The following is a 57,671-nucleotide window of genomic DNA, read 5'->3' on the forward strand; positions in this document are numbered from 1 at the left end:
AGTCATAAGCAAAAAAATCTGCTCCATTATCTAATAGAACTTTTGCTATATCAGAATGATTATTTTTAACAGCCCAATATAGAGAATTACCTTGAGATCCATCATATGCATTAACATCAGCTTCTTCACTTATTAGGCGCTTTGCTTCATTAAGATCACCTCTTTTAGCAGCATCAAGTAAAGCAGCATCTATATCTCTGATTAAATAATCCATTTAACACTTCTCTATAAAATTGCATTACTATAGTAAGGTAATTAATAATTCATGAAATCTGGGTTGTAGAAATAATGATTATCCTTCGTGTTTTTCAGTATATTTAAGTAAACTATATATAAGAATTGCAATTATAGAACATACAACTGTTAATAGTAAATTTGGTAAAATGCCATAAGAAAAGAATTTTCCTACTATGTATATTCCAATAGCCCCAAACATCATATTGCAAAATGAGAGAACTGCACTACCAAGCCCTATACTTTTGACCGTTTCTAAAGCAGAAGTTACGTTATTGCTGATTACGAGTGCAAGTCCTATATTGCTTGGAATCCAAAGAACTTGAAGAATAAGTACGTTCAATTTGTTCATGAAATAAAAATATACCAATAAACCATCAGATATTATTGGTAATACCAAACCTATGATTAGCATCTTGCTCACTCCTATTTTTGGTACGTACCTTCTGTTAATTAAAGTGCCGATTACGTAAAATATGACTATGATTGATATGAGATAGCCAAAATATTGTACTTCAATACCCATTGATTCAAATATGAACGGATAGTTAGCAATGTATGCCCAAAGCCACATGAAAGTTAATCCATGAATGGCTGAAAACCCAAGGAAACGATAATTCCTGAATATTGATATATATTGCTTGAAGATATTGATGGCTATGTTGGTTTGATTTTTATTTACAGTGAGCGTTTCTTGCAGCTTCAAGTAAATAAAAATGAGCATAACAATTGCTGCAAATGATATGATAAAAAACAAAAATTTCCAACTATATCCATGTGAAATCATATAACTGCCTATTACTGGAGCTATTCCAGGTGAAAGCGCTACTACCATATTTAACTTTGAGATTACTCTTGAGTATTCACTACCTGAGTACATATCTCTGATTGCTGCATATCCGACAACGCCTGCAACACCAGCTCCAGCTCCTTGTATAAACCGGATTAATATTAAAAGTATAATATTATCAGCTATGCAACATACAATACTTGCCAAAGTAAAAATTGTCATACCAATCAGCATTATTAGGCGCCTACCATAATAGTCTGACAGTGGGCCATAAATTAATCCAGATATTGCAACTCCTACTAAATTTAAACTGATCGTAAGCTGCGCTATATTACCTTTCACCTTAAAATAGTTGGCAATACTTGGCAATGCAACTGAGTATAAGTCTGTTGCCATATCAACAACTGCTACAGATAATATCATAATAAGAGAGATGATATTTTGTGAAAAAGCTGTCGACACTAATGATTTACTGGATTAAATATGTTTAATTGTAGTATATTTTTCTCATTAGTATATTAATTTAACTGCTAAAGTTTAAAATAATTATGTAAGCAATCTCTATATAAAATATGGATAAATCACAACTAGTTAAAGAGGTTTTCGATTCTGTAGCAAATTGCTACGACATCATGAATGATATAATGAGTCTTGGAATGCACAGGCTATGGAAAGAGAAGATGGTAAGTAGTGTGCATTTTAAAAAGAACTCCAAGGTTTTGGATATTGCTGGAGGAACCGGAGATATAGCTATAAGAATAGCAAGAGGTGAACCAAGTGCTCAAGTTACAGTATGTGATATAAATCAAAACATGCTGGACAAAGGGCGTGATAAAGCAATAAATTCAAATCAGCTAAATTTCAATTGGGTATGTGCAAATGCAGAGAGCTTACCATTTGAAGATTCTGAATTTGATTATTATACAGTAGCTTTTGGTATTCGAAACTTTTCTGACCGTAAAAAGGCTTTAAGTGAAGCATATAGGGTATTGAAGCAAAATGGACAATTTGTCTGCTTGGAATTTGCCCCTATGCATTATCAAAATGAGATATTCACCAAATTTTATGACTTATACTCATTTAAAGTAATTCCTAAAATTGGTAGCATAGTTGCTAAAGATAAGGGTTCTTATGAATATTTAGTGAAAAGCATCAGAGAATTTCCAACTCAAACTAATTTTAAAATGGAAATTGAAGAGATAGGCTTTAAGAATGTTGAGTTCTATAATATGAGCTATGGAATAGTAGCATTACATATTGGAACAAAATGAATATTAAACTCTGGTCTATTCAGTAGTTTTTTTTGCTAACTTTCTGTAATTTCGCAGCGTTTTTCCTTCAGTAGAAATCAAGCTAAAGTTTCTTGAACGTATTGCTCTAACGAAGTACACTGTAAACTAATATTGTAACTTTTTCCTGAAGCTAAAATCTATATAATTAACTTAAAAATAAAATGCGATCTAACATTAAGCAGTTATTTTATTATATAAAACCTAATCTACATTATTTTACCGTAGCTTTTATTGCAGTTCTATTTTCAGCTTTAACGATTCTTCTTTTTGGTAGGGGCTTAAGCAACATAATTGATTCTGGCGCAGAGCATAACTTTACTACCAAGCTCGTAGTTTCAATACTGATAGTTTTAGGCATTTCTTTCACTGCATTTATTCGGTTATATTTCATTGGCATTGGCAGCGAGAAAGTTGTCGCAAGAATCAGATATGACTTATATAGCAGTATTACTGATTTACAACCAAGTTTCTTTGAGAATACAGGTGTGCAAGATGTTATCTCAGCACTCATTACTGATACCTCTGCATTGCAATCGATAATAAACAGCAGCTTACTGACAATATTGAGGAATGCAGTGGTACTAACTGGTAGTGTTGCAATGCTGTTATACACAAATCTACATTTAACCGCATATGCAGCTGCAATAATACCCATACTGCTCATTATCATGACTTCACTTGGAAAAAAAGTTCGCAATTATGCACGCTTTGCTCAGGATAAATTAAGTGAGCTTGCATCATTTAGTGAGGAAAATTTTAGATCTATAGTAACCATTAAATCATTTGTACTAGAAGAAAATGAAAAAATTCGTTTTCAGAAACATCTAAACTCAGTATCAAAATCATACGTAAAATTAGTACTCTTGCGTGCTATTTTAGTAACTCTAGTTATCACGTGTGTGATAGGTTCGCTAGTTATTTTGCTTTTTTTTGGAATAAAAGAAGTCTTAAGTAATAATATGACCATTGGAGAACTCTCCTCATTTGTGTTTTATTCAGCGCTTGCGGCAGGAGCTATAAATAATTTGAGCGATAACGTCAGTGACCTACAACGAGGTCTTGGAATTGTAGAGCGTTTGTTTGAGTTTACGAACATGAAAAGCTCTATAGTAAATGGCAAAAATCCTATAAGAATTAATAGTATTCAAAAAGAAATTGCGTTTAACGATGTAACATTTTTTTATGCTGATAAGCCAGCATTAAATAACGTATCATTTTCTATAGAGGCAGGCCAATCAGTATCAATTGTTGGACCATCTGGCAGTGGCAAGAGCACCATTTTAAAGCTTCTGCTCCGTTTTCACGATCCAAGTGAAGGCAGTATTACTATCGATGGACAGAATATTAAGACAATTGCGCTAAATGACCTAAGATCGCTGTTTGGCTTAGTACCACAAGATCACATGATATTTTCTTGCTCAATAATGGAAAATATACTATACGGCAAACCGGGTGCTGAATATGAGGAAGTCAGGCGAGCTGCTATCAGCGCTTATGCGATGGAATTTATTGATAAACTGCCGGATAAATTTGATACATTTGTAGGAAAAAGAGGATTAAAACTTTCTGGAGGACAAAAACAACGTATTATAATAGCAAGAGCAATACTGAAAAATCCTCAGGTTTTAATACTGGATGAAGCAACCTCTGCCCTTGATTATAAAAGTGAGAACCTCGTGCAAAAAGCACTGAGCAAATTAATGCAAAACAGAACAACAATCATAATCACACACAGACTGTCAACCGCACTCAAAACTGACAAGATTATAGTGATTAATTGCGGGAAAGTAGAAGAAGTGGGAACTCATGATTCTCTAATGAGTAAAGATGGGCTGTATGCAAAATTGGTGAAGATAGGGTAGAAATTTAAATCATAATGTTGTTAACATGCTAGATTTAGCAATCAAGTTATGAAATCTTTAATTATTTTAAAGTACAATAATATCATAGTATTTTTCAAAGGATTATTATGGTTTATAATTACAGTAATTTACCAAAATTGCCATTTACGGCTTATAATTTACCAGCAGCTTTACCAGTATCGAACTATGCACAAGCTTGCACACCTCCAATGGCTTATAATTTACCAGCAGCTTTACCAGTACCAGTATCGAACTGTGCACAAGCTTGTACACCTCCATTTGTACCTTATGCTACTAATTCCTGCCATAATTATTTTAACTCGCATCATAACTATTATGACACATGTCATAATCCTTGTGATGGATTTGGTTTTTTTTATTAGAAGATTGTTTTTAAACAATTCATAAACGCACGTGCTGCCATCTAAGAGCACATGGTCTCCCATGTGCTTCACATTTTGCTTAAAAATATAATAAGCAGGTGCTTGATTTTCATTTGCAGCGACATAGCAGTTCTACCAAAATTTATTTCAGCAACACAACTAGTTTGACTACTGACAGCTCCTTCTTGGAATCTTATCATTATTCTGCTCATAGTAAAATTTCTAAGCTCTAATATCTATTACTTGTATAACGGCTGGAAAGGAAATTTTAAATATATCAATCTTAGTATCAAGATTATAAATTTATTAATTATTTTATCCTATAATAGTCTAATAGTTATTTTTTAAAGGATATTTATGACTCACTATCACACTTCATCTCCAAAAAACGTTTGTTCTCATAATACCAAAACTTCTTTTCCAGGCTGTAAATCAATATGCATTCCTGATAAAGATGAGCATTGTCATACTACTCGTTTATGTCACAGTCAAGACCCGTTTTTCAAGCATCATTGTACTCCATACCACTATGGTTATAACTCACATTGTAAACATGGTTATGACTCATGCTACGGTAATAATCATTGTTATGACCCATGCTACGGTAATAATCACGGTTATGGTCATGGTACAGCATCATGGTATCATGCTCACGATTCTGGTAACACAGTAGTGTTAAATGTACCATGTTGTGGTTGGGGAACAAGAACTGGGATAGGAACTGATACAGCTGCAAAATTAGCTCCAGAGCACAACGATTTATTCTGAAGGCGATAAAACTTAGTGAGGGTGTAAAAGGTGTGAAGGACGTGTAGGGATACTATGTGCTGAAAGCATAATGCGACGATAGGTATAGCACTGATGTGATATGGTAATAACATAATAATTTATACTATGGATATGGGGTATGTATTATGCCCTTATATCTATAGATTTAGAGCTTTATTAATAACTAATTCGGCGTGTAATTTTTTACCTTGTTCTATTAATAATTTTATATATAACTCTAATTGTATGGGAGATTTCTATGTTAAAGTATAATCTTAATAACCAGTATGATAATAAAACATATACTAGTGTTACTGATAATCTAACGAATGCTGTTCAATATGGAGGAGAAGAACCTACTGGAGGAGAAGAACCTACTGGAGGAGAAGAACCTACTGGAGGTGAAATAAATAAAGTAAAACCTCCTGTAGATGAAGTAAATAAAGTAAAACCTCCTATAGATGAAGGAAATAAGGTAAAACCTACTGTAGATGAAGGAAATAAGGTAAAACCTACCGTAGATGAGTGTAAACTACACCCATGCTGCAAGTATTATTATAATTTGTGTTTCAACGATTGTTATGATTCATGTTGTAGTAATCATGACGTAGCATGGTTTAATACTTGCGACGATGGCAACACAGTAATGCTGAATACAACTTGGGATTGGGAAATAGAACTACCTGGAATTATATGGTATCCGGAGTTTTTTGACTTTGGTTATTCTGAATTAGTGTTGATCTAAGTTTATGGTTTCAGAGTATAATGCTATGATATACGAAAAGTTGCTGTCTAAGTTTAATCTATCAAGTGTTACATCAGCCTGTTAAAGCAAAAGAGAAAATGAAGGTAAAATAGTTAAGATAACCCTTCAACTCCTTCCATTTATCAACTATACTGCTATAGATTTTAGCAGTATAATAAATGAACATTTTCAAGCAGGTTTCCTCTCTAATTTCTAGCAAATTAAATAAGTTGAAGCAAAGGGGTGTTATAAGTACGAATGCAACAAACTTTATTGTAGAGCCTCCGAGCAATAGAGCGCATGGAGATATTTACACAAATGTTGCTATGGTGCTTGCAAAGCATGAAAAAAAGAATCCAGTTGAGATTGCAGGGATCTTAGCAGAAGAATTTAAATCTTTTGATGAAGTTGCAAAAGTGGAAATAGCAGGTCCTGGGTTCATCAATATGCACTTGAAAATGGAAGTATGGCATGGGATTTTAAAACAAATAAATGAGCTAAAAACGGAGTTTGGCACTCTCAACATTGGAAACAATCAGGCCATCAATGTTGAGTTTGTATCCGCAAATCCAACTGGGCCACTACATATTGGTCATGCAAGAGGGGCAGTGTTTGGTGATGTTTTAGCAAATTTGCTAAAGAAAGTTGGTTATAAAGTTACTAAGGAGTACTATATCAATGATGCTGGAGCGCAGATAGATACGCTAATTCGGTCAGTATATTTGCGGTATAAGGAAGCTCTGGGAGAGAAAATTAGCATCGAAAAAGGTTTATACCCAGGTGAATATTTAAAACCAATAGGGGAGGGGCTAGCTAAAAAATATGGCAAGGAGCTTAGAGAAGAGGATGATAATCAAATAATTAGAGAGTATACTTTAAGTTCCATTTTAGAGATAATAAAGGAAGACATGAACTTACTTGGAGTAAGTCATGATGTCTTTACTTCAGAGTATGAGCTACAAAAAAGTGGCAAAATCGAAGAGAGTATAAAGATATTATCTGATAAGGGTCTAGTGTATGAAGGGTACCTGGAGAAACCAAAAGGTAAAGAGAATGAAAATTGGATTTCCAGAAAAGAAATGTTATTTCGCTCTACAACATTTGGTGATGATGTTGACCGCGCACTAAAAAAAGAGGATGGTAGCTGGACTTATTTTGCATCGGATATTGCTTACCATTTTGATAAGATATCACGTGGTTTTAACAATATGATCGTAGAGCTCGGCAGTGACCATGGCGGTTATATTAAAAGGCTTAGAGCAGTTGTCTCTGCGCTCAGTGATGATCAAGCAAAGATAGAGGTAAAACTGCATAATATTGTGAATTTCTTCGAAAATGGCAAACCTGTTAAGATGTCGAAAAGATCAGGAAATTTTCTTACAGCTAGGGATGTAGTGGAAGAGGTTGGCAGGGATATAACTCGTTTTATAATGTTAACACGCAAGAATGATATGGTCTTGGACTTTGATTTTGCTAAAGTTAAAGAACAGTCAAAAGACAACCCTATTTTTTATGTGCAATATGCGCACGCCCGTGCTCATTCGTTAATGCGTAATGCTCCAAAAGAGCTCCCAACAGCAGACCCTTCACTTTTAAAGACAGATGGGGAGCTATTCCTCATAAAAACCTTAGCAAAGTGGCCAGATGTGGTAGAAATATCTGCAAGGCTTTGTGAGCCACATAGAATCACTTTCTACTTACTTGAAGTTGCAGAAGCGTTTCATGTTTTATGGGGATATGGCAAAAGTGATTTAAATATGCGGTTTATACTGGAGAATAACTTAAATTTCACCGCTGCAAGAATGTTTCTCGTCCAAGCCTTAGCACACGTCATTGCTTCTGGACTTTCGATTTTTAATATAGAGCCTTTGAAAGAGATGAGTTAATTTTAATGCGTAATATTAAATGTGATAATAAATTATTGATGTAAATACAATAAGGCCAAAAATTATACAAGAGGTCTGTTAAAATCACGTATGTCGATTGTCTTGAAGTCACACAATTGTTCTGTAGAGCTATGTCCTGTAATAATTACTGTACCGTTCTGCTCAGAGCGTATTGAGATTAGGTTCAATACTAATTCACATGTTGTGCTATCAAGATTACAGAATGGTTCATCTATCAGCCAAATGTTTGCATTAGAAATTAAAAGGCGAGCAAGCGCAACTCTTCTTTTCCAGCCTGCAGAAAGTTCACCATATCTAATGTTAAACACAGGCTGCAACTCTAAACAATAAGCAGCTGCCATAACTGATTCTCTAGTGTTCCGTATTCTTGCCCAGAATTCTATGTTTTCACCAATTGTTAAACTATCTTTACAGGCGTTTTTATGTCCTACGTAAACCATGGAAGATATAAAGGATTTTGGATCATCATATATGTCTTTTCCGCAGTATCTTATATTGCCTGATACTGGTGGTAAGAGTCCAGATAAACTTCTGATTAAGCTGGTTTTGCCGCTACCATTTGGACCAGTGATTAAGATTTTTGATTTTGGCTCAGCTTTAAAATTGAGGTTTTTAAATAATACTTTGTTATTACGAGCACAGGATAGATTTTTACATTCAAGCATGGATTATCTGCCTTTTCCTTTATATTTACCCTTAGTTGAAGACTGAGCTTTTATAAATAGCTCCCAAAATCCTTTCTTATCACCTTCTCTGTTTATCAATTGTGCAAAATGTTTCATTAAACTATTACCCATCATAACCATCTTTGTCCATTTACCTAACGGTTTTGCTATATCAACTATTTCTAGATCTTCTTTGTAAACTTGCATATTCTTTTGTTTCTCCCTTAGCATTTCCTGTTGTTTCATCAACTCTTTTTGCTTATTTTTTTGATACAATTCATTAAATCTTCTATTTTCTTCCCACTCTTCTTTGAGAACTTTTAGAGGAAATATAATTTTTCTAATATGATTTTTGTATATTTTTCTCAAAAAGAGAAATACTGCAATTATAGTAAGTAATATCGTGCTATATGTAATGATTTGTCCGAACGGCATTTTTATACTCAGCTTATTGGCAAGCGGTATTTACAATTATACCATAACTATAGAAATTTTACAATTTTTTTCTGGATAAAGATAGTAGACTAAAAATTTCTAAAGGACAAAAGCAACGTATTTACGTACAGGCTATCAACTACTACACTCAAAACTGACAAGTGATTAATCATTGGAGAGTAGAGGAATCACGGCTCTCTAATGAATAAAGATGGACTGTGTCAAGCTGGTGAGTAAGGTGGAAATTGAAAGAAAATCTAATTGTTGGTTATCATGCTAGATCTACAATATAAGTTATAAAATTTTTAATCATTTTGGCTTATAATAATTTCTGAGTTAACCTTAGATTTCCTGAGCTGTGGTTTCTTTTACCCATGTTGAATTCCTAGCTTTTATACTCTAATTTAATTCCAGTTTTGACTATATAGGAGGTCACAATGTCAAACAATATCTATAGCGATCAAGTTAATAATAGTAATTTATATGCCAACAAACTTTTTTATGGTGAAGAGGGTGAGCAAGTCGAAAATCTAGGAGATCAGGTTGCGGGAAAAGAGGATGATAAATCAGAAGAAGATTTACTTCGTGACTGTAGAGATGAAACTAAGAAGGCAAAAGATAAGTTAATACAGTGTAAAAAAGATGCTGTGGAATCACAAAGAGAAATTACACAATTAGAAGCAGAAGCTAGTGAATTAAAGTCACAGGTTCAAGAAGAAAGAGAGAAGGTAGAACAAACTAAGAATGAAGCTAAGGAAGCAAAAGATGAGTTAATACAGTGTAAAAAAGATGCTGAGAAGATGAAAGAAGGCTCTGAACAGGCAATTAATCAGGCAAAGTATGATGATGCTCAAGCAGAAGCTAAACAAGCAAAATTAGAAGCTAAGCAAGCAAAATTGGAAGCTGAGCAAGCAAGAATAGAAGCTTTGAGGTGCGAAATTGGACAAGAGAGAGAAGAAGTTATGCGGTGTAAAATTGACAAGGTAAAAGAAGAACTTATGCAGTATAAAATTGACATGGCAAAAGCAGAGAATAAGTGTTATAAAAAAGCAGCTGAAGAATGTAAAAAAGAGAAAGGAAGTGATAAAGAAGAACTTATACAGTGTAAAATTGACACGGCAAAAGCAGAGACTGAGTGGTATAAAAAAGAAGCTGAAGAATGTAAAAAAGAGAAAGGAAGTGGTACAGATAAACCTTGTCCCAATGGAGGAGGTGGAACTAATGTAGTCAAACCTGTTACTAATGGAGGAGGAGATGAAACTAATGTAGTCAAACCTGTTACTAATGGAGGAGGAGATGAAACTAATGTAGTCAAACCTGTTACTAATGGAGGAGGAGATGAAACTAATGTAGTCAAACCTGTTACTAATGGAGGAAGGGATGAAAATAGAGAAATTACGTCTCAAAAAATAACCCCAGATTGTAGCAAGGAAGAAATTTGTGGATCTTATGCTCGTTTTTATGGAGAAAATGGAAAGATAGGTTATCAAGGTTTTAATACATCTGATTTATTAAAGCATTTGTATTCTGAGATGTACGGTAATCCTAAAATTGCACCATATATAGAAAAGGGAGCAGAGGGTGGTTATGGTGCAGTAAATTTTAAATTTGCCTTTACTGATACTCTTAGTTCAATAGGCTACTTTAGTGATATAAAATGTGATAAATGCATTAATAGTCCACAAGAGTTAGCGTGTCAAGAAGAAGGGATTAAGAGTTTCTGCTACTCTAACGACTACTATGCTACTAAAGAATGCAACAAGAATTTTTTTTCTAGAGAATTATGTCCTGATCTCGTTAAAGAGTTCGGTGAAATAAATGTTATGAAAGCAAAACAAGTTGCACCATTGATACTTGTTAATAACTCAGGACAAATGATAGATAAAGAGGGCAATAACACTCAAATACACTATAATTTATTAAAGCCTTATCTAAAGGCTAATGGTAAAATCAAGGACTGTGGAAATGACCAAAAGTGTAAGGATTATATTCCAATCATGAAGAAAGTTGCATGGGATACTGATAAGGAAGTACTGTTAAAAACTGTTTTTGATGATATGCAAAGAGCGAGTCCTTACTATGAAGATAATCCTGTTTCTGATGATACTAATTTTATATAAGACTAAATGTTTTCTGGGCTTTTCAGCTCAGAAAACACTTTTTTAGAAAAATAGAATTGGTGACCTTACTCAAAAAAAAGTAGAGAAGAAGTTTTTGTTGTGAGAATAAATTTAGCAGAGTTTATAATATAATATTTAAGTTATTTATGATAAAAAATAGATTTCTTGCATAACTAAGCGTCATCCCAGCTGGGATTTAGCAAGAAAATCTAGATTCCAGCGTTACGCGCTGGAACTCTTTAAATTCCAGTAGTGCAAGAAATCTAATTTCTACGTGTTTAAATATGGAAGTTCTAGTTTGTTGAACAGAACGTTGAGAAGTATCAATAAGAAGCTCCCTTTTGAGTAAACTTTTCTGCAACGGGGGAGTGTTAAATAAACTGTGTCAAACCGAGAAGTAAAGTAATAAATTGATAAAAAAATGGAGGTTTGACAATGAGTCAAGCAAACACAACTACCGGTTTGGTAGACTATAAAGAATTAGAAACAAATATCTTATCATCTATACGAGAAGGAAGACCATTGACAGGAAGAGATGGAGCATTAACACCATTTATAAAAAAACTGCTAGAGGGAAGGCGAGATAGAAAACCATTTGTCGGCTGAAAGCGAAGAAAACAACCGAAGAAATTCAAAGACTTTACGGACAAGTATTTGAACTATTGACACCAAGAGATAGAGAAGGAAGTTTCGAGCCACAAGTAGTCAGAAAAAGGCAAACAACCGAACTTGAAGCAAAGGTTTTAAGTACATATGCCAGTGGCATGGGATATAGCATCGCATGTAGAAGAAATATAAAATATCTGCAGCAGAGATATCAAGTATTACTGACAAATTGTTACCGGTAATCAACGAATGGCGCAGTCGTCCGCTGCAATCTGTATATCCAATAGTGTTCATGGTTTTTTAAGGTCAAGGAGGACGGGCATTGTGTAAGCAAATGTATGTATAACATATTAGCAAAATGGCAGAAAAGAAGTTTTGGGTTTTTATTTGGCTGAAAGTGAAGTTCTGGTTGGAAGTACTAAATGACCTAAAGGAGAGAGGAGTAGATGATATTCTGATAGCTTGTGTTAAAAAGCTTTCCTACAGCTATAAATAGCGTATTTCCTAAAGCAGAAATGTATAGTACATCAGATAAGAAATTCACTGAAATATGTATCGAGCAAAAGTTTTCATGAATGATTTGAAAAAAACATATCAAGTAGAGAAATAGCCGAGAATTATTTGCTTGAGCTAGAGGAAAAATGGGGAGAAAAATATACTTTAGTTTTGGGAGAATAATTGGGAAAATCTGTCTAGTTATTTTAAATATTCCGGCCCTGTAAGAAAGTTAATTTATACCACAAATCCTATTGAAGGGTTACATAGACAGATCAGAAAATTTACTAAAACTAAGGGCTCATTTACTAGCACAAATGCCTTGTATGAATAGGTATATTGTGCTATAAAGAAGGCAGGAGAGAAATGGACTATGCCTATACATGATTGGGCTCTAACTATATCTCAACTTGATATCTTGGGAATGTTCAAAAAAGTGTGTCAAAGCGAATTTTTAGTTCAACTCAATTTTTAACCTATCAGGAAAAAAGATATCAAGTTGAGATATAGTTAGAGCCCAATTAGGCAAAGCCATAGCCCATTTTTGCTCTATCTTTTTTATAGCACAATATACCAATTTGTACAAGGCATTTGTACTGGTAAATGAACCTTTGGTTTTAGTAAATTTTCTGATTTGTCTGTGCAACCCCTCAATTGGATTGGTGGTATAAATTAGCCTTCTAACAGGGCCAGAATACTTAAAATAACTAGACAAATTTTCCCAATTGTTTTGCCACGATTTTATGACTAAAGGATATTTTTCACCCCATTTTTCCTCCAGTTCAAGTAAATAATTTTCGGCGATTTCTCTACTTGTAGCACGGTATATTTTTTTCAAATCATTCATAAAAACTTTTATATCTTTGCTGGATACGTATTTTAGTGAATTTCTTATTTGGTGCACAATGCATAACTGTACCTCAGCATTGGGAAATACGCTATTTATAGCTGTAGGGAAGCTTTTCAGACCGTCAACACAAGCTATCAAAATGTCTTCTACTCCTCTCTCTTTTAAGTCATTTAATACGCCTAGCCAGAAGTTAGCTCCCTCACTTTCTGCTAAGTAAAAACCCAGTACTTCTTTTCTGCCATTTTGGTCTATTCCTAATATATTGTACATGCATTTACTTATGCAATGTCCATTCTCTTTGACCTTAAAAAACATCCCATCCATAAATACTATCGGGTATACTGATTGTAGGGGACGACTCCTCCATTCATTGATTATAGGCAGTAATTTATCTGTAATTCCAGATATCTCTGCTGCAGATATTTTATGGTCATAGATTTCTTCCACATAGGATGCTATATCCCTGTATCCCACACCGCTTGCAAACATGTTCAAGACCTTTGTTTCAAGTTCTGGATGTAAGCTTGTTTGCCTTTTTTTCACTATCTGTGGTTCGAAACTTCCCTCTCTATCTCTTGGTGTCAATAGTTCAAATACTCGTCTTCAAAGTTTTGCCATTCTTTCCGTTTCTTCGATTCTTTTCTTCTCTTTCATTGGATAAATGATGCTCTATTTCACCTTCTAGACTTGCTTCCAGCAGCCTTTTTACAAATGGTGTTAATGCTCCATCTCTCCCCATCAATGGTTTACCTTCCCTTATTGATGACAGTATATTTGCTTCCAGCTCTTTGTAATCTACCAGGCCAGTCGTTCCATTTTCTATTTTGTAACTCATATATCAAACCTCTATTTTTTGTTTCTATTTTATTTTTATTTCTCGGTTTGACACACTTTTTTGAACATTCCCGATATCTTTTTTCCTGGTAGGTTAAAAATCGAGTTGAACTAAAAATGCGATTTGACACAGTTTATTTAACACTCCCTTTTTATTCTGGATACTAGGTTAAAAATAGAACGTTTAAATTTCTTGTTTTTATTGTTATCATACTTAGATTTCCTAAGAACTTATTTACTACAAAATACAACAAGTTCTATTTATTTGAGAAAGTTGTGCGTCTTGTAGAACAGATTTTGTTGTAGGTTTCTCTGTAGCTATTTCAAGGTTTTCTTCTATGCTTTTTTGTTCTCTGTAATCTTTAACTTCTTGAATGAAATCTTCAAGCCACTTCTCACTACCTATCTTGGCATGTCGTTGTTGCTCACCTTTAAGAAGTTTTATTACAGCTGCATCTTGATTTTCAGGCACTCTTTGATATTTAAGCCACAAGTCACGAATATCAGGAGGAGCTTTTTTCAAATGAGCTTCAAAGGTTGCTTTTGTGTCTTTTGTACTTTCTTCTTGTTGATCTTGATGGAATTTAAACCAGAAATTGCGAATATCAGGAGAAGCTTTATCCCAAAGAAGTTTAGTAATTTCTTTTATATTTCTCAGATCTTCTTGTTTCAATCTTTTACCATCACCTATATATCGTTTATTAAGACCAACTTGCAGAGGATAAAGTAAAAAGGTAGTTTTGCTCTGTGAATGTATAGGTCTATTTAAAATCATTGCTAGATTTGTATCACAATCTTCTAATACTGCTTTAACTTTTTTAACATCTAAATAATCTATTGCTTGACGTAATTTATGGTGAAGATCACTTGTTCTCTTTAAGTTTTTCACTTTTTGCATATGCGAATCATCATTTCCTTTCGCTTCTTGCATAGCTATATCACACGAAATACTCTCAATTTTTTGCTCCATTTTCTGTATACATTGATTAATTTCCTTTTGATTTTTTTTGAATATAATCAACTGTGAAGTGGTACAAGGGTTAGGTAGATCGTCTTTAAACTCTTTTTGTATATTACTAGGTAATTCGCTTTTCAAAACTTCTTGTATATCGCTATCGTAATTATTTTTTATATTCTCAAAGTTGCCTTGTATAGCTTCACTAATTAATGAATCTCGAATGTTTTTTTGTCTGTCAGTTAATAACATACCTTACCTCTATCTCTTATGGCAAATTTAGCGCTATAATTATACGTATTTATAATCAAGTCAAGAGAAAAAATTAGCAAAGCGGTTGAAGTTTTAATAACATATAGCTTTCACAGTACTGTCTATGGAAAGTCTGCAAGTTTTACGTTCAATTGCGTTTATTGTGGGAATTTTTCTATTGTTGTTTGGCGTAGCAATGCTTATTCCTGCTATTACTAATAATTATCTAGGTTACGAATGGAAAAATTTTCTGGTTGGATTTATAGTTACCTGCACATTTAGTGCGATTTTTATTCTACTGGGTAAACTAAATAGGGTACATGGAATGCCGGCAATTTTTGCGATTACCAGTTGTACCTGGATTGCATTATCTCTATTTGCAGCTATTCCATTTTATCTTGATAGTTTAAGCTACATTGATGCACTGTTTGAAGCAGTATCTGGGATTACAACCACAGGAGCAACTGTTCTAAGTTACATCGAGCAACAATCTCCGGGGATACTACTGTGGAGAGCAATGCTGCACGGTATAGGTGGTTTTGGAGTAATTACAGTAGGAATTGCAATTTTTCCCATATTTAAGGTTTTGAGCTTAAATAATTTACTCTATTCTGAGTACTCAGATGCTCTTAAAAGAAAGTTACCACATACGCGAAGCGTAGTAATACATATTGCAGAAATATATTACTGCCTAATTTTATTGTGCATATTTTCCTACTATCTAGCTGGCATGCCATTATTTGACGCAGTATGTCACGGAATGTCCGCTGTATCAACTGGTGGATTTGCTAACTATAACGATTCTATAGGCTACTACAATAACCCTATATTGGAGGTCATAACAATTATCTTTATGATTTTAGGCTCTTTACCTTTTCTGAGCTATTTAAAAATTATAAGACGATTAGACGTTTGTTATGATGAACAGGTCTCTTACTTTATTAAGATAGTTGTTATCTCATCTTTGCTTGCTTGTTTTTGGTTATATAAAAATTTTGACTTAGGAGTATTTTTATCATTTAGGTACAGCACATTCACCATTACCTCCTTTATCACATCAACTGGCTATGTAATGTGCAACTACTTGAATTGGAGCTTTATTTCAGTCTTAGCTTTCTTTTTAGCCTTTATTGGTGGATGTGGTGGTTCTGCTAGTGGTGGAATCAAAATCTTCCGTTTAGTCATTTTTCTAAAATCTATAAGGAATTACTTTAGCTCTTTATTAAATCCAAGTGAAAGCGATAGAGTAAAACTCTCACTTTTACCCACAACTTTGAGAGGTCATTATGCGAAGCATAACCATGCTTTCCCTGAGGTTTTCATAACCACGCCATAGAGTCATAGTTCCTGGTAAATTATCACTTTTTCTATTCATAAATCCACCTAATTTTCCTAACCAAATAATAGCTTGTTTTATGTTTGGAGGTTCTTCTGGCAATTTGGCTACTTTATGCTCACGTATGTAAAGGGTTTTCCACTCTTCATTACTTAAAACCTTGGTACAAACCTCCATGGGATTCGATAAAGCGACTTTTGTTAAATATAAAATTTTAAATGCAATAATGCTCTTTATAGCGATTAATTTCTCTAATCTTTCTTTTGTAGCTAAACGAGAGCTTTCTACCTTACATCCTGATTTTAAAATCCTAAAATACTCCTCGATTTTCCATCTTAGCTTATACCAATTGATCCTTTCTATAGCATCTAAAGTGCTATTAACTGGTACATTAGTCAGCAAAGTCCAATCAATAGCTTCTACTCTTTCAGGAGGATTTGTTTCTTTGGCACTTACTACATATATAGCGATTTTATCACTTATTTTATGCTCTGTATCTTTCGATCCATAAATGTAAGAAGATCTGATAGGTATATAGCCTTTCATATACCTGACTTCAATGTTAGCTTTTCTTGAGATTTGGTATTTATTTTCAGCAACATTCAAAACAATTTCCCTTTTTACAGGCAGTTGAGTTATACGTGTTTGCAAATCCGTTTTTCCCCCTTCAATACAGATGAATTTCCTATTAGTTCGGTTGCGGATTACATAAAAACTATCCAATGATTCAATAGTCCATAAAAACTTAAAAATATCTGCTTCCCTATCACCAATAGTAACAAGCTGTGCACCTTCTGCGAGGTTATTTAGGGTTTCTTTTAGTGCCGCTATCCATTTATAGCTTTCTTTCTCCTTTATAGCAGTACGGTATTTCCTGTTTGCTTTTTCTTGCGCTGTTTCTTCCCTGATAGAACGTGCCCAACACTGTTGAGAAGATAGCCCTAAAGGTAATCCGTCTTTGTTAACTATTAAGGCACTGTGCAATAACAAACCCTTTTTATGTTTTGTATAGGCTGACCTTACCCAGAAAAAGTAGACAGAAAGTTAAGACGTTTTTGAAGTAAAATAAAACGTTTTTTCAAAGAGGTGTGGTATGACAAAAAGAAAAGAATATACAGCAGAATTCAAAATTGAAGCTATAAGACTAGTAAAAGAAACAGGTCAATCATCAGCAAAAATAGCAAGAGATTTGGGTATTAGCGGTGATTCATTAAGCAGATGGGTAAAAACATACAATGATAGAATGTCTGGAGTAGATGCGTTTCCAGGAAAAGGGAAAGTAGCTCATTGTGACAAAGAAAAGTTTGATTTAAAGAAAGAGCTGGCAAGAGTAACGAGGGAAAGAGACATTTTAAAAAAAGCCCTGGGATATTTTGCAAACCAAAAAGAGTAAAATATTCTTTTATAAAAGAACATGAAAACTGCTATAAAATACGGGAATTATGCAGATTTTTGAACGTATCTGCTTGTGGTTATTATAAATGGATTACTAAGGAAAAAAACAACAAAAAATCAATAAGAGAAGAGCTCATACAAGATATTCAGAAGGTATATCGAGCATCACAATGCAGATACGGAGCTCCTAAAATTCACGCTGAATTAAAGGCTTTAGGTAAAAATTATAACATCAAAACAGTGCAAAATGTTATGCAGAAAAATGGCATTCAAGCTAAGCTTAGACGAAAGTTTAAAAGTAAAAAACCACAAATAGACAATAGAGTTATAACTCCTAACATATTAAATCAGAATTTCATCGCTGATCAACCTAACAAGATATGGGTAACTTGACCTTACCCAGAAAAAGTAGACAGAAAGTTAAGACGTTTTTGCTATGAGAATGATGAATCAAAAAGCTCAGGAATGCAATAGTTAATAGTAGAATGTCTACGCTGTTTATTATAAAAAATTTCTATATATTCAAATATTGCGGTTTTAGCTTGTTGTGCAGAGTGTTGTGAAGTATCAATGAGTAACTCTCTCTTAAGTGAACTAAAAAAGCTCTCTGAAACAGCATTATCATAACAACAACCTTTGTGACTCATACTAGAAGTAATATTTTTTGTACTTAGTAAAAATTGATAATTTTTAGAGGTGTATTGCGATCCTTGATCGCTATGAAATAGTAGATTTTTAGCAGATTTGCGCCTACCAATAGCCATGAATAACGCATCTATAACTAATTGCCTATTTACTGCATTACTCATTGACCAGCCAATCACCATGCGTGAATATAAATCTATTATTGCTGCCAAATATAACCATCCTTCATTAGTTTTTATGTACGTAATATCAGTTACCCATATCTTGTTAGGTTGATCAGCGATGAAATTCTGATTTAATATGTTAGGAGTTATAACTCTATTGTCTATTTGTGGTTTTTTACTTTTAAACTTTCGTCTAAGCTTAGCTTGAATGCCATTTTTCTGCATAACATTTTGCACTGTTTTGATGTTATAATTTTTACCTAAAGCCTTTAATTCAGCGTGAATTTTAGGAGCTCCGTATCTGCATTGTGATGCTCGATATACCTTCTGAATATCTTGTATGAGCTCTTCTCTTATTGATTTTTTGTTGTTTTTTTCCTTAGTAATCCATTTATAATAACCACAAGCAGATACGTTCAAAAATCTGCATAATTCCCGTATTTTATAGCAGTTTTCATGTTCTTTTATAAAAGAATATTTTACTCTTTTTGGTTTGCAAAATATCCCAGGGCTTTTTTTAAAATGTCTCTTTCCCTCGTTACTCTTGCCAGCTCTTTCTTTAAATCAAACTTTTCTTTGTCACAATGAGCTACTTTCCCTTTTCCTGGAAACGCATCTACTCCAGACATTCTATCATTGTATGTTTTTACCCATCTGCTTAATGAATCACCGCTAATACCCAAATCTCTTGCTATTTTTGCTGATGATTGACCTGTTTCTTTTACTAGTCTTATAGCTTCAATTTTGAATTCTGCTGTATATTCTTTTCTTTTTGTCATACCACACCTCTTTGAAAAAACGTTTTATTTTACTTCAAAAACGTCTTAACTTTCTGTCTACTTTTTCTGGGTAAGGTCAACTTGATATTACGTACATAAAAACTAATGAAGGATGGTTATATTTGGCAGCAATAATAGATTTATATTCACGCATGGTGATTGGCTGGTCAATGAGTAATGCAGTAAATAGGCAATTAGTTATAGATGCGTTATTCATGGCTATTGGTAGGCGCAAATCTGCTAAAAATCTACTATTTCATAGCGATCAAGGATCGCAATACACCTCTAAAAATTATCAATTTTTACTAAGTACAAAAAATATTACTTCTAGTATGAGTCACAAAGGTTGTTGTTATGATAATGCTGTTTCAGAGAGCTTTTTTAGTTCACTTAAGAGAGAGTTACTCATTGATACTTCACAACACTCTGCACAACAAGCTAAAACCGCAATATTTGAATATATAGAAATTTTTTATAATAAACAGCGTAGACATTCTACTATTAACTATTGCATTCCTGAGCTTTTTGATTCATCATTCTCATAGCAAAAACGTCTTAACTTTCTGTCTACTTTTTCTGGGTAAGGTCAGGCTTTAGAAATACTACCTAGACCCTTAGTCTTTATATGAGAGTCAAAATCCAAATAACTTGTATCTTGAACTGAAAATACAATCTCATCTCCTTTTATCCTTTCTATAGTTTCTTTATAATGGGAAGAATAAATTTCCTTAGCTTCAAGCTTTTCATTGCTAAATAATCTGTATGCACCTTTAGCTTCTTTCCATCCTACACAGCTTTGATTAATTGACCCAGACGCCTTATTCTCTATTAAATAGCTTGTTTTAATAAGTCTTTTATTAAGCCTTACATCTCCCAGATTAACATGTCTCAACTCTTTTTCTAGCCATTTATCTCCTAAGCCATCAGCACATTGTACATTTCTATTTACTTCACACATTTTTACCTCATCTTACTCAGTATATTTTTCTCTATCTTACTTGCTTTTTATACTTGTGGGTAAAAGTGAGAGTAAAACTCAATGGTAAAATACTGGAGAATGATGAAGTTCAATCTGTCTTTACGTTTTTTGCGATTTACATGTTAACGTTCGCTATATCATCAATAGTGATGTCTTACTTGAGCAATGCGGACTTTATAACTAGCATCAGCTCTGTTTCTGCAATGCTTACAAATTCTGGCCCAGGATTTAGTAACCTAATAGGTCCTTCAGGTAATTATTCCTCCTTTAGTGGTGGAGTAAAGCTATTTCTATCGTTTTTGATGCTGCTTGGCAGGCTTGAAATATTGCCAATTTATTTTTGTATAGGTAGTTTATACTGGAAACTTTGCCATTCCAGAGTGTAACGCTAATTCAGGTTTACATTTAAATTCTATTACATATTATTATAAGTATTACAAAACTTTAAAGGACAATTATGGCAGTTATGCCAGATAAATGGATAAGGGAAAAGGCTGAAAACTCTAGAATGATAGAGCCTTTTGTGAATCATAAAAGCAGTAAGGGTGTTGTATCTTTCGGATTATCATCTTATGGCTATGATGCAAGAGTTAGTAATAAGTTTAAGATTTTTACTAATGTTAATTCAGCTATTGTAGACCCAAAGAATTTTTCTGAGAATAGTTTCATAGATAAGGAAACAGATGTATGTATAATTCCACCAAATAGTTTTGTACTTGCCAGCACAGTGGAGTATTTTCGTATACCAAGGAATGTACTGGTAATTTGTGTTGGTAAGTCAACTTATGCAAGGTGTGGTATTATAGTAAACGTTACTCCCTTAGAACCTGGATGGGAAGGTCACGTCACACTTGAATTCTCGAACACCACTCCACTTCCTGCAAAAATTTACGCTAATGAAGGCGCATGCCAATTTGTGTTTTTAAGCGGCGAAAGTGAATGCGAGAAATCATATGATGATATGAAAGGAAAATATATGAACCAACATGGTATCACTTTGCCGTTAGTTAAGTGATTACTTTAGATGCATTTCTTTATTAATTGATATCCTTTCAAGCCGCTAATACTGATTGCATTTGCCTAGTTACAAAAATAATGTCTGTGCTAAAACATGCTCATATATAGCTCTTTTTCTAATAGTTCGAATAGCTGGATATTCTTTCTGGCTCAATTTTTTATAACAAACCAATGGTTTGATTAAAATCAGGAGAATGTGTAGGCAGATATATAACTTCAGCACCGACACTTTTAACAAATTCACTTGTTTTCTATGAAAAGTTGCATTATCCAAAATCACCCAGCAAAAAGTTTGAACTAGCTATTAAAAACGTCTGTATCGCAGTAGCCTTCAAAAATCATAGGCGCCATAATTTTTCCCTTATTCAAAGCTGCAATCATACTAATACGCTGACTTTTGTGTTATCAATTCCAGATTAGTCGATATATACAAGAATTTCAGTGTTTTTTGTTGCTATGAGTTTTTTAAGCTCAGCACGTTTTTTCTGCGTCCTTAAATAGTCCTAATTTTAATTTGTTTTAAGTTTAAAGTCTTTCGTTAGGTTTGCAGAATACATTTCCTTATTATCTTGGTTATAGAAAGTAAATTTGTGATCGTCTAAACCTAATATTGCAAAGCCAAAGCCGAAAAAGTTTCTAACTTCGTGTGCTAAGTAATTTCTACTATTTGGATAGTTAAATTCTACGTTTTGATAAACAGGTTCTTGATCTTGAGCGTGTAATAATGCACCGCCGTTTCCAACTATAATCTGATCTGGAACATTATCCATTAATAAAATCTGGGCTATATGAATGTGGCCAGAAACTATGGTAGTAACATTGCTTGGAAATTTATCTCCAAAAGCTTCAATTTGTGTAAGATTACCATGGCTTTTTAATGTCAAAAATTCTTTTTTTGGAGATCTCCAAAGTGGTTTATGAGTCAAAAACCACGTGGGCTTATCTTGTATCAATTTATCAAACTGCCTCTCAAAAGCATCAACTGTGCTTTGGGTTGTAAAAATTTCCTCACCGGATGAAGAGTCGAAGATAAAAAACTTCATCGGCCCAGCATCTAAGAACCAACTGGAAATAAGATCTTCACATTTTTGAGGGGAAAAGGGGTATGAATCTAAATATCTGAACCATCCTTCATAAGCTCTATTACAACTCTCATGATTTCCACGAACAAAAAGAAAAGGAGATTGTGTTAAAATATCTTTTGCAGGCTCAAACCAATCAGCGTACCAAGCTTCTTTGCTATATCCATAAATATCGCCGCACTTTTTTGTGTTTCTACATTTTGTTTGTCTATAATGATAATCACCAACATGGATAATTAAATCTGGTTTATGAAAAGCGATTGAATCTAAATTTTTTTTCAAAGGCCAGCTATCTACAGAATTACATTCTTGCTGAAATAACATATTTATTCTACATCCTGTATCGCCAATGAAGGCAATTTTGCTGATCTTTTCCGCTAATACGGGAACTTTTATATTGTCAATACTAATGTTTTGAGCATTTGTTTCTACTATCAGTTCACAAACTGTTTCGGTATTGTTAATTGAGCTGCGACTTAGCATTTCTACTTCCTTATTATCGACGTAAGCAATGGGACACATGTTATTGTCTATAATCGCACGTATGCTTAATTTATTTTCTGGAATGATTTGAGACCATGTGTACAATATTTGTGCATGAGTGGAGTGAAAGCTAATTGTAAGAGATAGAATTAAAAAAATGAAGATATTAGCTACTTTCATTTGTATAAAGACCTAAATTAAGAATTAGTATTAAGATTATCTTAAATGATTAAAGTTTGTAACCATAAAATTCATAGTTAAATTATACAGGCATTTCCTAAATTATCCTAGTATCAGATTGACACTTTAGATGAAAAACCCTAAAATGATTAAGTAATTTAAAGTAATTATATAGAAACTAGAATAAAGTGCGGTCGTGGTGGAATTGGTAGACACGCAGCGTTGAGGTCGCTGTGGCTCACAAAGCCTTGGAAGTTCAAGTCTTCTCGACCGCACCAAGTTGTTTGGTGTAGGTGAAATGTTTATAGGAAATCAAAGTAGAAATAAAGTAGAAAGGGCCATCAGTGAAGTCAGGCGTGGTCTTCCAATTTTAATATATGATGATGAAAATAACTATCTATTGCTTGCTGCTGCTGAAACTTTAGAAAAAAATTTATTTAGTCAATATAAGCTTATATCAGGTAATGTGTATGTTACTTTGACTGCAAGTAAGGTAAAATACATATGTCAGAGTAAAGAACATAGTAGCAAACGTCTGTTGATAAGCAATTTTGATGAACTGCTCCATTTAATAAACTGTTCAAAGGAAGATTGGATAAAAGAGTTGCAATGCTCAAAGACAATAGATGCGTATGCTGTTGCCTTGCTTAAGTTCTCAGAATTATTGCCATACGCGTTAGTGGCTGATATGACTTTTGAGAATAAACATGAAATGCGAAATTGGTGTGAAGAAAATGACATTATTGCACTAAATACGTTACTTGTGAATGATTTTCAACAAAATCATAGTGTGTATGAAGTGTGCAAAACATCATTATTTTTAAAACAGACTCAAGAAGTAGATATCATATCTTATAGAACCAAAAGTGGCGGAAGAGAACATTATGCAATTATCATTGGCAATCCAGATAAAGATAATGAGCCATTAGTGAGAATTCATTCTTCATGCTATACAGGAGACTTATTAGACAGCTTATCATGTGATTGCAGAAGCCAGTTACATCAAGCGATTCAAATAATGACCGACTTTGGGAATGGCATTATATTATACTTGATGCAAGATGGGAGAGGCATTGGTTTAACTAATAAGTTAAGAGCATACAGTATGCAAAGAAAATATAATCTTGATACTGTTGATGCAAATAGAGTATTGGGTTTTGAAGATGATGAAAGGAGCTTTGCTGTTGCAGCTAAAATACTTAAGAAATTGAACATTAACAAAATACAATTACTTACAAACAATGGTAGAAAGTTATCAGAGTTGAAAAATAACGGTATAGAAGTTACAAAGTGTGTACCACTTATTATGGAACGCAATGAATATAATGATTCATATATGGAAACAAAATTTGGCAAGTTAGGCCATGGATTAAGGGTTTATTAGCTTTTTTGTTATAACTACTTTGTTAGCTTGCTATGTTAATTAATATAAGTTAAGATTTTTAAGAATATTGAGATGCTGAAATTTTTAAAACAAGAAAAAAATAATGAGTCATTGGATAAGGATATAAATTGGAATTCAAGTCGCTATAGCACAGTTGTTGCTCAGAGAAATACTTTACTTTTATTTACATTAATATTACTAGTTGCAATTTCTATAAGCATATTAGCTATATTTAAAATTAGCACAAGTAGCACTATTGAGCCATTCGTTATAGAAATTGATAAAAAATCAGGAATAGTGCAATTGGTTGATCCTGTTACAGTAAAACAATATTCTGCAAATGAAACGCTGAACGATTATTTTATTTCAGAGTATATAAAAGCAAGGGAGGTTTTTGACCCATATAATTATAATTATAATTATTATACAAAAGTAAGGTTGTTTTCTTCGCCTAGTGTATATAGTGAATTTAGCAATTATATAAAATCGCAGAATATGAATGACCTTTTTAATTTATATTCAGATGCTAAAGGTGAGTTGAAAATTCGTTCAATTCAAAAATTAGGTAATGATGCTCTTCAAGTGAGATTTTCTATAGAATTTACACGAAAAGATGGAAATTCCTCAAGGAAAAATAAGATAGTTGTGATGTCGTATAAATATGCATCGCTTGAAATGAATGATCAGCAAAGATATATTAACCCGTTAGGGTTTCAAGTTATTTCATATAGAGTAGATGATGAATATGTGTAGGATATTGTTAGTTTTAGCTTTACTAATAAGTGGCAACTTAAATGCATCTATTAATAATAAACCTATTTCTGTAGATAGTAGAATAAAGACTTTTGTATATAGCCCTAATGAGGTGTTTACAGTAATTTTTAGTCAAGGTTACTATTCTTATATTGAGTTTGCAGAAGGGGAAAAAGTCAAAAATATTGCTGTTGGTGATGCATCAAGTTGGAAAATTAATCCTTATGATAATAAACTGCTTGTCATGCCATTTGAAGTCAGTAGTCGCACTAACATGATTATTACGACAACTAAAAAGAGAAATTACATTTTTGATCTAATTTCAAGACCAAATTACGATAAATACCCAGATACTGATGCTAAAAAAGTGGATCATGATTATTCCGTTGAAAAGGATATATCTTACGTAATACGTTTTTATTATCCTCAAGAAGAAGATGAATTTGATGTTGATTTAGATGAGGTTTCTTTACCTACTCAAATGCAATACATTACAGAAAAGCCAGAAAAAATAATACAAGAAAATAATACGAGGTACAACTATACATATATTGATGAAGGTGGTAACGTAGATATAGTTCCAATTGAGTTATTCGATGATGGTTATTTAACCTATTTAAAGTTTAGAAATAGTAATAAAATTCCTCAGATTTTTATAGAAGGCGAATCCTGTAAAAGGCTGTTATTTGATGATTATGTTGTAATAAAAGGAGTACATAAAAAGCTATTAATGCGTTATGAAGGTAGTGAAGTTGAAGTTATAAATAGGTCACTTTAGTTCTGGTACATATAATATGAGTAAAGAAAGGCATAATAGTGTAGAAGATGAATCAGAGATAGAAAGCAAGGTAGTAACAGTTGGCTCTAATCAAGGTTATAAGGCATTGATGATAGTTATGGTAGCGCTCTTAGTTGGTGGAGTGTACTATCTTTATTTTAGTCCTTCTAATAAAGAGGGTCCAGAGATTGTTAAAAAAGAGGAAACAAAGCAAAACATTCAAGAATTGAAAGGAAAGTTAGAACAAGTTCCAGATAATGCAATAGTTTCCGAAAGAGTAGTAACTGATCTCTTGCCACCCTTACCTCCTCTTCCTATTCCACAAGTCATACCAGAAGTAAAACAAATCAAAAAAGAGGAAGTGACAAAAAAAGAAGAGCAACTAAAAGAAATTCCCTTGTCAAATATACCTGTTTTACCAAAGCAAAATTTTCCTTCTGGTAATGTTATTAGCAATTTGCCTACTTCATTTCCTACAATAGGGGGTGGCGGTTATCCTAGAGACAGACGTAGTGCACAAATGTTAGCAATTTCAGGTAGTAGTGGGGAAGGTAAAGCTAAAGATGCTGTTTTATCCAATACCTCAGCACAATCGAGCAAAGCTACCAAATCTGGAAAGCTTGGTTTAATGATTATTCAAGGTAAGGTTATTGACGCTATTCTTGAAACTGCAATAAGTTCTGACTTACAAGGAATACTCCGTGCTGTTGTTAGTAGAGACGTTTATGCAGAAACTGGTGATACAATTTTAATACCAAAAGGTTCAAGGTTAATAGGTGGTTATTCATTCGACTCAAATGTTGCAAAAGCCCGCGTGAACATAAATTGGAATAGGATCATTCTTCCTCATGGTATAGATGTTGCTATTGCATCATCTGGTACCGATGAGCTTGGAAGGGCAGGGATAGCTGGAATAGTTGATAATAAAATAGCAAGTGCATTATTCTCTTCAGTGGCACTTGCTGGTGTTTCGATTGGTTCAGCTGTTGTAGGACAAAAAGCCTCTAATCTTATCGATGCGCTAACTGCCATGGATGCAGTGAAGTCTATTACTGCAACTGAAATAGATATTTCTTCTCTCAAAGGGGCTATTGTTGAGAGATTGGAGAATTCTATAAAAACTGAAGTTGGGAAGGTAGGAGACGAAAAATGGAAATTGGGTATTAGGGCTATTGAAAAAATTCGAAATGCTAAAAGTGATCAGGATTTGCTGAGAATAATAAAGGAAGAAATAGTAAGTGTGATAAAAAGTTCTGGAGCTAGTGGAGTTGATACAATTACTAGTGACAATATCGGTATAACTTTAGACGATGTACGTCAACTGTTGAGGCAAACTCAGAAAAGAAGCAAATCTGTTTATGATGAAGCAATTGGGAAGTCAATCAATGATTTTTCCAAAGACATGCGAGATATAGTTGATAGGAGTGTAGATAAAAAACCAACTATTTATGTTAATCAAGGAACTGCATTGAAAGTATTTGTTAACCAAGATATAGTATTTCCTCCACAGTCAATATTAAATAACTGAAATGAACTATGCTGCACTTGATACATACTTGGAGCCATTACAAGGGATATTTCAAGAGGAAGGTGTAAATGAAATATCAATAAATAAACCGAAGGAAGTATGGATTGAAAATCGCGGTGAAATAAGATGCGAAAAGTTAGAAATATTTGATCTTAATCATTTAAAATCTCTTAGCAGGTTGATTGCTCAAGCTACAGAACAAAAACTGAGCGAAGAGACACCGCTGCTTTCAGCTACATTACCAAATGGTTATCGTATACAGATAGTGTTTCCTCCAGCATGTGAGCCTGATAAAGTAGTCATTTCAATTCGTAAACCTTCTTCTATGCAATTGGCATTGGATGATTATGAAAAAATGGGGGCTTTTTCTGAAACTGTTATAGGAGTGACCGATAATCCAGTAGATCGTCACCTAGATTTGCTACTGAAACAAAAAAAAATAAAAGAGTTTTTAGAATATGCTGTAATAAGTAAGAAAAATATCATAATTAGTGGTGGAACTTCCACTGGTAAAACCACTTTTACTAATGCTACTTTGCGTGCTATTCCATCTGAAGAAAGAATTATTACTGTTGAAGATGCAAGAGAGATAGTTTTGAATGATCATCCCAATAAAGTCCATTTAATTGCTTCTAAAGGAGGGCAAGGCAGGGCAAAAGTGACCACTCAAGATTTGATAGAGGCATGTTTACGTTTAAGACCAGATAGAATAATAGTTGGTGAGCTGCGTGGAGCAGAAGCTTTTAGTTTTCTTAGAGCAATAAACACTGGCCACCCAGGGTCAATATCAACTCTTCATGCGGATAGTCCGGCAATGGCTCTTGAGCAAATAAAACTTATGGTTATGCAAGCAAATCTTGGAATTCCCCCAGATCAGATCATACCATACATTAGAAATGTAATTGATATTGTTATTCAGCTAAAAAGAACCAGTGGAGGCAAAAGAAGCATTTCTGAGATATTATTTACTAGATCTTCAAATGAAAATACTTAAATTTATACGTAAGTTAAGAAAAAGTAGTTTATGAGTAATGGAAATCACCTACGCAATATTCTCATAGGAGGTGTAGTATCTTTTAGCATATTTGAATTTTGCTTCTATTTGTCTGGTATATTATTCTACCTGTTTGTTGACGGTCCAGATGGTGTAGATTTTAGAGCAATTAATCCTAGCTTGACACCTTTTCCTCAAGCTCTCTGGCCGACAATTTTTGATCATATACAATATTGTTGGCATCATCCAGAGCTATATAGCTTTGAGCTCAAAATTAAATTAGTTGTATCTTCTGTACTGCCTCAAATTGTTTTGATGATTATTTTGTGGAATGTGAGAGAAAGACTAATTGAGTGGCGGCCATTTAAAAAGAAAGAATCACTTCATGGAGATTCACAGTGGGCATCAGAGAAAGACATACGAAAAGCGGGATTAAGAAGCAAAAAAGGTCTATTGCTTGGTAAAGATAAGAGAGGATATTTTATTGCTGATGGGTTTCAGCATGCATTGCTCTTTGCACCTACAGGCTCTGGTAAAGGTGTTGGTTTTGTAATTCCTAATTTGTTATTTTGGAATGATTCGGTAATTGTGCATGATATAAAATTAGAAAACTATGAAATAACAAGTGGTTGGCGAGAGCGACAAGGACAAAAAGTATATGTATGGAACCCAGCGCAGCCAGATGGGGTAAGCCATTGTTATAATCCACTGGAATGGATTAGTGAAAAACCTGGACAGATGGTTGACGATGTGCAAAAAATAGCTAACCTAATCATGCCTGAACAAGATTTTTGGCAAAACGAAGCAAGAAGCTTATTTGTTGGGGTGGTACTATATTTACTTGCTGCACCAGAGAAAGTTAAATCTTTTGGTGAGGTTGTGCGTACGATGCGTAGCGATGACGTAGTTTACAATCTTGCTGTAGTTTTGGACACAATGGGTAAAATAATACATCCGGTAGCGTATATGAACATTGCAGCTTTTTTGCAAAAGGCTGACAAAGAAAGATCAGGTGTTGTGTCAACTATGAACTCGTCGCTTGAATTGTGGGCAAACCCATTGATCGATACTGCAACTGCATCAAGTGATTTTAATATTTTGGATTTTAAAAAGAAGAAAACTACAGTTTATGTTGGTTTAACTCCTGATAACTTAACTAGGCTCAGGCCTTTAATGCAGGTGTTTTACCAACAGGCAACTGAGTTTTTATGTAGAAAATTGCCATCGGATGACGAGCCTTACGGCGTATTATTTTTAATGGATGAGTTTCCAACACTTGGAAAAATGGAGCAATTTCAAACGGGCATCGCATACTTTCGTGGCTATCGAGTAAGGTTATTTTTAATTGTTCAAGATACTGAACAGCTTAAAGGAATATATGAAGAAGCAGGAATGAACTCCTTTTTATCAAACTCAACCTATAGAATAACTTTTGCAGCCAATAATATTGAAACGGCTAATTTGATATCTCAGCTTATAGGAAACAAAACTGTACAACAAGAATCATTAAACAAACCTAAATTTTTAGACTTGAATCCTGCATCAAGATCATTGCATATCTCTGAAACACAGAGAGCATTGCTCTTACCTCAAGAAATTATTATGCTGCCACGTGATGATCAGATAATTTTGATAGAATCGACTTATCCAATTAAGTCAAAGAAAATTTTGTACTATAGTGATAGCACATTCACAAGAAGGCTGATTAAACCAACACGTGTGCCTACACAAGAGCCATATGATCCAAACAAGGTCTTTTCTGCTGCTAACAAAGATAAGATTAGTAATGAAGAAGAGAGTAATGCTATTGAAGCTGCTGATTATCCTGTTGAAGCTAAAACTGAAGATGCAATATACGATGAGCCAGAGATTGAAGATGGATTTGAAGACGAGGATATTGATGATAAGTTTGAAGGTGGTGATGGGTTTGATGATGAGGAAGACGATGATGGGTTTGATGATGAAGACAGTAAGGATGAATTTGACGATGAGGACAAACTAGACGGCAATAAAATCGAGGATAGAGGTTAATTTTACCTATTTTTTAGCTTAGAAAATAATTAGTTTTTTCATATTAAATCATTTTTAATTAATTAGTACTAGATTAGCTATTTTAACTAGAGGAATAGTCATGATGAGTAAAAAAACATTAGCAGTTACAGCACTTGCTTTATTGTTGTCACAACAATCTTTTGCAAGTGAAACGGAAGGATTTTACTTTGGTGGTGGATATTACGGTCAATATTTGAACTTGGGTAAGTTGAAAGCAAAAATTGGAGGCAAAGATGCTACAGATGATAACCGTGTATCTATAAATGACATAGACGCTCAGAGAACAGAAGGTCAGTTAATAAGTAAGTATAAAGGAGATTATAACCCACCTTTTGCTGCAAATGTAACGTTTGGTTACACAGGAGAACTAGGCAATAATAGCTATAGAGCTGAATTGGAAGGGATGTACTCTTCTGTAAAAGTAGATAATATTGGTTTATCAAGTAATCAAGTAACTGTTTCGTATCTAAAAGACGTTGGTGAGAGTACTAATAAAAAAACTTATATGTATAAAACTGTAATTAATCATGACCAAGTAGAAAACGCATCTGTAATGGCAAATGTTTATCATTATTGGAAAAGTGATAGTTTTTCTTTTTCTCCTTACGTTGGTATTGGAGTTGGTGGAACAAGAATGACGATGTTTGAAAAATCGTCAATAAGACCTGCAGGTCAATTGAAAGCTGGCTTTGATTATCGTATAAACGAAGATGTAAATATGCACATCGGATATAGAGGTTTTGGTGTTCTTGGTAGTAATGTTGATTTTGAAGCAGAGGTGTTAGGAGAAATGAAAGCAAAGCAACAGGTAAACTCAGATGGAAAAAAGATATTAGAATTGAATAAAAATCAAAAACCATCGGACCAGAAGTTACACAAAGAAAGTATCAGTATAGGCAATCAAGTGTTTCACACACACGGTATAGAAGCTGGTCTTACTTTTCATTTTGCCAGCAAAGCTTAAGGGAATGTTCAAAAAAGTGTGTCAAACCGAGAAATAAAAATAAAATAGAAACAAAAAATAGAGGTTTGATATATGAGTTACAAAATAGAAAATGGAACGACTGGCCTGGTAGATTACAAAGAGCTGGAAGCAAATATACTGTCATCAATAAGGGAAGGTAAACCATTGATGGGGAGAGATGGAGCATTAACACCATTTGTAAAAAGGCTGCTGGAAGCAAGTCTAGAAGGTGAAATAGAGCATCATTTATCCAATGAAAGAGAAGAAAAGAATCGAAGAAACGGAAAGAATGGCAAAACTTTGAAGACGAGTATTTGAACTATTGACACCAAGAGATAGAGAGGGAAGTTTCGAACCACAGATAGTGAAAAAAAGGCAAACAAGCTTACATCCAGAACTTGAAACAAAGGTCTTGAACATGTTTGCAAGCGGTGTGGGATACAGGGATATAGCATCCTATGTGGAAGAAATCTATGACCATAAAATATCTGCAGCAGAGATATCTGGAATTACAGATAAATTACTGCCTATAATCAATGAATGGAGGAGTCGTCCCCTACAATCAGTATACCCGATAGTATTTATGGATGGGATGTTTTTTAAGGTCAAAGAGAATGGACATTGCATAAGTAAATGCATGTACAATATATTAGGAATAGACCAAAATGGCAGAAAAGAAGTACTGGGTTTTTACTTAGCAGAAAGTGAGGGAGCTAACTTCTGGCTAGGCGTATTAAATGACTTAAAAGAGAGAGGAGTAGAAGACATTTTGATAGCTTGTGTTGACGGTCTGAAAAGCTTCCCTACAGCTATAAATAGCGTATTTCCCAATGCTGAGGTACAGTTATGCATTGTGCACCAAATAAGAAATTCACTAAAATACGTATCCAGCAAAGATATAAAAGTTTTTATGAATGATTTGAAAAAAATATACCGTGCTACAAGTAGAGAAATCGCCGAAAATTATTTACTTGAACTGGAGGAAAAATGGGGTGAAAAATATCCTTTAGTCATAAAATCGTGGCAAAACAATTGGGAAAATTTGTCTAGTTATTTTAAGTATTCTGGCCCTGTTAGAAGGCTAATTTATACCACCAATCCAATTGAGGGGTTGCACAGACAAATCAGAAAATTTACTAAAACCAAAGGTTCATTTACCAGTACAAATGCCTTGTACAAATTGGTATATTGTGCTATAAAAAAGATAGAGCAAAAATGGGCTATGGCTTTGCCTAATTGGGCTCTAACTATATCTCAACTTGATATCTTTTTTCCTGATAGGTTAAAAATTGAGTTGAACTAAAAATTCGCTTTGACACACTTTTTTGAACATTCCCAAAAAAGAAATTAATTACGTGCGTCAACAAGTCCATGAATTTTAGTTCCACCCTAAGCCCTCTTGAGCTTGAGAATTTTTTCTATATATAGGCTGAGCATGAATGACATCTGATCATCAATTATGCAAATCTGGATCTTGTTGTGCATACTTAAGTCATTTTGCCAAAATTCCCTTTTTGCATCACCTTTTAAACCTCTTGTGTATACTTCTGTAATTGTGGTAAATTTTTGATCATTGGCAGCCACTTCTCCACACTGCTTCCATACATATTCTCAACTTCTTCTCGCTTTTACTGTGTATTCCTTTTGTGCTCTTTAAAACGGTACCTTCTATATATATATTTATTGTCATTAGGCTAAGTTACCGCTTTTTTTCCATTTTTATACTTCCTGCCCTTGATTAATTTGACCTGCTAACATTTTGTTTACAGGGCCTGCTATTAACTCTGCACAATTTATTCTTATGGTAAAAACTTCTTCTTCACTCTTATTTTTCCTTAACTTGACGCGTATGGTTTTTTAAATACTCCCGTCTGTCAAGGAATTTCTACTCATGAAGGTTATGGCTTGGAAGATTACTGAAATTTTGAAAAATGTAGTCTACTTCTATATTCAAATATATCAAGCAGTAATTCAAAATTAGCTATTGTACCTTTTGCACTATTATATGCAAGGTTGAGCAATTCTCTGTCCTCATATAAATCAGCAAATTTAAACTCCATGCACCCTGATTGTTTTGTGCCTAGAATATCTCCGCTACCCCTCAGCATCATATCCTTTTCAGCAATATAAAATCCATCTTGTGACTCACACATAATCTTTAACTTTGAATACGAACTTTTACTGAGATTGTCATATAACAGTACACAAAAAGACGGTTTATTTCCTCGTCCTACTCTACCTCTTAACTGATGTAATTGCGATAACCCGAACTGCTCTGCATTCTCTATAATCATAATAGTTGCATCTGGTACATCTATGCCAACTTCTATCACAGTAGTTGCAACAAGCAGAGAAAATTCATTCCTCTTGAAGGAAAACATCACTTGATCTTTCTGCTCTTGAGTTAGTTTTCCGTGTATTATTCCAACTCTATCAAAAAATGTCTTTTGTAGTTCCTGAAAGCGCATTTCTGCTGCGGCAATATTGAGTTCTTCGTTTTCCTCTATATATGGACAAATCCAATATGCTTTTTCGCCTCTATTTATAGCATCTTTCAGTCTTTGAATAATATCTGATACTTTTTTAACGTTCATAATAACGGTTTTTATTGGCAATCTAGATTTTGGTTTTTCCCTTAAAATAGAACATTCAACATCACCATACATAGCTTGCTGCAAGGTTCTTGGAATGGGAGTTGCAGTAACAAAAAGTATATCGGTATTTTCTCCTTTTCCTACCAACCGATTCCTCTGTATCACTCCAAATCGCTGTTGTTCGTCTATGACTGCGAGTCCTAAATTTTTAAATGTAACGTTGGCTTGAAATAATGCATGAGTACCAATTACTATATTTAAAATACCACTTGCAAGTTCGTTCATAATAATCTTTCTTTCCTTGCGCGCAGTTTTACCGGTAAGCAAAGCAACTTTTATATCAGTACAAGATAGAGCTTCTTCGATCCAATTATAATGTTGCTCAGCCAAGATAGTAGTTGGTGCCATTAGAGCTACTTGCATGTTATTTTCTACCACATTCAGCATCGCAAAGAGTGCAACTACAGTTTTGCCACTCCCAACGTCACCTTGCAGCAGACTTACCATGCGGTATCTGGATTTTTGTCTTTCTGAGATTTCATCTATCGCTCGAATTTGATCATTTGTTAATTGGAACGGTAATTCATTTAAGACCTGCTCTTTGTATTTACTCAATATTATAAATTCTTTTCCCTCTTTTTTTACATGATTTTCCCTTGCAAGCTTTAGTGCCAACTGGTACGCAAATAGCTCATCATAAGCAAGTCTTTCTCTGCAAACTTCTGCTTCTGCGAGTGAGCTCGGTCTGTGCAATCTTATGATGCTTTCTTTCCAATTCAGCCATTTCTTTTGCTTGATTAATGTTTCATCTATCCACTCTGGCAAATCAGGCAAATCTTTTAGATTAGAACTTATTATGTTTCTAATGCTCTTGTTAGTAATACCGCGACATAATTGGTAAACTGGCTCTATGCAGGCTATTTCTTTAAATAGATTGATATCAGACAACATGTAATCTGGGTGAGTAATTTGCCAATGTTCGGCAAACTTTTCAAGTTTACCACTGATTACTATATCTGTTCCAACTGGAAATAATTTATACAAATATTTAACTGAGTAATTAAAAAAAACTATAAATAAATACTGACTTTCACTTTCAACGATTATTTTATATGGCCTACCTCTAACAGTGGGGCGCTGGTGCTCATACACTTTTGCCATAAAAGTTGTAAATTCTCCCACTTGAGCATCAGGTAGTGATTTACTTCTATCCACATAACTGAGCGGCCTATAAAACAGCAAGTCCATTACTCTGTCTCCACCGCAAAGTTTAGGCAATATTGCGGAATGAAACCTTGGTATATTCTCAATTTTACTATTTAGAAAAGTCAGCACACTTGACTGCTCATCAACATTCATACTGTGTAAAACCGTTTATTCATAATAGAGCCTTACTAAAATCCTGTCACCCTATTATGACTGTCTATGTTAAGTATATTATTGACATATTAACTATTTTTATGTATTATTATACTATCAGCAATTCATATCAAAGTATTAACAATGAACAACTCTATACAGGAAAAAAAGGGAAATCCAGTCGTTACACTAAAAGCTCAGGCAGAAAAGTTTGATTTTAGCAGGTTAAGAGCTGACAAAAACAACAAGTTAGCAACTACTGGAAAACAGATGTATGACGATTTTCGAAGAATGAGGTTTGTTATTAACAGCAAAAGTCTAGACGAAATTTTAATTGGTGCATTGATAGATGGAGTAGATCAACATAATTTTGATGAAGTTTGGGATAGACATTATAAAAAGCAAGAGATACCTGGCAATAAAAAAACCGACCAATATAAAGAGGAGTTTGAAAGGTTTTACAATCTAGGTAAAGGGTACACTCATCTATTACCAAAAAAAGGAGATAAAAACAATAATTATCGCCTAATTGCAAAAGAAGTTTTCAGGGAAATGTTCAAATATGCTGCAGCAAAAGTTCCAAGTGATCCTATTTTGGAAGAGTTAATCACCAGTTGTAACCAACTTGGTTATGATGGTAATTTATCTTTTCATGTTGATACACCTGCGTTGGCAAGCCACAACCTCGTAACTGGGGTTCTCAAGAAAACAATAAATATTAATTGCACTGAATCAAGTTATACAAAAATTGAATCTAAAATGTCTATATCTGTATTAGACTCTAACAAGACAAAGGAATATGAAAACTCAAAAGATGCAGCTATAGCTACTATACAAAGTTCAATCAAATTCACACTTCAGTATCAAGATGGGAAAGATGATGTAGTATATCAAGATGGCAAATTGTCACTTACTGTACCTCGAAAATTGAGAGATTATAAAACTGATGGCATAAGTTTATTTGATATTATTAAAGAATATTTCTATAAATTCTGCGAGAAGTTAGGGTTCAAGTTTGAAGTAGAAATAGAGCATGATTTAGGTGATCCGATGAGCTACCTCGAAGAGGTAGCTCTGCCCATTCATAGCAATGAACACGAAAATACACCCTAAAACTAACAATTAAAATATCTCAAGTTCTGTTAGCTTATTTGCATAGTCAGTTGTACTAGACGCAACTTAATCTGACAGAAAAACTAATATCAATCTCTATGTTTGATGCTACTAATATTTTTCTAAAAAGCAATATGCTTGCTATCAAGAAAAGTCTGCATAGCAATATTTACCTAAATGAGGCCTTGTCTCAATTCCTAAATATAGCTGTGATTTTCTGGTTTATCATAGCCCATATCAGTCAAAATGCGCGATAATAGCACCATCAAAGAAAGATATATTAAAAAGATTAGCGGCAGTAATTGCAGTTTTCTCTGTTTGCCATAGCAACTCTTGAGTAGGTATCAATAATAATGATAATCTATATATCTGCTATAAAACCTCGAGATCCGTAGAATAGGGCTGACTAAGGTTCTCATACATTCCTGTATGCTGAGAACATAAAAGCTCTTTTGATTCTATTCCTAAATCCTCAAGTATTTGCTCCTGTTCAGCTATAAGTTCTAATAGCCCTGTTCCACTTTCACTTACTTCACTTCGTTCAAGACACATAAGTTCTGTTAACTCTGCTATGTCTTCTCTAGAAAGCTGATTTTTTTCAGAAAAAGTTGCTTCACTCATATGGTCCTCTTTTTGATATAAAGAGTATCTTATACAAGAGAATAACTAAAATAATCTAAACTCTTGTGTCATATTTGTAGCTTGGTGTAGTTATATGGTACATTTCAGATAAGAGTACTGATTATCTAATTGTAGGAGAAGACCTAGTCAAAATATAAAAAAGCAGTGGAATTGGGGGTGGTAAATTCAGAAGTGTCTGAATAACTGTGTGAACTAAGTTCGGAGGAGAATAGTATCAAGAAAGGAGAAAATTATATGGTCTTACCTTTATTGATGTATTAATTGAGAAGAGTTCTTCAAAGTTAATGTTTTGTTAGTTGTTTCATACTGAAATAGGAATATATAAATAATTAGGAGAATGTTATGCGGTCTAATTCCAATTCACTTAATAAATACGGATATGTATCTGATGCAAATGGATTGTCTCACCAAGAAATGGGAATGTATGATGATTTAGGAAGATATGAAGTTGCTGATGAAGATATGATGTACCAAAAAAACTATGGTATTATTGGTGATAGTTTAAAAAAAATAACAAATCTGACTGGAGATACAGCAAAGAGTATAGCAGATTACCTTATTAAACCTGTTAGTGATCAGGTTGCAAAGCAAATCGTTGTTCCATTAGGAACGGAGATTATAAGTAAAATTGTCGTACCTATTACAAAGAAAGTTACAGAACAAAATCAAGACATGATAAAAGAGCTAACAGATAAACTCATGGTTCGCGTGGAAGATTTTGCTCGGTTACAAATAGAAAAATTAAAAGAAGACGTGAAGCAAGAGATAACATCAATACCAGGTAAAGTTTTAGAGAAGATAAAACCTTCTTCATGGCTTCCATGGAAAGCAGAAAGTTTGGATGAAGCTTATTCTGACACTTATGTACCAAATGATATAGATGAATTTGCATGGTAGAGCTTCAAGGTTTAGCAAAATGTTTTTTGGTTTATATTCGCTTGAGGTTAACATCATTGGCCTTAAGCTTTTTTTATGGAATATAATAGATCTCTTGCATAACCAGCCAGCTTGGTATCCAATAAGAAAATCTTGATTCCAGCGTCACGAGCTGGAACTCTTTGAATTCCAGTTATGCAAGAAATCTAATACCAAAATGTTAAATGATCTTACTGTATATCTACAAATTCTTCCTGTGATTTTCAACTCTAGAGGTTATGTTTAAATTATAATATCCACCAAAAAAATAGTCATTTTGCTTGGATATTTGATATAATTTAGATCTATTAAAGCAAAAGCATGAATGAAGTAATAACATTTGGTTGTCGTCTAAATTTCTACGAGAGTGAGTTAATCAAAGAAGCATTAAAAAAAGCAAAGAGAGAAAATGTTGTTGTAGTGCATAGCTGTGCAGTGACAAACGAAGCAGAACGCCAAGTGAAGCAAAAAATACGTAAGATCTATAAAAACGACCCAAGTAAAGAAATTATCGTAGTTGGCTGTGCCGTTCAATTAGATCCTAAATCATATAGTGATATTCCTGGTGTAAGTAAAGTGCTAGGTAATCAAGACAAGCTAAGAGCTGAAAATTATCTACTAAATAATGATGAAATCTTAGTCAGTGATAACCAAGTAGAACCTATTCTCATTAATGGATTTGAAGATAAATCAAGGGCATTTATTGAAATTCAAAATGGTTGTAATCATAGTTGTACATTTTGCTCAATTACTGAGGCAAGAGGAAATAATCGATCTGTGCCAGTAAACAATATTATAGAGCAAATTAAGATTTTTATAGAAAATGGGTATCAAGAAGTGGTGTTTACAGGTGTTGATATTACTGACTTTGGTACAGATTTGTTTGGTAAGCAATCACTCAGTTCAATGATTAGAAGAGTTTTAAAGGATATACCACAGTTAAAGAGACTAAGACTTTCCTCTATTGATGTTGCTGAAGTTGATGATGAACTAATGGATTTAATAGCTAATGAGTCAAGACTTATGCCTCACTTACACTTGAGTCTACAGTCTGGTAATAATTTAATACTAAAGAGAATGAAACGTCGTCACAATAGAGAACAAGTGATAGAATTTTATCATAAAATGAAGAGCTTAAGACCTAATATAGCATTTGGCGCTGATATTATTGCTGGATTTCCAACAGAAACTGATGAAATGTTTCAGGATACAGTTGATTTACTGAAAAAAATAAATGTAGTTTATCTACATGCTTTTCCATATTCAGAGCGGAAAAACACACCTGCTGCACGGATGCCACAAATACCAGAGAATGTACGTAAAGAACGAGTAAAGCATCTAAGAGAAATAAATAAAGAAATGATGAGCAGTTTTTATCAATCTTTGCTCGGCACTGAGCAAAGCGTTTTGGTTGAGCAGAATAATATTGGTAGAACAGAAAATTTTGCATTAATAAAACTTACATCAAGAGTTCAAGCTAAAAGTATTGTGAAAGCTCATGTTAAAGGAATAGAAAATAATTGTTTAATTGGAAATATTATTTCTTAATTTTTGTACATTAAAGGAATATATGATATAGTAGTTATACTATAAGTGATAATTCATTTATGATAATTAGAATATCTATTGCTTTATTTTTCATCTTCATTCCGTGTGTCTATTTTTTTATTACTTATATCAGTAACAATACACACATTGAGCAAGTGCAGCCCTTAAAATTAGAAACGGACAATAATGAAAGTGTGATACATTCTGAAGAAGTTACTGAAAAAGAAGTGCCAATAAAATGTCAAGAACTTGAAAGTAGTTCACCTTCTGTTTTTCAAGTAGCTAATCAGAAAAATATATGGCCAAGTATTGCAGATCAAGCTGAACCTACAAAGGAAAAATCAAAAAAACTTGATTTCTATGTTAGTGCTAATGGTGGTAAGATATATTCTGATAGCTCAGAAGTATTTGTGGAGGGTATACGTGCAATAGGAAAAAGAATTCTTGCTTTAGCTGAGGGCCGTTATGGTGGTTTTCTTTTAGACCTATTCTTAGGAGATGAAATTAAAAACATAAAAAAATTTAACGGTAAAATTGATTTTCAGTGGCTTAGCAGCATATCTGTAGGTTACTATGCTGGAGAAAATGGCCGAGTTGATTTTGAGACCATGTATTCTAAAGTCAATATTGAAGATAGTAACTCTCCTCCGGTATTTGATAAATCAGCAAGTGTATCTGCATTCTTATTAAATTTTTACTATAACCCTAATGTTCAAAATACTCAATTTGCTCCGTATATTGGTCTTGGTATAGGATCAACAGTTTTTAGATTAAAAAGGATTGATAAATCATCTAAAAATTTAATGCCACTGAATGTTCCTTGGCTTGTTTATCAAATAAAGCTTGGTGTTGATTACTCAGTAATTCCAGAAGTTAAAACCTTTCTCGGCTATCGTTACTTTAATATTCCAACACCTATTGCAGACGATATATCCACTCATAATATTGAAGTTGGTTTGATGTTTAATTTTTAGTAATAATATCTTTTCAATTCTAATATCCTGATTTCCATTCAGAAATTTGATAAATCTATCCATATCTTTAATCTTATGGCCATATCCTTTGTGATAGCCTGAAGATGGTTTCTGTTTCTTTTTTCCTTTTCCTCCACAAATATATTGGTTTTATGCTCACTAAATTGGTGAGCATGTTACAACGTTTTTGACGACGAAAAGACTAGATAGCTACTTTCATGACAACCATTTAGTTGTCTTTTCTCGTCTATCTTATTTTGTCACTCTGCTGAACAGATACTAAAGTACTAGCTTTTGTGGGTTAATGCACAATTCTATCAGAAGTTTTGTGACTATAATTGCAGAAAACATCGAGCACAGGATTCCTATCGATAAAGTGACAGAAAACCCTCTAATTGCTCCGCTACCAATAATGAACATTATTCCTGCAGCAATCAGTGTAGTGAGGTTTGAGTCAAGAATTGTTTTTATTGCGTTTTTAAATCCTTCTTCAATGGCACGAGCTGTTCTTTTTCCTGCTCTTATTTCTTCGCGGATGCGTTCAAATATTAAAACATTTGCATCCACTGACATGCCAACAGTTAGCGCAATTCCAGCAATTCCAGGGAGAGTAAGAGTTGCTTCAAGTAAGGTAAGAATGAGTAGTATAGAGATTACATTAAAAACGAGTGCAACAGACGCTAATAAGCCTAATTTGCCGTAAGTAATGATTATAGATAAACCAACGGCTATGATAGAGATTATTGCTGCAATTTCTCCTGCTTTTATTGACTCTTCTCCAAGGCTTGGACCAATGTTTTTTTCTTCAATTATTTTAAGTGGTGCAGGTAGTGCACCTGATTTTAAAAGTATTGCAAGTTCACTCGCTTGTTTTTCAGTGAAATTACCGCTAATTTCTCCCTCTCCATTTAGAATAGGTTCACGTATTGTTGGTACAGTTAAGACTGTGTTATCTAAAACAATTGCAAAAGGCTTTCCTACATTTTCTTTAGTAATTTTTGCAAATTTTTTACTTGCTATGCTGTCGAATTTGAAATGTACTGTTGGTTTACCTAAATTGCCAAATCTAACTGATGCGTTAACTAATGAATCACCGCCTATTTCAGTTTTGCGGAATATCGGGTAGGAATTACCCAAAGAATCCTTGAGCATAATCGTAGTGTCATGATCGATATCTTGCATTTTAGCTACATTGGTGTTTGCCAAATGGAAGGCCAGCTTGGCTGTTTTGCCAAGCAGAGATTTTATCTGCTGAGTGTCTTCTACTCCAGGAACTTGGACTAATATCTTATTTTGTCCTTGTTTTTGCACACTTACTTCCTTAGTACCAAGCTTATCTAAGCGTCTTTGAACATTAACTATTGACTCTGAAACTACTTCATTGATTAATGAATTCTTATAATGCGGTTTATATGAAATGAAAATTGCAGTATTTTTTCTACTCAATTCTAAATTTGGGTTTATTTTATGTATTAACGTTGAAACTTTTTTGTAATCATCAATATTATTTAAAGTTACAACCACTTGTTTATCGTTTTTTGCGCTAAATTCAATCTTTTGTGTTAACAGACCTTCTTTTATTTCATCGGTTAGCATGCTTAGTTTCTCTTTGAAGTAAAAATCTAAGTCTACATTTAGAAGCAGAGATGATCCACCTTTCAGGTCAAGCCCTAAATTTATTCTCTTTTTTGAGGTAAAGAACTTATTATCAATAAAATTTGGCAGTATTATATATAAGGACAGCAAAAAAATTAGTAACACTGAAAGAGATTTAACTATTATCTTGTTTGGCATAAATTTAAACTATATTAGTGCATTGTAGACCGAATAGTTGCTAATCACAAGCACCTAAAAGATTAGGACCGCCTAAAGCCCTGATCTATAATTGATGGTCTGCGTTTGTTTTTCTAAAATATCATTATAAATCCATGAATGAGGTTCAGAGGTAGCTTTAAGATTCTCTATTTGTTTATTTTTTCTAATGCTATCAATCGGAAGGTAAATGCATAAACCAAGTATTGAGAAAGTAACTATGGTAGCTGGTATGTGAATAGCAAGAAATTCACTATAACTTGGATCTTTCCAACCGAGAGGACTAGATAGAGAAGGATGAGAGGAAAATCTGGGAATTGCTACTACTGAACTTAATGCTGTTAGAATAATAGCGACAGTGGCACCTACAAGAGGTAAAATATTCTTTTTATTAAATCTGCCATTAGAATCTTTTAAAATATCAAACATACATACTCGTCGATTACTAAATGTTCGTGATACTATGCACTAATTATAAAGTATTCAATAACTAAACTGGAGATAATAAAAAATGGACATAGAATATAGACATATAATATGAAGGATATATGCTAGTTAAAATAGGTACGAGAGGAAGCGACCTTGCGATCATCCAAGCTTTGGAAGCAAAACAAAGATTATTAGAGTCTTTTCCTAATCTATCCGTTGAGATCATTAAAATCAAAACTTCTGGTGATAAATATGCTAATGTAACCCTTGCTGAAATAGGAGGTAAAGGACTGTTCCTCAGGGAGATTGAGGCTGAATTACTCAAAAATAATATAGATATGGCGGTTCATTCGCTAAAAGATGTACCTGCGTTTTTCTCGAAGGACTTAACAATTCCTTGTGTTTTAGAGAGGATAAGTCCATGTGATGTATTTATTTCTCATAAATATAAGAGCCTAAAAACTTTGCCACAGCAGGCTACAATTGCAACTTCTTCAATAAGAAGAAAAGTTCAGCTGTTAAATCTCAGGCCAGACTTAAATGTAGTGACACTGCGTGGAAATGTGACAACTAGACTGCAAAATCAGAATTTTGATGGAATGATTTTAGCTGAAGCAGGGCTGATAAGATTAAAAAAATATCACTTAATTACAGAGGTATTGCCACCAAAAGTCATGTTAAGCGCAGTAGGGCAGGGGGCAATTTGCATTCAATGCCGAAAGAATGATATAAAAGTTATCGATCTTTTAGAGAAAATTAATAATAATATGTCTTTTATAAGGGCAAAATCAGAGCGCAGTTTCATGAAGACAGTAAATGGTTCATGCTTTACACCGCTTGCAGCTTTAGCAGAATATGTGAGTGAAAACATGCTACATCTTTATTGTATGTTAGCGGGCGAGAGAGTTATATACTTTACTGAACGCACTTCGTTTGTAGAAGATGCAGAAAAAATGGGTATGGATGCAGGATTAGAGTTAAAATCAAAATGCTTATAAGCTTACCTAAAGTATGTGGAATCTACCGTTATAATGTTTCAATGTCTAAAATGACTTGGTTAAATGTTGGTGGCCAAGCTGATGTACTATTTAAGCCACGTGACATTGAAGATCTAATGTGCTTGATAAAAGATGCGGAGTTACCAATTAGCGTTATCGGTGCAACATCCAACATAATAATTCGAGATAGTGGCATTCGAGGAATAACGGTGAAATTAGGTAAGGAATTTGCGTATATTAAATGTAAAGATAATAGCTCCATAGTTGCAGGTGGTGCTGCACTGCTTAGTAACCTTGCCTACTTTGCAGGGGAACAGCAAATTAGTGGGCTTGAGTTTCTTGCTGGAATTCCAGGAACAGTTGGCGGTGGGGTAGAGATGAATGCAGGTGCATATGGTAGTGATATTGCGAGTGTTGTAAAATTTATAAGGGCAGTGAATCTAGAAGATGGAAATTTATATGAATTCTCCAGCGAAGAAATGGGATATTTTTATCGTGGACATAGTCTAAAAGGCAGGTGGATTTTTATTGAAGCTGAATTTAAAGGAGTAAGTTCAGAGTATGAGCTTATATTTCAAAGATTGAAAGAAGTTATTGATAAAAAAAATAAAAGCCAACCAGTAAGAGGAAAAACTGCTGGTTGTATATTCAAAAATCCAATAGGCTGCAAGGCATGGAAACTGATTGATGAATCTGGCTGCCGAGGATTAGATAATGGTGTAGCTAAAATTTCTAAGAAACATTGTAATTTTCTACTCAATTACAATAATGCAACTGCACTTGACTTAGAAAACCTTGGCAACAGAGTAAAAGATGCAGTAAAAGATAAATTTAACATTGAACTTGAGTGGGAGATAAGGGTTTTGGGTAGGTAACTTCTAACCTTCTCTAATATGACCTATTTCAATTGAGTACACTTCAATTTAAGTCCAAGGTACACTATTTTGCGAGGATAATTTATGCTTCCTTTGAAGAAAAGCATTCTTTTATTTTTTCGACTGTAGGTTCTATAATACATTCATTTATTTTTTCAGCCGTCAATGCTAATAAACCTAATGCAAAAAGACTTACAACTGGTGCAATAACTCCTATTGTTGCACTCATCAAAGCTGCTGATTCTATATTTAACATTACAGCAGGAAAAATAGTACCTATAGCTGCACCAAGACCAATCCCTACTGCGGCAGTGGTAGCTAAGGTACATAAAAAATAAGCTATTAGCTTTGTTTGGCTTGTTTTTTCATAATGCTTAAGACTATCTTCTCTGGAAGTAATTAAAATGAGAAATGAGTATGTAGAAACCAAAGAAATAATTCCGCCTATGATTAAAGGTGATAAAGCTGCAAAGTTTAAACTAAAGCCTATAAGTGTTCCTATTATAGCTGCTATCCCATAAGACTTTAAACGCTTTTTAATTTCTGGACCCATACCTTCTTCTATGTATATTTAATTAATAATGAAATGTTACTCATTTTTCCTTCATCTGTAAAGTTATCTTAACCTAATTCCAAAAATTGTTATATAATGTTATTTTGAGGTTTTATTTTCAATGCGCAAACTTGCAATACTCTTTTCTATACTGTTTGCGGTAATTGCTTACTATTTAAACAATGAAGTAATATTTGAAATAGCAAAGCTATTTAGCGATATATTCATCAGTCTGTTGAAATTGATTAGCTTACCTTTAGTTTTTCTATCTATAGTGTCCACAATTTCAGGGCTTAAAGACTCAATTGAAATTAAAGTATTACTTAAGAAGACGCTGTTTTATACGCTGCTTACAACCATTATAGCTGCATTTGTTGCGCTATCTTTCTATTTATTCATAGATCCAGTAAGAAAAAATTTCATAAGTAACACAATAGAAAGTGTGAGTGACAGCAACCACAATTACTTTTCATACTTAAAATCACTCATTCCTTCGAATTTTGTGCAAGTTTTTCTTGAAAATAATGTTATTGGTAGCATATTGATTGCTTTTTTGATGGGTGGAGCTATTATTTCGCTCTCAAAAGAAAAACAAGATATATTACACCAAATATTTTCTGCACTATTTGATACACTTCTTAGAATTGCTCAAGGGTTATTAAAGTTTATTCCTCTTGCTGTATGGTCTTTTATCACATGTTTTTTATACGAGTTAAAAGGTGGCAGCGAATTCCATAGTCTTTTTTGGTATTTTGCTTGCATAATGTCTGCAAATTTCGTGCAAGCATTTGTGATTTTGCCACTACTCATGTGGTATAAAGGTATATCACCAATTCAAACGATGAAAGGTGTTATGCCAGCACTTACACTTGCGTTTTTTTCTAAATCATCTAGTGCAACGCTGCCTACAACTATAGAATGTGTGCAAAATCAGCTAAAGGTACCAAAGAAATTGTCATCTTTTATTCTACCAATATGCACAACAGTCAATATGAATGCGTGTGCTGCATTTATTTTAATCACAGTGATGTTTGTTGCAGAGATGAATGGGCACACATTTTCCTTAAGTGAGATGTTCATATGGATTTTTTTAGCTACAGGAGCTGCAATTGGTAACGCTGGAGTGCCGATGGGGTGCTATTTTATGGCAACTAGTTATTTGGTATCAATGAATGTTCCTTTGTACATTATGGGATTGATTTTGCCTATTTATACAATCATTGATATGTTTGAAACTGCAATAAATGTGTGGTCTGATATCTGTATAACGCAGATAATTAATAAAGAATTTCAAACTCAAGAATGATATTAGATAATACAATAATAAAAGAATTTGAAGAGGCTGGTGCGATTTTGCACGGACATTTTGTACTCTCGTCAGGGCTGCACAGCAACACTTACATACAATGCGCTAAAATTTTTGAAAATCCAAGCAGAGCAATGAACGTTTGTGAGCTATTGGCGAATAAAATAAGAAAAGAGCTTATTGAACCCATAGATTTAATACTATCTCCTGCGATTGGTGGAATAATCGTGGGTTATGAGATTGGTAGACAGCTTGGAATCCGAACAATATTTTGCGAACGTGTTAATGGTAAATTTGAATTACGCCGTGGATTTGAGATTAAACAAGGTGAGAAAATCTTACTAATTGAAGATGTGATTACCACAGGTAAATCTTCACTTGAAGCAGTAAAATGTGCAGAAGAGAAGGGAGGTAAAGTTGTTGCTGGAGCTTCTTTGATCAAGAGAAATAGTGAAACAAAACTGCCCTTTCCTGTAATATCTTTGATTGAACTAAATATCAAAAACTATAGCGAGGAAGAACTGCCAAGTGAATTAAAACAATTACCTATAATGAAACCTGGGAGTAGAGAATATTTAACAAAATAATTCTATATATGGCTAAAGTGATTCAGTAACTTTTACGTGTTATATGTTAATCTTTTTGCATCAAAGTTAGATATTACAGTTTATTTTCCTGTATTCGTTCAACAGAATGGCAAAATAAGATAGACAAATAAAGATATAAAGTAAAAACAATAATAGGTGTCATTCCGGTTCGTGACACTTGCTTTATGTAGTTTCATTGAAAACGTTGTTTTTATTATAATACCTCCTATGATTAGTTTGCTTGTGAGCACCAGTGTCTGGGCACTGGAATGACAAGAAAAGGCTACTTGAATGACAGGAAAGGAACTACTAAAACAAATAGGTGTCATTCCAGCGCGTGACGCTGTAATCCAGAAAGGAAGGGAGTGTTAAATAAACCATACGCGTCAAGTTAAGGAAAAGTGGTATAAGGAAGAAAGGAAACGAAAAAAAACTATTTTATATATTAAGTAATAAAGTTATTAATTTATAGGTTCTTCTGAAAAAATCATCTTCTTCTAGATAAGAACTCCCTAAAAAAATAAATGTAACAAATAAAATGCCCATCTCAAATGTTGATATATTTCACGATATTTCCTTAACTTGACGCGTATGGTTTATTTAACACTTCCAATAAAAAAATATCAAAGTCATCATATTATATCACGAACCTTTTCCAAGACTTTTTTCATATTTTCGCTTGAAAGTGGAATTAAGCCAAGCCTAGATAAATATCCACCTTCAGTACTAATAGAGTCTATAACTTCTCTAATGAATTCCCTTAATCCATCAACAGTATCTAAGTGTTCTTTCTTTATATAAAGATATAAAGGCCTTGCTAACATATACTCCCCCGATGATATATTTTTATAAGTTGGCTCAATTCCTGCGATTGTGCTTCCTTGAATCTCATCTTGGTTTTTCGCTAAAAAGCTGAAGCTAAATATTCCTAAAGCATTTTTATTGCTCTTCAATTTTTGTATTATTATGTTTTCATTAATTCCAACTTCTATATATCTTCCATCATCTCTGATATTACTACATGCTTTCTTTCTTTTTTCTTGGTCTTGATAATTCTCTTTGAAAATCCTTGAGTTCATACATGAATATTGATCAAGCATAATAAAATTAATCAAAGTTTCATGTGTACCTGTATTTTGATGTGGGCCATAGATTTTAATTTCTGTTTTTGGTAGAGCTTGATTTACATCAGACCAAAATTTCTTGTTATTCTTTACTAATCTATCATTGTCTTCAGAATATGAAGATAAAGTTTCAAACAGGTCATTTTTTGTAAAATCAAATCTATGGCTTTGATTTGAATTTGCAATAACAATTCCATCATAGCCAGTTATGATCTCTATTACTTCATTCACTTTATTTCTTTTACATAATTCTCTCTCTACTTCCTTCATAGGGCGAGATGAAGTAGTGATATCTGGTGTGCCTTCCCCTATTCCTGAACAAAACATTTTGAACCCTGATCCACTTCCTATCGATTCTACAACTGGAGTTTTAAAGGAAAATATACGGCTGAATTCTTCAGATATAAATGAGATAAAAGGAAAAACAGTTGAAGATCCAACAATTCTGATATATCTTCTGGCATCAACATTTGACAGTGGGATGAGTAATACAAATGCAAAAATAAGGAAAAGGCGTTTCAGCATCGTTTTCGCTCAAGAGTGTAAACTTAATTATCGTAATAAAAAATCAAACTGAAAAGCTTTTTTTCTAGATTTCAAAAGGTATAACGATCAAATGTGTGCGTAATGATGAGATCTGAATCACAGCATTCATACAACTGTATCTATATCGAATCCTCTTATGTTTTTCAATACTGAAAAATTCTTTCATATTAACTTAATGATGCAATATATCCTTTTCTTTAATAGATAAGTCATCATCGACTTTTTTTACATTATCATCAGTAATGTTTTGTATTTCCTTTTTGGCAACATGAAAATCATCTTCTGAGATTTCCTTGTTTTTCTTCATTTCCTCTATTTCTTCCATAACATCTCTGCGTATATTTCTAATTGCAACTCGTGCATTTTCAGAAAATTGATGCAATAATTTCACTAATTTTTCACGAGTTTCTTGTGTTAAGTTTGGAAGAACTATACGTATAGTATTTCCTTCAACAACAGGATTTAAATTCAGGTTAGCATTGATTATCGCATTTTTTACTTCACCGATAACAGTAGCATCCCAAACTTTAACTGATAGAGTTTTGTTATCTATAGCTGAAACGCCTGCAACTTGGTTCAGTTTTTGATGTCCACCATAGATATTTACAACTATACCATCAAGTAATGATGCGTTAGCTCTACCAGTACGTACACCTTTCATATCATCGTGAAAAGACTGAATAGTTTTTAGCATTCTTTCTTTTGTTTTAGCTTTTATTTCGTTTAACATAAATTACCTAATGTTTACAATCTGAAACTATAGTATAAGTGCCTTGACCCTTAATAATATCAACCATTTTTTCTCTTTTTAAAGAAAAAACTACAATTGGGATAGAATTCTCACGAGCAAGTGAAATTGCTGATGCATCCATAACTTTTAAATCACGAGTTAGCAGATCTGTATAAGAAAGCCTATCATACATCACAGCATTCTCATTTTTTTTTGGATCGGCAGAATATACACCACTTACTTGAGTACCTTTTAAAATAACATCACAATTCATTTCAACAGCACGTAAAGCTGCAGCTGTATCTGTAGTAAAAAATGGGTTACCTGTGCCTGCTGCAAAAATGACCACTCTACCTTTCTCTAAATGATGAATAGCCTTCCTTCTTATATAAGGCTCACATATAGTAGTCATGGGTATAGCAGACAACACCCTAGAGACTATAGAGCTTTTTTCTAAAAAATTTTGCAAAATTAAAGCATTAATGACAGTACCAAGCATTCCAATATAATCACTGCTTGCTCTTTCACAGCCACTTAAAGACGCTGATGCACCACGAAAAATATTCCCACCACCAACAACAATACAAACTTGAACCCCGAGATTACAAACTTCAACTATGTCTTTGGATAGTTTATCTATAACTTCCATATCATGGCCAAATAGCTTTGATCCCATCAAAGCCTCCCCAGAGATTTTGAATAACACTCTGGGGTACTTTACTTCTGAAGTTTTGTTACTTATTTGCACCATCCAAAGTAAGTAACTTATAATTAGCTAATTTAACAGCACTTGATTCTATAAAATCAGCAATCTTCATTTTATCATCTTTTATAAACTTCTGCTCTAGCAGAACAACTTCTTCATAGTATTTAGCCATTCGTCCATCTACTATTTTTTTCGCTACCTCTTCAGGTTTATTTAAGCTCTTTACTTGCTCCTCGATTATAGAACGCTCATTTTTTAATTTTTCTTGATCTAAATCATTTATAGATAAAGCTTCAGGTTTCATAGCAACTACATGCATAGCTATTTGCTTTCCAATCTCTTTTTTATCACCAGATGACTGCAATGCTACTAAAGCACCAATCTTACCTAAGCCAGGCATATCACCATGTACGTATCCAGAAATAATCCCATCTTTAGTCTCTAGGTAGCAAAGATTGCTTAACTCTAACTTCTCACCAAGAACCGATGTACCACTCATAATAGCTTCCTGCACTGTACCAACATCTTCATATTTGGCATTTTTTAACTCATCAAGACTAGTACAACGTTCTTGACAAGCAATTGATGCTAAATTTGAAACTAATGCTATGAACTTCTCATTTCTAGCAACAAAATCAGTTTCACAATTGACTTTAACCAATACACCATAATTTTTAGCCAAGCACATAGCAATAAGCCCATCCGAAGCTACTCTATCAGACTTTTTGTCAGCTTTAGCAAATCCTATTGTACGTAACCTATCAACGGCTTTCTTAATATCACCATCACACTCTTCTAACGCTTTCTTACAATCGCTTAAGCCAAGCCCTGTTCTATCGCGTAATTCCCTTATACTACTTGAATCCATCTTCATTTACTTACTATTACCTCCCTTTCTGTTTCAACCTTAATACGCTTCTTTTTAGTTTGCACAATATCCTCTTCTTTTTCTTGAATAAGCTCATCATCCTTAACTCTAGACCTTGTCAAACTAGACTCTATTCCAGCTAATATAGAATCAGCAACTAATTTACAATAGAGCTCTATTGATTTTCTTGAATCATCATTTCCTGGTATAGGATAGGCAATACCATCTGGGTCAGAATTGGTATCAAGTACTCCAACTACAGGAATACCCAGTTTTTTGGCCTCTTTAACCGCTATATGCTCTTTGTTAGTATCAATAATAAATAAAATATCAGGAACTGCTCCCATTTCTCTAATTCCACCCAATTCTTTATCAAGCTTTTTTCTTTTCTTTTCAATGTTTCCTAATTCTTTTTTTGTTAAGATGCTATCTTCATCATTGGATATTTTCTCATATTGTATCAAAGTTTTTATCGAAGAAGAAACAGTGTTCCAATTAGTAAGCATACCACCAAGCCATCGATCATTTACATAATACTGACCACAACGAACTGCTTCACTTGCAACAATATCTAAAGCTTGAAATTTTGTACCAACAAATAAAATGCGACCATCTTGAGATGCAACATCGTATAAAGCTTTCATCGCCGCCTCTAACAATGGTAATGTTTTTCGTAAGTCTATTATGTGTATACGATTCTCTTGATGTATACCATATATATATTGGGCCATTTTCGCATTCCAGCGACTAACTTTATGGCCAAAATGCACACCAGATTCAGCTAAATCACGTATAGTGACTTTAGGCAAATTTGTCATATTTACTCCTCCAAATAGTTTATCCTCCATGGCATAACCCTAACGGGACTACTTGCATAAGCCATGTGTGAAATTAAGTTATTTACATAGTAATAAAAAAGACAAAAAAGCGCAAACAAAAAATATTGACAAGTGGCAACACGTTGATTAGCTTTAAGGTTGCAAACGTTAAAAAGCAATGGGGGGTGTAGCTCAGTTGGTTAGAGCGCATGCCTGTCACGCATGAGGTCGTGAGTTCAAGTCTCATCACTCCCGCCATTACAGCAGAAACATCTTAAAATTCTTTAACTTTCTTATTAATTTGAATTAATTTCTTTCAGAGACTTGACATGATATTGTAATTGCTGCTTAATCTATTTAATTTTATCATTAATAATTGGGATTAAATATGTTCATTTCTGAGGTTTTTGCGGCAGATGCGACTAACAATGTATCAGCATCTGTTGCTAGCTTTATTCCACTCATTTTAATATTTGTAGTATTTTATTTTCTCATTATTCGCCCCAATCACAAAAAACTAAAAGAACATAGAAGGATGATAGATCAAATAAAACGTGGTGATACGGTTATTACTTCTAGTGGAATAATAGGTGAAGTAAACAAAGTTGACGAAGTAAATGCACAACTAATACTAGAAATAGCACCAAAAATTGAAATAAAAATCCTAAAGTCTGCTATATCTGAAATCTTAAATAAAGAAATTCAAAAGCCAGTAGCTAAATCTATTGAAAAAAGCAAAGTTGAAAAGAATGGCAAGAAAAATAAACTAGAGGAAAGTAAAAAAGACAAAAATGCTTCATAATTTAAGAAGTGTGTGGAATATTAGGTATAGTAAGTAGCGGTGATTCAGTAATACCAACTTTACTAACCGCGTTGCAAAAATTGGAATACAGAGGTTATGACTCTTCAGGTATAGCAATTATAAATAATAGAGGTAAGATAGAAGTAAAAAAATCAGAAGGTAAAGTTGAAAGATTGTGTGAAGTTGTTCATGAGAGCAAGATATCTAGTAGCAAAGTTGGTATAGCACATACTCGTTGGGCTACACATGGAGCTCCAAATCTTAAAAATGCTCATCCCATTTATATAAATAATGTTGTTGTTGCTCATAATGGCATAATTGAAAATTACAATATATTAAAAAAGGATCTGGAGGAAAAGGGAGTATCTTTCCACACCGATACTGATACAGAAGTGATACCAAACATATTAACTTCATATCTTGATGAAGGGTTATCACCAGTTGATTCTATATTACAGTGTCTAAACAATTTACAAGGTTCACTTGCTTTGGCTTTATTATTTGCAGAATATCCAGATACTTTATTTGTTGCAAAAAGAAATTTGCCTTTAGCAATAGGATATAACTGTAATAAAGTGTTTGCTGCTTCTGATACTAATACTTTGAATTCATTTGTAGAAAAAATATTGCATTTAGAAGATAATGATATTGCAGTAATAAAATCTAACGAATTCAGTATATATAATAATGGTATACAAGTTAAACGCAGAACAGAAAATAGCAGTCCAAGAAATTTTCTAATTAGTAAAAATGGTTACCCTAGCTTTATGCTAAAAGAAATTTTTGAGCAACCGTATGCATTAAACAAAACAATAAATCAATTTTATAAACAATATAAAGAAATCAACAAAGAATTATTTTCTGAACTAGGTTACATTACTATAGTTGGATGCGGTTCATCCTATTTTGCTGGACTAATAGCAAAGTGTTGGCTGGAAAGTATTGCTCAAATTCGGGTATATCTAGAAATCTCGTCAGAATTTAGGTATGGCAGCGTCAAGCTCGAAGAAGGTAGTATTGGCTTATTCATTTCTCAATCTGGTGAAACTGCAGATACTATGGAAGCACTACGTTATGCGAGATTGCAGAAACAAATGATCATTAGCATAATTAATACATTTAATAGCAGCATAGAAAAAGCCTCAGATATTGTATTGCATACTCTTGCTGGACCTGAGATTGGTGTTGCTTCGACAAAAACCTTTTCTACGCAGCTTGCAATTTTAGCATGCTTTGCTGTAGAGCTTGGAAAAATAAAAGGTATACTGGGTAGAGAGAGGATAAAGGAACTAAGCGGTGCTATTAATTCCATTCCCGAACATGTAGAGCATGTTTTGAATGTGATGGAAATACAACATATATCAGGCAGTATATTAGAGCACAATAATATAATTATAATTGGGAGAGGAAGCTCATATGGAGTTGCAATGGAAGGTGCATTGAAGATAAAAGAGCTTTCATATATCAACACAATTGGTATTGCAGCGGGAGAAATGAAGCACGGTTCTATCGCCTTGATAGACTCTACTGTACTTGTTATCGCAATTATTCCTTACGATAATTTATTCTTTAAAACGCTATCCAATATACAAGAGATTATTGCAAGAAAAGGTAAAGTAATTGCCTTTAGTGATAAGCAAGGAGCACCGCTCTTAAAGGGAATTTGCATAGATGTGGTGCAACTTCCAGAAGTTGACAATTTTGTTTCTCCAATTATCTACAGTGTTGCTATGCAATTTCTTGCTTATTCTATTGCAGAAAAAAAAGGGTTAGATGTAGATTGTCCGAGAAATTTAGCTAAATCTGTCACAGTTGAGTAACTTATTTAAAGTGAGTTGCTAATTAACAGCTCTAATTGTCAGTTATAAATTACTGAATTTTACTAATAAATTCATTGCTATCATTAGCCCTCTGCGAAAGAATATGTAACTAATGTAAGAATGAGAGAAGCTAAAATCCACGCCTCAAATTAACAAGATTTGCCATTATGGTTACCAGACACAACTTAATCTAGCAAGCAAGAATTAACTAACAGAAAAATTGAAAACTAATATCAGTCTCTTATGTAATGCTACTAATATTTTTCTAAAAGCAATATGTTTTCTATTCAGGAAAGTCTACATCGCCATAACAATATTTACTAGAATGAGGTCTTGTCTCATTGTAAAAACACAACCAATGATCAACGTCTATCTGAAGATCTTCTAATGAATTGTAGATTGTTTTACAAAAAAAGAGGAGTAAATGAGAGTTCAGTAACTTGATTATAGAGTTGTACTGCCTTTCCATATTTGAAGCAAGTTGTTATTCTATCTCAAACCGTAGCACAAAGTAAATATGGCAATTTACACTAAAATTTTCTGTTTATGATTTATATTATGTAAAGATACTATTTGACCTTGAGCTTTAAAGATATTATGTAATAGCATTATTTAATATGCGAGGTTTATTATGGCTAAAGTAAATGCAGGTGAAAGCGCAAGAAAGCTCAAAGAAATTAAATTTCAGCTTATGTCACCAAAAAAGTCCAAAAGTAGTCAACAAATGTCACCAAAACGGAGTCGGAATTCTGGTGAAAAGCTATGGAATGCATTAGAATCATTACAAGAAGCAAAATCAGAGTTAAAAAAAAGAAAGTTTGAAATAGAACTAAAAAAAGACACTGAAATATCAGACGAAGGAATAGAAAAAGTAGTGGAATTGGAAAGGAAAACAGAAAAAGAGATAGAAGAAATAGCAATGCCAATATCAACGTTACTACTTAAGGAAACAATAATAAAATTACAAGGAACAAAAATAATAAATTTTTTAAAAAAATTAGAAAAACAAGTAAAAGAAATGCAAGAATTATGTAAGAAACTAGAATTAAATGCTAAAATAGAAGAAGAAGATCTAAATAAGCTCGAGGACATAAAGAAAGAATCAGAAAAGTGTTGCAGAGAGTTAGTGAGCTATATGCCTAATTCAAATAATCCTAGAATGTTGTACACTGCTGTTATTGGTGTTGGTCTTGCTGTTGGGCTGGTAGCAAGTACTATACTTGAACATACAACTAGACTAAGTATGTTAGCAATAATTGGCATAGCTACATCATCTGCACTCGTAGCTGGTGGTGCTACATATGCAGCACTAAGACCTAATACTAAAATAGATGAATCAAAAGAAGTCCAAATAAAGAGTTCTCATCACTCACTTTCCTAATCACACTTTAATTCAAACTTTATCAGTTTTATTCAAGTTGCTTCTAAAAGGAGAATATCAATGGTGTTCTCCTTACTGATTTGGTTAAAATGCAGAAAACGCCTATGTCAAAATTTACACAGATGTTAAGTGCTGCCACTAATTCCCAGTTAGTACAATTTGTGTATCTTATTGACATATTTAATTTATTCTGTTACAATTTTTAGTAATTAGGTTGGGGTAAAACAATGAAGAGTTTTAAATGGCTACTTAATCAAGTCAGACTTTCATGGATTAGCTTAATATCAAAAGTAAAGAGCTTTTTTCAAACTAACGATACACATTATCAAACAACTGCTAGCAATGGAAATGATCATACAAGAAAAATAAGTGTAGAAAATACAATAGAGGCGAAAGTTAATGAAGAGGATGTATGGTATGATTCTCTGAAAGAACAAGAGCCAGGTGAAAAAGAAAGAGATCTGGATGAAGAAGAATTTTTTGATGCTATTGAAAATTTGGATGAAGAGGAAGTGAGTGCTAACATAGAAGGAAAAGAGTATGAAAAAAATAAGTACTATAGTCTACAAGATGGTCTACAAGAAAAAAATGAATTTGATCACACAACGCACACTCTTACACTTGCTTTTGAAATTGAAAAGCCATTTCCAGACTCTGACCTTAGTAAATTTAAGTTATGCGAACTTAAGCAAAATGGTGATAAATATACGTTTATCTTAGAAAATGATCAGAAAAATCGAATAGAATTACACTCTGAATATCTCAATATTTATTTTCCTAAGTATTTTGAGAAACACAGAAAAAAAGGAGCTTACACCGAACTTTTTTCTCAAGAAGAAAATAGAATTAGCAATGATATTATAATACCGCTACAAGTTCCAAAAGAAGCAAGCATACTTACCAAAGAGTGCAATTGGTTAATAAGAAAGGTTGTAGGTGAAATACCATATTATCCAGTGGGCAAATCGCTTGAATACTGCAGGAGTCGTGTAAATTTCTTTCTTAACTTAAACAATATTATGTCTTTTTCTCTAAAATCAGCAAAAGCACAATATGCAGCTATGCTATCAGGTACTCCAACAGAAACAAACTGGCCAATAAAGGATATTCTAGTCAGGGTAGTTTTATTAATCAGCATATTCCTAGAGTTGAAGAAGCTTATATTGATAAGCATTATATAGTTGAAGAAACTTTTGAAGTAGTTAACGTAGAATGTGCATCAGAGCTGAAGATTTCTCAACCTAGCATATAGCCTTATATTCTTTCATCAGCATGATATAATTTTGTGCAGATTGTGTAATATGTTTTATTTCTTCATTTGACATTTTTTTGAAGAATTGTGCTGGCCTGCCAGCCCATACTTCACCACTTTTTATCACTTTTCCATGTGTCACCAGTGAACCAGCAGCTACCATAGCTTCAGACTCGACAATCGCATGATCCATTATAACAGAGCCCATACCAA

At 33.5% G+C, this 57,671-nt stretch carries 47 protein-coding genes, 2 tRNA genes and 9 pseudogenes (2 of these 58 running past the window's edge); 35 read left to right on the top strand and 23 right to left on the bottom strand.

Annotation, left to right across the window (positions count from 1 at the left end; genetic code table 11):
* A protein-coding gene (locus tag ACQH21_RS03610; protein ID WP_425384509.1) for an ankyrin repeat domain-containing protein crosses the window boundary here: on the bottom strand, nt 1–214 show its beginning. 1,448 nt of this gene lie to the left of the window's left edge; 214 of the gene's 1,662 nt are visible here — the first part of the coding sequence; the start codon lies at nt 212–214; its stop codon lies off the left edge, out of view.
* 78 nt (nt 215–292) lie between these two features.
* On the bottom strand, nt 293–1,447 hold the full coding sequence (locus ACQH21_RS03615) for a Bcr/CflA family efflux MFS transporter (protein WP_425384510.1): 1,155 nt from the start codon (nt 1,445–1,447) through the stop codon (nt 293–295).
* Nucleotides 1,448–1,596: 149 nt separating this feature from the next.
* Between ACQH21_RS03615 and ubiE the strand changes: the two genes are divergently transcribed.
* The 6 genes from ubiE (at nt 1,597) to argS (ending at nt 7,960) form a co-directional block, all read left to right on the top strand.
* A complete protein-coding gene (ubiE, locus tag ACQH21_RS03620; protein WP_264375475.1) occupies nt 1,597–2,295 on the top strand; it encodes a bifunctional demethylmenaquinone methyltransferase/2-methoxy-6-polyprenyl-1,4-benzoquinol methylase UbiE in 699 nt (232 codons plus the stop codon).
* A gap of 182 nt (nt 2,296–2,477) precedes the next feature.
* Nucleotides 2,478–4,178: an ABC transporter ATP-binding protein gene (locus ACQH21_RS03625; RefSeq protein ID WP_425384511.1), complete on the top strand. Its 1,701-nt coding sequence runs from the start codon at nt 2,478–2,480 to the stop codon at nt 4,176–4,178.
* A gap of 107 nt (nt 4,179–4,285) precedes the next feature.
* Nucleotides 4,286–4,561, top strand: a complete 276-nt coding sequence (locus ACQH21_RS03630; protein ID WP_425384512.1) for a hypothetical protein — start codon at nt 4,286–4,288, stop codon at nt 4,559–4,561.
* 357 nt (nt 4,562–4,918) lie between these two features.
* Complete coding sequence (locus tag ACQH21_RS03635; protein WP_425384513.1) at nt 4,919–5,329, top strand: hypothetical protein; 411 nt, start codon at nt 4,919–4,921, stop codon at nt 5,327–5,329.
* Between the two features lie 259 nt (nt 5,330–5,588).
* A complete protein-coding gene (locus ACQH21_RS03640; protein WP_425384514.1) occupies nt 5,589–6,074 on the top strand; it encodes a hypothetical protein in 486 nt (161 codons plus the stop codon).
* A 179-nt stretch (nt 6,075–6,253) separates the two neighbouring features.
* The gene (gene argS / locus ACQH21_RS03645) at nt 6,254–7,960 is read left to right on the top strand and encodes an arginine--tRNA ligase (protein WP_395461072.1); all 1,707 of its coding nucleotides are present in this window, start codon (nt 6,254–6,256) and stop codon (nt 7,958–7,960) included.
* A gap of 62 nt (nt 7,961–8,022) precedes the next feature.
* On the opposite strand, the gene ccmA is transcribed toward argS, so the two are convergent.
* A complete protein-coding gene (gene ccmA / locus ACQH21_RS03650) occupies nt 8,023–8,646 on the bottom strand; it encodes a heme ABC exporter ATP-binding protein CcmA (protein ID WP_064085635.1) in 624 nt (207 codons plus the stop codon).
* A 3-nt stretch (nt 8,647–8,649) separates the two neighbouring features.
* Nucleotides 8,650–9,081, bottom strand: coding sequence for a hypothetical protein (locus ACQH21_RS03655; protein ID WP_264682413.1), 432 nt, complete (start codon nt 9,079–9,081; stop codon nt 8,650–8,652).
* Nucleotides 9,082–9,518: 437 nt separating this feature from the next.
* Here ACQH21_RS03655 and ACQH21_RS03660 point away from each other — a divergent pair, with 437 nt between their 5' ends.
* Both ACQH21_RS03660 and ACQH21_RS03665 read left to right on the top strand, forming a co-directional pair.
* Entirely contained in the window at nt 9,519–11,201 is a 1,683-nt protein-coding gene (locus tag ACQH21_RS03660; RefSeq protein WP_425384515.1) for a hypothetical protein, read from the top strand.
* Nucleotides 11,202–11,636: 435 nt separating this feature from the next.
* Nucleotides 11,637–12,777 (top strand): annotated as a pseudogene (locus ACQH21_RS03665) (IS256 family transposase).
* Here the strand turns inward: ACQH21_RS03665 and ACQH21_RS03670 are convergent.
* Both ACQH21_RS03670 and ACQH21_RS03675 read right to left on the bottom strand, forming a co-directional pair.
* Nucleotides 12,757–13,987: pseudogene (locus ACQH21_RS03670) on the bottom strand (IS256 family transposase). The pseudogenes ACQH21_RS03665 and ACQH21_RS03670 sit on opposite strands and share 21 nt — an antisense overlap.
* A 237-nt stretch (nt 13,988–14,224) precedes the next feature.
* Complete coding sequence (locus tag ACQH21_RS03675) at nt 14,225–15,193, bottom strand: hypothetical protein (RefSeq protein WP_425384516.1); 969 nt, start codon at nt 15,191–15,193, stop codon at nt 14,225–14,227.
* A 124-nt stretch (nt 15,194–15,317) separates the two neighbouring features.
* Here ACQH21_RS03675 and ACQH21_RS03680 point away from each other — a divergent pair, with 124 nt between their 5' ends.
* Nucleotides 15,318–16,529 carry a TrkH family potassium uptake protein gene (locus ACQH21_RS03680; RefSeq protein ID WP_425384517.1) on the top strand — a complete coding sequence of 404 codons (1,212 nt, stop codon included), beginning with the start codon at nt 15,318–15,320 and terminating at the stop codon, nt 16,527–16,529.
* Here ACQH21_RS03680 and ACQH21_RS03685 read toward each other — a convergent pair.
* Complete coding sequence (locus ACQH21_RS03685) at nt 16,455–17,513, bottom strand: IS4 family transposase (RefSeq protein ID WP_425384518.1); 1,059 nt, start codon at nt 17,511–17,513, stop codon at nt 16,455–16,457. The genes ACQH21_RS03680 and ACQH21_RS03685 overlap by 75 nt on opposite strands.
* 109 nt (nt 17,514–17,622) lie before the next feature.
* Between ACQH21_RS03685 and ACQH21_RS03690 the strand changes: the two are divergent.
* Nucleotides 17,623–18,314: pseudogene (locus ACQH21_RS03690) on the top strand (IS3 family transposase); the annotation flags it as partial.
* A 44-nt stretch (nt 18,315–18,358) separates the two neighbouring features.
* Here ACQH21_RS03690 and ACQH21_RS03695 read toward each other — a convergent pair.
* Nucleotides 18,359–19,512: pseudogene (locus ACQH21_RS03695) on the bottom strand (IS3 family transposase).
* A gap of 83 nt (nt 19,513–19,595) precedes the next feature.
* Here ACQH21_RS03695 and ACQH21_RS03700 point away from each other — a divergent pair.
* Nucleotides 19,596–20,057 (top strand): annotated as a pseudogene (locus tag ACQH21_RS03700) (IS3 family transposase); the annotation flags it as partial.
* Nucleotides 20,058–20,098: 41 nt separating this feature from the next.
* Here the strand turns inward: ACQH21_RS03700 and ACQH21_RS03705 are convergent.
* The gene (locus tag ACQH21_RS03705; protein ID WP_425384519.1) at nt 20,099–20,470 is read right to left on the bottom strand and encodes an IS4/Tn5 family transposase DNA-binding protein; all 372 of its coding nucleotides are present in this window, start codon (nt 20,468–20,470) and stop codon (nt 20,099–20,101) included.
* 68 nt (nt 20,471–20,538) lie between these two features.
* On the opposite strand from ACQH21_RS03705, the pseudogene ACQH21_RS03710 reads away from it, so the two are divergent.
* Both ACQH21_RS03710 and dcd read left to right on the top strand, forming a co-directional pair.
* Nucleotides 20,539–20,877: pseudogene (locus ACQH21_RS03710) on the top strand (potassium transporter TrkG); the annotation flags it as partial.
* A gap of 71 nt (nt 20,878–20,948) precedes the next feature.
* Nucleotides 20,949–21,506 (top strand): dCTP deaminase, encoded by a 558-nt coding sequence (dcd, locus tag ACQH21_RS03715; RefSeq protein WP_006012513.1) that lies wholly within the window; start codon nt 20,949–20,951, stop codon nt 21,504–21,506.
* Between the two features lie 155 nt (nt 21,507–21,661).
* Here dcd and ACQH21_RS03720 read toward each other — a convergent pair.
* Both ACQH21_RS03720 and ACQH21_RS03725 read right to left on the bottom strand, forming a co-directional pair.
* Nucleotides 21,662–22,002 (bottom strand): annotated as a pseudogene (locus ACQH21_RS03720) (transposase); the annotation flags it as partial.
* 15 nt (nt 22,003–22,017) lie between these two features.
* A complete protein-coding gene (locus ACQH21_RS03725) occupies nt 22,018–23,253 on the bottom strand; it encodes a metallophosphoesterase family protein (protein ID WP_007302607.1) in 1,236 nt (411 codons plus the stop codon).
* A 190-nt stretch (nt 23,254–23,443) separates the two neighbouring features.
* Here ACQH21_RS03725 and ACQH21_RS03730 point away from each other — a divergent pair.
* From ACQH21_RS03730 to ACQH21_RS03770, 9 genes and pseudogenes are all read left to right on the top strand, one after another.
* Nucleotides 23,444–23,531: transfer RNA gene (locus ACQH21_RS03730), tRNA-Leu, on the top strand.
* A gap of 20 nt (nt 23,532–23,551) precedes the next feature.
* A complete protein-coding gene (locus ACQH21_RS03735) occupies nt 23,552–24,637 on the top strand; it encodes a GTP cyclohydrolase II (protein ID WP_064086006.1) in 1,086 nt (361 codons plus the stop codon).
* A gap of 72 nt (nt 24,638–24,709) precedes the next feature.
* Nucleotides 24,710–25,390, top strand: coding sequence for a virB8 family protein (locus ACQH21_RS03740; RefSeq protein WP_374699801.1), 681 nt, complete (start codon nt 24,710–24,712; stop codon nt 25,388–25,390).
* On the top strand, nt 25,377–26,168 hold the full coding sequence (virB9, locus tag ACQH21_RS03745) for a P-type conjugative transfer protein VirB9 (protein ID WP_019236950.1): 792 nt from the start codon (nt 25,377–25,379) through the stop codon (nt 26,166–26,168). The genes ACQH21_RS03740 and virB9 overlap by 14 nt, the downstream gene beginning before the upstream one ends.
* Before the next feature lie 16 nt (nt 26,169–26,184).
* Nucleotides 26,185–27,696: a TrbI/VirB10 family protein gene (locus ACQH21_RS03750; protein WP_425384520.1), complete on the top strand. Its 1,512-nt coding sequence runs from the start codon at nt 26,185–26,187 to the stop codon at nt 27,694–27,696.
* 1 nt (nt 27,697) lies between these two features.
* Nucleotides 27,698–28,690, top strand: coding sequence for a P-type DNA transfer ATPase VirB11 (gene virB11, locus ACQH21_RS03755; protein WP_019236952.1), 993 nt, complete (start codon nt 27,698–27,700; stop codon nt 28,688–28,690).
* Between the two features lie 30 nt (nt 28,691–28,720).
* A complete protein-coding gene (locus ACQH21_RS03760) occupies nt 28,721–30,721 on the top strand; it encodes a type IV secretory system conjugative DNA transfer family protein (protein WP_425384521.1) in 2,001 nt (666 codons plus the stop codon).
* A gap of 100 nt (nt 30,722–30,821) precedes the next feature.
* A complete protein-coding gene (locus ACQH21_RS03765; RefSeq protein ID WP_265041562.1) occupies nt 30,822–31,706 on the top strand; it encodes a P44/Msp2 family outer membrane protein in 885 nt (294 codons plus the stop codon).
* A 72-nt stretch (nt 31,707–31,778) separates the two neighbouring features.
* Nucleotides 31,779–33,009: pseudogene (locus ACQH21_RS03770) on the top strand (IS256 family transposase).
* A 610-nt stretch (nt 33,010–33,619) separates the two neighbouring features.
* Here the strand turns inward: ACQH21_RS03770 and recG are convergent.
* Nucleotides 33,620–35,659 carry an ATP-dependent DNA helicase RecG gene (gene recG / locus ACQH21_RS03775; protein WP_425384522.1) on the bottom strand — a complete coding sequence of 680 codons (2,040 nt, stop codon included), beginning with the start codon at nt 35,657–35,659 and terminating at the stop codon, nt 33,620–33,622.
* A gap of 144 nt (nt 35,660–35,803) precedes the next feature.
* Here recG and ACQH21_RS03780 point away from each other — a divergent pair, with 144 nt between their 5' ends.
* Complete coding sequence (locus tag ACQH21_RS03780) at nt 35,804–36,772, top strand: hypothetical protein (RefSeq protein ID WP_425384523.1); 969 nt, start codon at nt 35,804–35,806, stop codon at nt 36,770–36,772.
* 372 nt (nt 36,773–37,144) lie between these two features.
* Here ACQH21_RS03780 and ACQH21_RS03785 read toward each other — a convergent pair whose 3' ends face one another.
* Entirely contained in the window at nt 37,145–37,393 is a 249-nt protein-coding gene (locus ACQH21_RS03785; protein WP_007301923.1) for a hypothetical protein, read from the bottom strand.
* 363 nt (nt 37,394–37,756) lie between these two features.
* On the opposite strand from ACQH21_RS03785, the gene ACQH21_RS03790 reads away from it, so the two are divergent.
* The 3 genes from ACQH21_RS03790 to ACQH21_RS03800 all read left to right on the top strand — a co-directional run bounded on the left by ACQH21_RS03790 (nt 37,757) and on the right by ACQH21_RS03800 (nt 40,851).
* Complete coding sequence (locus ACQH21_RS03790) at nt 37,757–38,311, top strand: hypothetical protein (RefSeq protein ID WP_425384524.1); 555 nt, start codon at nt 37,757–37,759, stop codon at nt 38,309–38,311.
* A 339-nt stretch (nt 38,312–38,650) separates the two neighbouring features.
* Nucleotides 38,651–39,877: a tRNA (N(6)-L-threonylcarbamoyladenosine(37)-C(2))-methylthiotransferase MtaB gene (mtaB, locus tag ACQH21_RS03795; protein ID WP_010402133.1), complete on the top strand. Its 1,227-nt coding sequence runs from the start codon at nt 38,651–38,653 to the stop codon at nt 39,875–39,877.
* 59 nt (nt 39,878–39,936) lie between these two features.
* Nucleotides 39,937–40,851, top strand: coding sequence for an outer membrane protein (locus tag ACQH21_RS03800; protein WP_019236608.1), 915 nt, complete (start codon nt 39,937–39,939; stop codon nt 40,849–40,851).
* A 279-nt stretch (nt 40,852–41,130) separates the two neighbouring features.
* On the opposite strand, the gene secD is transcribed toward ACQH21_RS03800, so the two are convergent.
* Nucleotides 41,131–42,645 (bottom strand): protein translocase subunit SecD, encoded by a 1,515-nt coding sequence (gene secD, locus ACQH21_RS03805; protein ID WP_010405309.1) that lies wholly within the window; start codon nt 42,643–42,645, stop codon nt 41,131–41,133.
* A 72-nt stretch (nt 42,646–42,717) separates the two neighbouring features.
* The gene (locus ACQH21_RS03810; protein WP_264374926.1) at nt 42,718–43,092 is read right to left on the bottom strand and encodes a hypothetical protein; all 375 of its coding nucleotides are present in this window, start codon (nt 43,090–43,092) and stop codon (nt 42,718–42,720) included.
* Between the two features lie 119 nt (nt 43,093–43,211).
* Between ACQH21_RS03810 and hemC the strand changes: the two genes are divergently transcribed.
* Together hemC and murB are read left to right on the top strand one after the other, a co-directional pair.
* Nucleotides 43,212–44,090, top strand: coding sequence for a hydroxymethylbilane synthase (gene hemC / locus ACQH21_RS03815; protein ID WP_064085264.1), 879 nt, complete (start codon nt 43,212–43,214; stop codon nt 44,088–44,090).
* Nucleotides 44,081–44,965, top strand: a complete 885-nt coding sequence (murB, locus tag ACQH21_RS03820; protein WP_425384525.1) for a UDP-N-acetylmuramate dehydrogenase — start codon at nt 44,081–44,083, stop codon at nt 44,963–44,965. The genes hemC and murB overlap by 10 nt, the downstream gene beginning before the upstream one ends.
* Before the next feature lie 82 nt (nt 44,966–45,047).
* Here murB and ACQH21_RS03825 read toward each other — a convergent pair whose 3' ends face one another.
* Nucleotides 45,048–45,518, bottom strand: coding sequence for a hypothetical protein (locus tag ACQH21_RS03825; RefSeq protein ID WP_416603520.1), 471 nt, complete (start codon nt 45,516–45,518; stop codon nt 45,048–45,050).
* Nucleotides 45,519–45,639: 121 nt separating this feature from the next.
* Here ACQH21_RS03825 and ACQH21_RS03830 point away from each other — a divergent pair, with 121 nt between their 5' ends.
* Together ACQH21_RS03830 and pyrE are read left to right on the top strand one after the other, a co-directional pair.
* On the top strand, nt 45,640–46,824 hold the full coding sequence (locus ACQH21_RS03830; RefSeq protein WP_010402120.1) for a dicarboxylate/amino acid:cation symporter: 1,185 nt from the start codon (nt 45,640–45,642) through the stop codon (nt 46,822–46,824).
* A complete protein-coding gene (gene pyrE / locus ACQH21_RS03835) occupies nt 46,821–47,411 on the top strand; it encodes an orotate phosphoribosyltransferase (RefSeq protein WP_010402118.1) in 591 nt (196 codons plus the stop codon). Before ACQH21_RS03830 ends, pyrE begins: the two co-directional genes overlap by 4 nt.
* A gap of 632 nt (nt 47,412–48,043) precedes the next feature.
* Here the strand turns inward: pyrE and ACQH21_RS03840 are convergent.
* From ACQH21_RS03840 to rpsB, 5 genes are all read right to left on the bottom strand, one after another.
* Nucleotides 48,044–49,060 carry a substrate-binding domain-containing protein gene (locus ACQH21_RS03840; RefSeq protein WP_425384526.1) on the bottom strand — a complete coding sequence of 339 codons (1,017 nt, stop codon included), beginning with the start codon at nt 49,058–49,060 and terminating at the stop codon, nt 48,044–48,046.
* Nucleotides 49,061–49,253: 193 nt separating this feature from the next.
* Nucleotides 49,254–49,811 carry a ribosome recycling factor gene (gene frr / locus ACQH21_RS03845; protein ID WP_425384527.1) on the bottom strand — a complete coding sequence of 186 codons (558 nt, stop codon included), beginning with the start codon at nt 49,809–49,811 and terminating at the stop codon, nt 49,254–49,256.
* A gap of 7 nt (nt 49,812–49,818) precedes the next feature.
* Nucleotides 49,819–50,562 carry a UMP kinase gene (gene pyrH, locus ACQH21_RS03850; protein ID WP_010407219.1) on the bottom strand — a complete coding sequence of 248 codons (744 nt, stop codon included), beginning with the start codon at nt 50,560–50,562 and terminating at the stop codon, nt 49,819–49,821.
* Nucleotides 50,546–51,391 carry a translation elongation factor Ts gene (gene tsf / locus ACQH21_RS03855; protein ID WP_264375865.1) on the bottom strand — a complete coding sequence of 282 codons (846 nt, stop codon included), beginning with the start codon at nt 51,389–51,391 and terminating at the stop codon, nt 50,546–50,548. The genes pyrH and tsf overlap by 17 nt, the downstream gene beginning before the upstream one ends.
* Nucleotides 51,388–52,203 (bottom strand): 30S ribosomal protein S2, encoded by an 816-nt coding sequence (gene rpsB, locus ACQH21_RS03860; protein WP_425384545.1) that lies wholly within the window; start codon nt 52,201–52,203, stop codon nt 51,388–51,390. The genes tsf and rpsB overlap by 4 nt, the downstream gene beginning before the upstream one ends.
* 181 nt (nt 52,204–52,384) lie before the next feature.
* Between rpsB and ACQH21_RS03865 the strand changes: the two genes are divergently transcribed.
* The 3 genes from ACQH21_RS03865 (at nt 52,385) to glmS (ending at nt 54,825) form a co-directional block, all read left to right on the top strand.
* A tRNA-Asp gene (locus tag ACQH21_RS03865) sits at nt 52,385–52,461 on the top strand.
* A gap of 130 nt (nt 52,462–52,591) precedes the next feature.
* A complete protein-coding gene (gene yajC / locus ACQH21_RS03870) occupies nt 52,592–53,005 on the top strand; it encodes a preprotein translocase subunit YajC (protein WP_006012489.1) in 414 nt (137 codons plus the stop codon).
* Nucleotides 53,006–53,013: 8 nt separating this feature from the next.
* Entirely contained in the window at nt 53,014–54,825 is a 1,812-nt protein-coding gene (gene glmS / locus ACQH21_RS03875; RefSeq protein WP_425384528.1) for a glutamine--fructose-6-phosphate transaminase (isomerizing), read from the top strand.
* 241 nt (nt 54,826–55,066) lie between these two features.
* On the opposite strand, the pseudogene ACQH21_RS03880 reads toward glmS, so the two are convergent.
* A pseudogene (locus ACQH21_RS03880) lies at nt 55,067–55,243 on the bottom strand (IS481 family transposase); the annotation flags it as partial.
* A 213-nt stretch (nt 55,244–55,456) separates the two neighbouring features.
* On the opposite strand from ACQH21_RS03880, the gene ACQH21_RS03885 reads away from it, so the two are divergent.
* Entirely contained in the window at nt 55,457–56,206 is a 750-nt protein-coding gene (locus ACQH21_RS03885; protein ID WP_010407202.1) for a hypothetical protein, read from the top strand.
* A gap of 227 nt (nt 56,207–56,433) precedes the next feature.
* On the top strand, nt 56,434–57,387 hold the full coding sequence (locus ACQH21_RS03890) for a hypothetical protein (protein WP_425384529.1): 954 nt from the start codon (nt 56,434–56,436) through the stop codon (nt 57,385–57,387).
* A gap of 60 nt (nt 57,388–57,447) precedes the next feature.
* Here the strand turns inward: ACQH21_RS03890 and ACQH21_RS03895 are convergent, their stop codons facing one another.
* On the bottom strand, nt 57,448–57,671 hold the 3' portion of the coding sequence (locus ACQH21_RS03895) for a gamma carbonic anhydrase family protein (RefSeq protein WP_010404888.1). Its footprint extends 301 nt past the window's final position; the window shows 224 of its 525 coding nt (coding positions 302–525); the start codon falls outside the window, past its right edge — the gene reads right to left on this strand; the stop codon is at nt 57,448–57,450.

The organism is Wolbachia endosymbiont (group B) of Eupithecia inturbata (assembly GCF_964030915.1).
In the GTDB taxonomy this organism is placed as follows: Bacteria; Pseudomonadota; Alphaproteobacteria; order Rickettsiales; family Anaplasmataceae; genus Wolbachia.

Coding starts and splice junctions, on each gene's coding strand:
- ACQH21_RS03615 (WP_425384510.1), bottom strand. CDS start 1,447: ATGATATTATCTGTAGCAGTTGTTGATATGGCAACAGACTTATACTCA.
- ubiE (WP_264375475.1), top strand. CDS start 1,597: ATGGATAAATCACAACTAGTTAAAGAGGTTTTCGATTCTGTAGCAAAT.
- ACQH21_RS03625 (WP_425384511.1), top strand. CDS start 2,478: ATGCGATCTAACATTAAGCAGTTATTTTATTATATAAAACCTAATCTA.
- ACQH21_RS03630 (WP_425384512.1), top strand. CDS start 4,286: ATGGTTTATAATTACAGTAATTTACCAAAATTGCCATTTACGGCTTAT.
- ACQH21_RS03635 (WP_425384513.1), top strand. CDS start 4,919: ATGACTCACTATCACACTTCATCTCCAAAAAACGTTTGTTCTCATAAT.
- ACQH21_RS03640 (WP_425384514.1), top strand. CDS start 5,589: ATGTTAAAGTATAATCTTAATAACCAGTATGATAATAAAACATATACT.
- argS (WP_395461072.1), top strand. CDS start 6,254: ATGAACATTTTCAAGCAGGTTTCCTCTCTAATTTCTAGCAAATTAAAT.
- ccmA (WP_064085635.1), bottom strand. CDS start 8,646: ATGCTTGAATGTAAAAATCTATCCTGTGCTCGTAATAACAAAGTATTA.
- ACQH21_RS03655 (WP_264682413.1), bottom strand. CDS start 9,081: ATGCCGTTCGGACAAATCATTACATATAGCACGATATTACTTACTATA.
- ACQH21_RS03660 (WP_425384515.1), top strand. CDS start 9,519: ATGTCAAACAATATCTATAGCGATCAAGTTAATAATAGTAATTTATAT.
- ACQH21_RS03675 (WP_425384516.1), bottom strand. CDS start 15,193: ATGTTATTAACTGACAGACAAAAAAACATTCGAGATTCATTAATTAGT.
- ACQH21_RS03680 (WP_425384517.1), top strand. CDS start 15,318: ATGGAAAGTCTGCAAGTTTTACGTTCAATTGCGTTTATTGTGGGAATT.
- ACQH21_RS03705 (WP_425384519.1), bottom strand. CDS start 20,470: ATGTGTGAAGTAAATAGAAATGTACAATGTGCTGATGGCTTAGGAGAT.
- dcd (WP_006012513.1), top strand. CDS start 20,949: ATGGCAGTTATGCCAGATAAATGGATAAGGGAAAAGGCTGAAAACTCT.
- ACQH21_RS03725 (WP_007302607.1), bottom strand. CDS start 23,253: ATGAAAGTAGCTAATATCTTCATTTTTTTAATTCTATCTCTTACAATT.
- ACQH21_RS03735 (WP_064086006.1), top strand. CDS start 23,552: ATGTTTATAGGAAATCAAAGTAGAAATAAAGTAGAAAGGGCCATCAGT.
- ACQH21_RS03740 (WP_374699801.1), top strand. CDS start 24,710: ATGCTGAAATTTTTAAAACAAGAAAAAAATAATGAGTCATTGGATAAG.
- virB9 (WP_019236950.1), top strand. CDS start 25,377: ATGAATATGTGTAGGATATTGTTAGTTTTAGCTTTACTAATAAGTGGC.
- ACQH21_RS03750 (WP_425384520.1), top strand. CDS start 26,185: ATGAGTAAAGAAAGGCATAATAGTGTAGAAGATGAATCAGAGATAGAA.
- virB11 (WP_019236952.1), top strand. CDS start 27,698: ATGAACTATGCTGCACTTGATACATACTTGGAGCCATTACAAGGGATA.
- ACQH21_RS03760 (WP_425384521.1), top strand. CDS start 28,721: ATGAGTAATGGAAATCACCTACGCAATATTCTCATAGGAGGTGTAGTA.
- ACQH21_RS03765 (WP_265041562.1), top strand. CDS start 30,822: ATGATGAGTAAAAAAACATTAGCAGTTACAGCACTTGCTTTATTGTTG.
- recG (WP_425384522.1), bottom strand. CDS start 35,659: ATGAATGTTGATGAGCAGTCAAGTGTGCTGACTTTTCTAAATAGTAAA.
- ACQH21_RS03780 (WP_425384523.1), top strand. CDS start 35,804: ATGAACAACTCTATACAGGAAAAAAAGGGAAATCCAGTCGTTACACTA.
- ACQH21_RS03785 (WP_007301923.1), bottom strand. CDS start 37,393: ATGAGTGAAGCAACTTTTTCTGAAAAAAATCAGCTTTCTAGAGAAGAC.
- ACQH21_RS03790 (WP_425384524.1), top strand. CDS start 37,757: ATGCGGTCTAATTCCAATTCACTTAATAAATACGGATATGTATCTGAT.
- mtaB (WP_010402133.1), top strand. CDS start 38,651: ATGAATGAAGTAATAACATTTGGTTGTCGTCTAAATTTCTACGAGAGT.
- ACQH21_RS03800 (WP_019236608.1), top strand. CDS start 39,937: ATGATAATTAGAATATCTATTGCTTTATTTTTCATCTTCATTCCGTGT.
- secD (WP_010405309.1), bottom strand. CDS start 42,645: ATGCCAAACAAGATAATAGTTAAATCTCTTTCAGTGTTACTAATTTTT.
- ACQH21_RS03810 (WP_264374926.1), bottom strand. CDS start 43,092: ATGTTTGATATTTTAAAAGATTCTAATGGCAGATTTAATAAAAAGAAT.
- hemC (WP_064085264.1), top strand. CDS start 43,212: ATGCTAGTTAAAATAGGTACGAGAGGAAGCGACCTTGCGATCATCCAA.
- murB (WP_425384525.1), top strand. CDS start 44,081: ATGCTTATAAGCTTACCTAAAGTATGTGGAATCTACCGTTATAATGTT.
- ACQH21_RS03825 (WP_416603520.1), bottom strand. CDS start 45,518: ATGGGTCCAGAAATTAAAAAGCGTTTAAAGTCTTATGGGATAGCAGCT.
- ACQH21_RS03830 (WP_010402120.1), top strand. CDS start 45,640: ATGCGCAAACTTGCAATACTCTTTTCTATACTGTTTGCGGTAATTGCT.
- pyrE (WP_010402118.1), top strand. CDS start 46,821: ATGATATTAGATAATACAATAATAAAAGAATTTGAAGAGGCTGGTGCG.
- ACQH21_RS03840 (WP_425384526.1), bottom strand. CDS start 49,060: ATGCTGAAACGCCTTTTCCTTATTTTTGCATTTGTATTACTCATCCCA.
- frr (WP_425384527.1), bottom strand. CDS start 49,811: ATGTTAAACGAAATAAAAGCTAAAACAAAAGAAAGAATGCTAAAAACT.
- pyrH (WP_010407219.1), bottom strand. CDS start 50,562: ATGGTGCAAATAAGTAACAAAACTTCAGAAGTAAAGTACCCCAGAGTG.
- tsf (WP_264375865.1), bottom strand. CDS start 51,391: ATGAAGATGGATTCAAGTAGTATAAGGGAATTACGCGATAGAACAGGG.
- rpsB (WP_425384545.1), bottom strand. CDS start 52,203: ATGACAAATTTGCCTAAAGTCACTATACGTGATTTAGCTGAATCTGGT.
- yajC (WP_006012489.1), top strand. CDS start 52,592: ATGTTCATTTCTGAGGTTTTTGCGGCAGATGCGACTAACAATGTATCA.
- ACQH21_RS03885 (WP_010407202.1), top strand. CDS start 55,457: ATGGCTAAAGTAAATGCAGGTGAAAGCGCAAGAAAGCTCAAAGAAATT.
- ACQH21_RS03890 (WP_425384529.1), top strand. CDS start 56,434: ATGAAGAGTTTTAAATGGCTACTTAATCAAGTCAGACTTTCATGGATT.